Genomic DNA, 55,521 nt, shown 5'->3' with positions numbered 1-55,521 from the left:
CCGCGATAGAAATCGATGCGCGCAAGGTGCATTTCGACGCACTGGTGGCGGCCAGCGGAAAATGCCTTGAAGGTGTGCCCGGCATGGGTTTTGTCTTCATCCGCAAGGCCGTACTGGACGGCTGTGCCGGTCGCAGCCAATCGCTGGCCATGGACCTGCACGACCAGTACGCCTACATGGAAAAAACCACGCAGTGGCGCTTCACGCCGCCCACCCATGTGGTGGTGGCGCTGGCCGAGGCGATTGCGCAATTCGAGGAAGAAGGCGGCCAGCCCGCGCGCCTGGCGCGCTACGAAAGCAACTACCGCACGCTGATTGCGGGCATGGCAAAACTCGGTTTCAAGCCCTTCCTGGACCCGGCCATCCAGGCACCCATCATCGTGACCTTCCACGCGCCAGCCGACACCCGCTACGAGTTCAAGAAGTTCTATGCCGCTGCACGAGATCGCGGTTTTGTCCTATATCCCGGCAAGCTCACGCAGGTGGAAACTTTCCGGGTGGGCTGCATCGGTGCGATCGGCCCGAATGAGATCGAACAGGCCGTGCTGGCTGTGGCGGGCGCCTTGCAGGACATGGGCATCACATCCGCCGCACCGGCAACCCACGCGCACGGAGCGTAGGCCCTGAGAACGTCTCTTTACAAGCATGAGCCGTGGAACCGGCTTTGCCGGGCCACAGGCGGGCGGCCCCCTCGGGGGGCAGGGAGCTACACGAAGTGAGCGACCGTGGGGGCCTAGTGACTTCGGCGAAACGCCTCAGAAGGAAGTTCGCCAAACATTTGCTGGTAGTCGTGCGCGAAATGACCAAAATGCCAAAACCCCAGGTGCGTTGCAGCCGCCGTCACAGACGTAGCGGTCTTCAATGCCTGCCTGGCCGCGTTCAAGCGCACGGCGCGCAGATAAGCCAATGGGCTGATGCCCAGCGCTGTCTGGAAGCCGTTTTGCAAGGTCCGCCGGCTCACGCCGAGCTGCTCGCACAGCGCCAGCACCGTGGGCGGCTGATCGAGCTGCGCGTGCACCAGTTCGCGGGCACGTCGCGTCAGCGTCCAATGCCCATGAGTGCCGACAGCGTCCGCGCTACCCGCGGGCGCAAGAACGCGGCCGAGCTGCTCCACCACGCTGTCGAGCATCGCAGCCTGCACGGCGGGCGACTGCAGCAACGCAGGGGCCGCCTCCACCGTATCCAGCACACCGGTGAGGCACTGCCTGAGCCCCGCCTGCGCCGCGCCATCCAGCCGGCGCAACCCTGCCTGCGCACCGAGCCGGGCCTGCAGCGCCGGGTCATGCTCGCCGCAGCGGCGCCAGGCCGCTTCGTCAAGCTCCAGCCCCAGCATCACATGACGCCGGGAAGAGCGGAACTCAAAACCCGACGCCCCCGAAAACACATGCAATGCACCTGCGTCGCTGGGCGCGCCGCAAAAAACGCTGGGGCCTTCGACCTGGAGCGGCAGCCCCAAGGCCAGGGCACCATCGCGTATCCGTCCGGTCTGGTACACCGACTCCCGCAGGCTTTCCACAAAGAGGCGAAGGCCCGCGAATTCCAGCTGGCGCACCTCGCCGCCAAAGGCGCCGCGAGACAGCTGGAGGTAGCTCTGGTTCCAGCCCGTAAGTGCCGCCGCCTGCTCGTCTGCGTCGGCGAACGACGCGTGGGACAGCAGGGCTGGCTGGAGAGTGTCAGGCGTGTGGACCATGGCCGCATTCTTGCAGGATTCGTGCCGTGTGCAAGCAACGCTTTGAAACACTTCGACTTACTCGCCATCTCTTTAAGCTCAATCTCGCTGCGTTACTTGCCGAAATGGGATTTCAGCGCACCTACGCTCGCCCTACGATGCAAGACAGCCCCACCGGGCCCTCAACCTTGCAACCTATAGGGAGCCACCATGTCAGAACGTTCCAGCGTGCAATACGCGAAAGTCGACGGCAGCTATTTTGAAAAGAGGGGGCTGCGCCGCTATGCCGGCGTCTGGTCGCTCTGGGCACTCGGCGTTGGCGCCGTGATCTCCGGCCACTTCGCCGGCTGGAACCTGGGTCTGGCCAACGGCTGGGGCAGCATGTTGCTGGCCACCATCATCATCTCCGTGATGTATCTTGGCCTGACCTTTTCGCTGGCCGAGATGTCACCCGCATTGCCCCACACTGGTGGCGCGTACTCTTTCGCACGCACCGCCATGGGGCCTTGGGGTGGCTTTCTGACAGGGTTGGCCGAAAACGTGGAATACGTGCTGACGCCGGCCGTCATCGTGTTCTTCATCGGCAGTTACATGGGCAGCATTTTCGGCACACCACCGGCCTGGCAGCCTCTGTGGTGGATCGGTTTTTACATCGTCTTCATCGGGCTGAACATCATCGGCGTCGAGCTGTCGTTCAAGATCACACTGGCCGTCACGCTGCTGGCGCTGGCCTGCCTGGTGGCGTTCTGGATCAGCGCCTTTCCCAAGATCGACTTCGCACGCTGGGCCATGAATGTCGGCGCCGGCGGCGCCGTGCTGCCCGAGGGCCGCGGCCCCTTCCTGCCGCTGGGCTTCGCCGGCGTGCTGGCGTCGCTGCCATTTGCGGTGTGGCTGTTCCTGGCAATCGAGCAGCTACCGCTGGCGGCTGAAGAGTCGGTGGACCCGCGCCGTGACATGCCGCGCGGCATCATTGCCGGCATCTTCACGCTCATCCTCTCGGCCTTCATGATCCTCTGGCTCAACCCCTCGGTCGCAGGCATAGGCTCGCACGCGCTGAGCACCTCGGGTGAGCCGCTGCTCGACGGCTTCAAGGCAATTTACGGCAACGGCATCGCCAAGATACTGGCGCTGGTGGCCGTGCTGGGCCTGGTGGCGAGTTTTCACACCATCATCTTTGCCAAGGGCCGGCAGATCTATTCGCTAAGCCGCGCCGGGTACTTTCCTTCGGCACTGTCCGTCACGCACGGCAGCCGCAAGACTCCGCACATCGCCATGATCGTCGGCTCGGTGGTGGCGCTGGTGGTCATGTTTGTGCTGTGGTTTTCGCTGGGCGTTGACAAAGGCTCGGCCGTCATCGGCGGCACCTTGCTCAACATGGCGGTGTTCGGCGCCATGTTCTCCTATGTGATGCAGGCGCTGTCGTTCATTCGGCTGCGCAGCAAGCTGCCGAATATGGAGCGCCCCTACCGCAGCCCGCTGGGCGTTGCGGGTGCGGTGCTGACTTTGGTCATCGCGCTGGTCACGATTTACTTCCAGCTCAGCGACCCGATCTACCGCGTGGGCGTGCTGTGGGTGGCGCTGTGGTTTGCCATCGGCATCAGCTACTTCGCAGTAATGGGCCGGCACCGGCTCATCCTCTCGCCGGAAGAAGAATTTGCGATTGGCCTGGCCGAAAAAGGCCGGGCAAGCGCCCACCCCTAAAACCACAAGGTGCCCACGACCATGCCCAAAAAAGCCACCAAATCCTCCGCACCCCATCCAGCCCTGGAGATGCTGCGCAAGTCGGGCGCCAACAAGATGAAGGTTGCCGTCAGCGACATCGACGGCGTGCTGCGCGGCAAGTACCTGCACAAAGACAAATTCTTCGGTGCGGCCGAACCCTACCCCGCCGGGGGCTTTGGGTTTTGCGACGTGGTGCTGGGCTGGGACATGATGGACAACTGCTACGACAATACCTCGGTGACAGGGTGGCAGCACGGCTTTCCGGATGCGCTGGCACGGCTGGACCTGGCCACCACACGCCATGTTCCCTGGGACAACAACGTGCCCTTTGTGCTGGGTGAATTCGTGAATGCCGACGGCACGCCACACGCCGTCTGCCCACGCCAGACGCTCAAGCGCGTGCTCAAGCGCGCCGAAAAAATGGGCTTCATGCCCATGACGGGCATGGAGTTCGAATGGTTCAACTTCCTGGAAACGCCGCACAGCTGGGCCGCGAAAAACGGCGTGGGGGCCGAAAAACTCACGCCCGGCATGTTCGGCTATTCGCTGCTGCGCATGAACGAGAACCAGGATTTCTTCAACGCCATCATGGACGAGATGCTGGCTTTCGGCATCCCGATCGAAGGCCTGCACACCGAAACAGGGCCGGGCGTGTATGAAGTAGCCATTGGCTTCAGCGAGGCACTGGAGCAGGCCGACCGCGCCATCCTGTTCAAGACCGGCGGAAAAGAGATCGGCTCGCGTTTTGGCATCATGCCCAGCTTCATGGCCAAGCCCCACCAGCAGCTGCCGGGCTGCAGCGGCCACATCCACCAGAGTTTGTCGGACGGCAAGACCAACCTGTTCTTCGACGCAAAGCACCCGCGCAAGATGAGCAAGCTGTTCGAGAGCTACGTCGCCGGCCAGGTCGCCTGCATGATGGAGTTCGGCCCCATGATCTGGCCCACCATCAACAGCTACAAGCGCCTGGTCGACGGCTTCTGGGCGCCTGTGAAGCCGACCTGGGGCATGGACAACCGCACTGCAAGTTTCCGCGTGATCGCGGGCAGCGCCAAAGCCACCCGGCTGGAAACCCGTTGCCCTGGCGCCGACGTGAACCCTTACCTGGCGATGGCGGCCGTCATCGCTGCGGGACTGGACGGCGTCGAAAAAGGCCTCAAGCTGGGCGCGCCGATCACCGGCACCAACCAGGGAGCCGAACACATTGCCCGCGCACCGCGCACCCTGATCGAAACCACACGTATTTTCCAGAAATCGGACATCGCGCGCGACTGGCTGGGCGATACTTTCGTGGATCACTTCGCGGCAACGCGCGAGTGGGAATGGCGCCAATGGCTGGACGCCGTCACCGACTGGGAAATGAAACGCTATTTTGAAATCATCTGACCTCCTGATCCGCAGGCTGACCGTGCCCGACGCCGCCGCTTACCGCGAATTCCGCCTGCGCGGCCTGCGCGAGCACGCGGACGCGTTCACCTCCAGCTTTGAGGAAGAAAACCTGCGCGTGCTGGCCGACACCGAAAAGCGCCTTTCACCCGCCGGCGACACCGTCATGTGGGCCGCCTTTTTGGACGGCGCGATGGCCGGCGTGGCGGGGCTGAACCGGGAGACGCGGCTGAAGAACCGTCACAAGGCCACGCTGGTTGCGATGTACGTCGCGCCCGAATACCAGGGGCATGGCATAGGCCGGGCGCTGGTCGGCAAGGTGCTGGAGGAGGCACGCGCCGGCCGCGTGGAGCTCGTGGTGCTGACGGTCACCGCCGGCAACCGCGAGGCGGCGGCACTCTACGAGAAATGCGGGTTTAAATCCTTCGGCATAGAGCCCGACGCGATTCGGGTCAACAATGTCTCTTACGGCAAACAACACATGTACTTCCAGGTCGCACCACTATGAGCATCACCGGTTTTTCCTTCCCCACCACCATCAAGTTCGGCGCAGGCGCGCGCAAGCTCGTCGCCGACACCCTGAAAGAAGCGGGCTGCAAGCGCCCGCTCATCGTGACCGACAAGGCGCTGGGCGCCTTGCCCGTTCTGGCCGAATTCAGGACCCACCTGGCCGGCCTGGACGTGGCGGTGTTCTCGGGCGTGTTTGGCAACCCGACCTGCAGCCAGGTCATGGACGGTGCCGCAGCCTACAAGGCGCACAAGGCCGACTGCGTGATTGGATTTGGCGGCGGCGCAGCACTTGACGTCGCCAAGGTGGTCGGTATCGCCGCCACCCATGAAGGCGACATCCTTGAATATGTCTGGGACCATCCGCAGGTACGGCCCATCGTCAATGAGTTGCCTTACTTCGTGGCCCTGCCCACCACCTCGGGCACCGGCTCCGAAGTCGGCCGTTCCAGTGTGGTCAGCGAAAACGACACGCACCTGAAGCGCGTGGTGTTCAGCCCAAAAATTCTGGCGAAAGTGGTGTTTGCCGATCCCGAACTCACGTTGGGCCTGCCGCCCGCCGTCACGGCCGCCACCGGCATGGACGCCCTCACCCATAACATCGAAAGTTACCTCTCGCCGGCCTATCACCCGCTGTGCGACGGCATTGCACTCGAAGGCACGCGCATCGCGGCGCATGCGCTGCTCAAGGCCGTGAAGGAACCTTCCAACCTGCAGGCTCGCAGCGACATGATGATGGCCTCCATGATGGGCGCCATCGCCTTCCAGAAAGACCTGGGCGCCGTGCATTCATGTGCCCACGCGCTGGGCGCTGTCTGCGACTTGCACCACGGCCTGGCCAATGCGCTGATGATCGACACGGTGCTGGCATGGAACTACGAATCGGCGCCCGCCAAATTTGACGAGCTGGCCCACGTATGTGGCGTGGCCGGCGGTGGCAAAGCTTTTGTAGCCTGGCTCAAGCAGCTCAAGGAGAGCGTCGGCATCACCGGCCCGCTGTCGGCCCACGGTGTCAAGCGTGAACACCTGCCGCGCCTGGTCGAGATCGCCACCGCCGACATCTGCCACCAGACGAATCCACGGCCCTGCAAGGCTGAGGACTTCCAGCGATTGTTCGAGGCCGCCTTATGAATGTGGCCCCCACGCTTTTCACTGCGTCTTCGACTTCGTGTAATGCGCGAGGCCTTGCAGGCCGCGGCTCGCGGGACGCTTCGCCTCTGTCGCCCGTCCAAGCCTGCGCAGGCAGGCTCGGAGCCGCGGACTCCAGCCCCTCGGGGGCCGCTGCGCCTGCGGCCCGGCAAAGCCGGTTCCGCGGCCCCGGCTTGGGCAGAACAGAACGATCACTTTTGAGAAGGGTACTCGCATGATCGCCGCTAGTCGTCTCAAGATTGGGTTGTCAGCGTGTTTCTCGCATGCCGACCCAACCCGCTCTTTCTTCACCGGCAAGACGCTGCAGTATGTCGAACAGTCGATTGCCCACTGGGTGATGTCTTCCGGCGCCATGGTCGTCATGGTGCCTTGCCCGACGGGCAGCACGCAGCGCGGCGACGTGACCTATGAACATTACGCGCAGTGGCTGGACGGCCTGGTGCTGCACGGCGGCGCCGATGTCTGGCCGGGCAGTTACGGCGAGGAGCCGCTGGAAGAAAAATGGTCGGGCGACCGTGTGCGTGACGAATACGACAAGGCACTGGTAGCCGCGTTTGAAAGAGCCGGCAAACCGGTGTTTGGCGTTTGCCGCGGCCTGCAATTGCTCAATGTTGCATTCGGCGGCACGCTCTACCAGGACATCAATACGCAGGTGCCTGACTCCTTCGTTCACCGCGACGCCGTCACTTACGACCAGAACTTTCACAGCGTGAACATCGTGCAGGGCTCCAGGCTTTCCGCCATGTACCCCGGCGTGGAGCGCGTGCGCGTCAACAGCATCCACCACCAGGGCATCAAGGACTTGTCGCCCGAGTTTGAAGCCGAGGCTTTCAGCGTGGACGACGGCATCGTGGAGGCGATACGCCGCAAAGACAAAACCAAGAGCTACATCGCCGCCACCCAGTGGCATCCCGAATTCCATAAACCCGGCTCCGACACGATTGACGACGCCGCCGTACTCGATGATTTCCTCACCGCCGTAGCGACGGCCAAAAGCAAAGCCAATAAACATGACCAAACTCGCCATTCATAACCCCGCCACAGGTGAGATGATCACCGAACTGCCTGCGGACGACGCGGCTTCCGTTGCTGCCAAGGCAAAGCAGGCGCGCACCGCGCAGGCTGCGTGGGCCACCGTGCCTGTGGCCGAGCGCAAGGCCTGCATCACGCGCTTTCGTGCCGGCATCGTTGCAGAGCTCGACACCCTGGCGGCCGTCATGACGCGAGAAACCGGCAAGCCGATCAAGATGTCACGCAATGAACTCAACGGCCTGCTTGGCCGTATTGATTTTTTCCTGGCAGAGCTTGATGCCTCCACGGCCACGCAGACCGTGTTTTCCGATGGCGGCATGACCGAGCAGATCGAGCACACACCGCTGGGCGTGGTCGCCAATATTTCGGCCTGGAACTACCCCTGGTTCGTCGGCGGCAATGTGTTCATTCCCGCGCTCCTGACAGGCAATGCCGTGCTTTACAAGCCTTCCGAATATGCGGCCATGACGGGCCAGGCCATCGCGCGCCTGCTGCATGCGGCCGGTGTTCCGCAAGACGTGTTTGTGCTGCTGATCGGCGGCGGCGCAGTCGGTGCGGCGCTGATGGAGCAGCCGGTGGACGGCCTCTTTTTCACCGGCTCCTACGCCACCGGTGCAAAGATCGCAAAAGCCATCGGCCCGCGCATGGTCAAGCTCCAGCTTGAGCTGGGCGGCAAGGATCCGACTTACGTGACCGAAGACGCCAACGTGAAGAACGCCGCCGAATCACTGGCCGATGGCGCGATGTACAACACCGGCCAGAGCTGCTGCTCGGTTGAGCGCATCTACGTGCATGAAAAAATTTACGATGCGTTCGTTACCGCCTTTGTCGACACCGTGAAGACTTTCAAGACCGGCGACCCGATGAGCGAAGACACCTACATCGGCGCCATCACCCGCGCGCCGCAGCTAGAGGTGTTGGATGCCCAGGTCGCCGATGCCAAAGCCAAAGGGGCGACCCTGCTGGCAGGTGGCAAGCGCGGCGCTGGACCTGGCACCTGGTATGAACCCACGGTGTTCAGCAACGTCAACCACAGCATGGAGCTGATGCGCGAGGAAAGCTTTGGGCCGGTTATCGGCATCCAGAAGGTATCGGGCGACGCAGAGGCCGTCAAACTCATGAACGACACACGCTACGGCCTGACCGCCGGCGTCTTCACGCCCGACGAAAAGCGCGCCAGGACGCTGCTGTCCCAGGTCAACGCCGGCAGTGTTTACTGGAACTGCTGCGACCGCGTCAGCCCGCGCCTCCCCTGGAGCGGCTACGGTGATTCGGGTGTGGGCCTGACCTTGTCCACCTACGGCATCCAGACATTCACCCGGCCAAAGGCTTGGCATCTCCGTCAATCCTGAGCATGAAGCTCACCCTCTTCGACCTGGACCACACCGTGCTCAACGGTGACAGCGATGTGCTGTGGTGCGATTTCCTGATCGAGAAGGGTTACCTGGGCAGGACGGAATTCACCGCACGCAACGCCGACATGGCAGCGCGCTACAAGGCGGGCACCGTGGGCCTGAAGGAGTTTGCCGATTTTTATGTGGGCACCCTGGCAGGTCGCACCGCCCAGGAGTGGGAGCCCATGCGGCAGGAGTTTTTGGCCAAATGGGTCGTGCCGCGCATCACGCCGGCTGCGATCGCACTGGTCGACAAGCACCTGGAAGCCGGCGACCTGGTGGTCATGACGACGGCCACCAACCGCTTCATCACCGAGCTCACGGCCATCTACTTCGACATCGAGCACCTGATTGCCACCGAGCCCGAGATGCAGGGCAGCCGTTTCACCGGCAGCACCACCGGCGTGCTGAACATGCGCGAAGGCAAGGTCGAGCGCCTGCATGCCTGGCTCACCGCACGCGGCCTGCGCTTCAAGGATTGCAAAACCACCGCCTACAGCGATTCCATCAACGACCTGCCGCTGCTGGAAGCCGTGAAACACCCGGTGACTGTGAATGCCGATGCGACGCTGGCAGCGATTGGGACTGAGCGCGGCTGGCCCGCGCTGCAGTTGCACTGAGCAACCCGACCTGCGCAGCTGAAACAGCCCCGGAGAGGGCTGCATCCGCCTCATTTGAGTATAAAAATGGCCTGCAAGGCAATCAGGACGAGCGCTGGCAGCTATTAAAACAATAGCGATTACGCCCGCACCTGCCTGCTTATTCCGCGCTCAGGTGCTTGCCTACAATCCCGGCCAGCTCAAACATCGTCACCTGCGGCTTGCCGAACACGAGCAGCAGCTTCGCGTCGGCGTTGATGGCGCGCTTGTTGGCCGCGTCCTGCAGGCCTTCGGCCTTGATGTAGTCCCAGAGCTTTTTGATGACCTGGGTGCGTGCCACCGGTTCGGCGCCAATCACCGCAGCCAGTGCGTCGCTGGGCTTGAGGCCTGCACCCGGCTTGGCGACGCGGGGCGTCTTGGGCTTGGCGGTTTTGGCGGCGGGCGTTTTCTTGGCGGCGACTTTTTTGGCCGCCGGTGCTTTTGCCGTTTTCGCGGCGACGGTTTTTCCGAAAGGCGTCTTCACCGTCCCGGTCTTGGCGGCCGCCGGTTTGCGCGGCGGAAACTTGGACGGGGCAAACTCGAAGTTCACCTTGTCGGCCTCCTTGTCCCAAGCCAGCATGGCCTTGAAGGGGCGGCGCGTGCGCATCGAAACGAACTTGTCGAGCAGATCGGTCTTGCCGGTTTCCAGCAGCTTGTGCATCTGCTCGCGCTCAATCGGCTGCTGCAAAATCACCTGGCCGGTCTTGAAGGTGCAGCTCGGCGTAGGCTGTTCATTTGTAGGCACCGACTTTTCGCAGACATAGTTCTTGCCAAGCTCGAACACCCGCGCGGCGCAGCGCGGGCAGGGGCCCAGCGACTGCTGGTCGCCAAAATCGACGATCTCGCCGGTCTCGGCATTCTTGTCGTCGCCGAAGTCGAATTCGAGCTTGTAGTTCTTGGTCTCTTCGTCGAACTTGATCACCATCTCGGCCGTGAAAGGCCATCCGGCCTTGGAACGGAAGCCGTCCAGCGGGCCGATCTTTTTGTCGCGCAGGAACTGTTCAACCTCTGCCACTTCAAAGGTGCGGCCCGCCGGCGTTTTGCCGAAGCTGAAACCACAGCCGTCGTCGCCGTTCTTGCCGGTGCAGGTGTAGCGCCGGTAGTTTTCCTTCATGACACCGCCGCAGTTGGGGCAGGGCGCTGAGAGCGTGGCGTAGTCGCCGGGAATCGTGTCCTTGTCGTAGCCTTTGGCCTTGGCCACCATGCGCTCGGTCATGGTCGCAATTTCGGCCATGAAGGTTTCGCGGCTCAGCTTGCCGTGTTCCATCTGCGCCAGCTTGAATTCCCACTCGCCGGTGAGCTCGGCCTTTGAAAGCTCCTGCACATCCAGTCCGCGCAACAGCGTCATGAGCTGGAAGGCCTTGGCCGTGGGGATCAGCTCGCGGCCTTCGCGCAGCATGTATTTTTCGGCAATCAGCCCTTCAATCGTGGCGGCGCGCGTCGCCGGCGTGCCCAGGCCTTTTTCCTGCATGGCTTCGCGCAACTCGTCGTCGTCAATCGTCTTGCCGGCGCCTTCCATCGCGCCCAGCAGGGTGGCTTCTGAATAGCGGGCGGGCGGGCGGGTCTTCAGGCCCTTGGCTTCGACCACTTCGGCGCGCACCATTTCACCCGGCTTGACCGGCACCAGGCTCTGGCCCTTGTCGCCGTCCTTGGCGTCGGCCACTTCATCGGCGGCTTCCTTGCCGTAAATCGCCAGCCAGCCCGGCTTGACCAGTACCTTGCCCTCGGTCTTGAAGCTGTGGCCGACCGACTGGGAAATACGCGTGGTGACCAGGTATTCGGCGCTCGGGAAAAACACCGCCATGAAGCGGCGCACCACCAGGTCATACAGCTTTTGCTCGGCTTCGCTCAGGCCACTGGGCGCCTGCAGTGTTGGGATAATGGCGAAGTGGTCGCTCACCTTGGCATTGTCGAAAATGCGCTTGCTGGGCTTGATGTAATTGCCCTTGATGGCCGTGGCCGCATGCGGCGCCAAGTGCTTCATGCCGCTGCTTTCCAGCATTTCAAAGGTCTTTTTAACCACCGGCAGATAGTCTTCCGGCAGCGCGCGTGAATCGGTACGCGGATAAGTCAGGGCCTTGTGGCGTTCATAAAGGCTTTGCGCAATCGACAGCGTCGTCTTGGCTGAAAAGCCGAACTTGCCGTTGGCCTCGCGCTGCAAGGAGGTCAAATCAAACAGCAGGCCGGCGGCCTGCGTGGTGGGCTTGCTTTCTTCCGTCACCGTGGCGGACTTGCCGCGCACGGCTTCTGCAATCGCCATGGCTTCGCGCTCGGACCAGACCCGGTCAGCTTTCAGTTCGGCGTCGGGCTCCGTGTTGTCGGCATTGGCCGCGGCTTTTTTCCACTTCGGGTCAAACCACTTGGCGGGGTATTCGCCGGCCTCGGCCAGAAAAGTCGCGTGGATTTCCCAGTAGTCGCGGCTCACGAACTTGCGGATTTTTTCCTCGCGCTCCACCACCACCGACAGCGTCGGCGTCTGCACGCGGCCCACGGTGGTCAAAAAGAAACCGCCGTCGCGCGAGTTGAAGGCCGTCATGGCGCGCGTGCCGTTGATGCCGACCATCCAGTCGGCTTCCGAACGTGAGCGCGCCGCATCGGCCAGGCCCTGCATCTGCTTTTCAGTGCGCAGGCTCTCAAAGCCGTCGCGGATGGCTGCCGGTGTCATGGACTGCAGCCACAGCCGCTTCACCGGGTGCTTGCTGTTGGCGTATTGCTGGATCAGCCGGAAGATCAGCTCGCCTTCGCGGCCCGCGTCACAGGCATTGACGAGGGCGTTCACATCCTTGCGTTTGGTCAGCTTGACGATCGCGTTGAGCCGCGTCTTCGTCTTGTCCATGGGCTTGAGGTCAAAGTAGGGCGGAATGACGGGCAGGTTGGCAAAGCTCCACTTGCCGCGCTTGACGTCAAACTCTTCCGGCGCCTGGATCTCGACCAGGTGGCCCACGGCCGAGGTGACCAGCCACTCGTCGCTTTCAAAGTACTCGTCGTGCTTTTCGAACTTGCCGGCCGTAGGCGTGATCGCCCGCACAATGTCTTGTGCGACCGAGGGTTTTTCTGCAATCACCAGAGTTTTCATAAGTACTTCTTCAAACCTTCTACATCTTCGGGGAACATTTCCCCGCTTTCGGCAAATACGACTTTGCCTTCACGTCCGTTCGCCGCCACCTTGAGCACCACCACCACGGGCAGGCCCACCGGCTTGGGCAGGAATTTGGCAACCTCGGGGGTCAGCATCCCGGCGGGAAAGCTGTAGCCCTTGGTCTTCATATAGGCAGCTGCGGCCGCCGGCTGCTTGTCAATCGACAGGGCCAGCACCTCCAGCCCGCTGGCCTTCTGGGCCCGCCACAAAGCTTCTATATGGGGCGACTGCACCGCACAAAAAGGGCACCAGCTGGCCCACCAGTACACCACAAGCGTCTTTCCACCCACCTCGGCAGGCTTCCAGGCGCTGCCGTCCAGCAGCGTGACGGCCGGCAAAGGCAGGGTGCTGCCGGCCTTCGGCAAGGGGCTTTCCCCGCCTTTGGCCCACGCCGGCAGGCCCAGCCCCGCCGCGGTCGGCAAGGCAAGGGCAGCGGCGGTCTGCATCAGGTTTCTGCGGTTGAACACGGGGACTCCTTGGGCGCATCACTACAATAGCGGCTCTCGCGCATGTACGCGCGCGGGTGCGCACGCATGCGCACGCACGCGCACATGCATGAATTAACCATACCAAAAAAATACGTCGTGTCAAAAACCCAGGCTTCCGCGGTCCCCGCATCTCCTTCCAAACCCGCGGCTCCGGCTGCCGACGGACGCCGCATCCAGACGCGGCGTTCCGGCGTCCACGGCAAGGGTGTGTTCGCCGTGCAGGACCTGGCCGAAGGTGAAACGCTGATCGAATACGTCGGCGAAATCATCAACTGGAAAGAGGCGCTGCGCCGTCACCCGCACGACCCCAAAGACCCCAACCACACGTTCTACTTCCACATCGACGAAGAGCATGTGATCGACGCCAAGCACGGCGGCAATTCCTCACGCTGGATCAACCACAGCTGCAAGCCCAACTGCGAAGCCGACGAAGAAGGCGGCCGCGTCTTCATCAAGGCGCTACGCAACATCAAGGCCGGCGAAGAGCTGTTCTATGACTACGGCCTGATCATCGACGCGCCTTACACCAAGAAGCTGCTGGCCGAATACCCCTGTTGGTGCGGCGCCAAAAACTGCCGCGGCACCCTGCTGGCGCCCAAGGACGACGAAGGCAAGAAAAAGAACAAGGGCAAAAAGAAGTCCGACAAAAAAGCCGGCAAAAAGGCTGAAGCCAAGGCTGACAAAAAGGCAGGCAAGAAACCCAAAAAGAAGAAGAAGGACTGAGCAGGCGCTCAACCCGCTTCACAGGCCATGCCGCCGGCGCAATCGGCTGCAACCTTCTCATGAGCACTCCCCTTACATCCCCCATCCGCTGGCCCGCCGAAGCTCTCTGGGAGGCCCTGGCGCCGTCCTTGCCGGGGTTCACGGTGGAAGTCCTGCCCGAGATTGATTCGAGCAACACCGAGCTGATGCGGCGTTTTCGCGGCAGCCCCTCCGGTAACGGCGGCAGCCCCGGCATCGCCCCCCGGCCCGAGCCCCTGCTGCTGGTGGCCGAACAGCAAACCGCCGGGCGCGGCCGGCTGGGCCGCCAGTGGCAAAGCCGCCGCGGCGACAGCCTCACGTTTTCGCTGGGCCTGCCGCTTGCGCCCGTCGACTGGTCCGGCCTCTCCCTGGTGGCCGGCATCAGCGTGGCCGAAAGTCTCGAGCCGCTCGCCGGCAGCGCCTCCGGCCAAGCCGCCAAACCCCGCATCGGCCTGAAATGGCCCAACGACCTCTGGCTGTCCACCCCCGAAGGCGACCGCAAGCTGGCCGGCATCCTGGTGGAAACCGCCAGCTGGGAAGGCATCCGTTACGTGGTGGTCGGCATCGGCATCAACATCCGCGCGGTGGAAGTCCCCGTTGCGGCTAACGCACCCGCCATGCCCGGCATTCCGCCGGGCGGCTTGCAGACGCTGCTGCCGGCGCTGGACGCACCCGCCACCTTGCTGCGCATCGTGCCGCCGCTGGTGCAGGCGATGCAGGCATTTGAGCGCTTTGGCTTTGCGCCTTTCCAGGCGCGTTTTGCGGCACGCGACGTTCTGGCAGGCCGGGCCGTGCAGCTGTCCGACGGCCAGAACGGCCTGGAAGGCACAGCCCACGGCGTGGGCGAAAACGGCGCGCTGCTGGTGCATACTGCGGCTGGCATGAAACAAATCACCAGCTCCGAAGTCAGCGTACGGCCTGTGGCGGCGCAACCTCCCAAGGATGCGCGCCCATGCTGAGGCTGCTGGTGCTGGCGCTGGTCCTGGCCAACGCAGGCTACTTCGCCTGGACGCAAGGCCTGTTGGCCGACTACGGTTTTGCACCCGTCGTGCAGGCCGAACCCCAGCGCCTGGCGCAGCAGATCCGGCCCAAGGCGATGCGCCTTCTGAGCGCCACCGATGCCGGCCAGCTGGAAAGCACCACCGCTGCAGCGCCGCCGCCCGCCCCTGAATGCCTGCAGGCCGGCCTTTTCACCCCCGAGCAGACCATCGCCCTGCGCTTCGGACTGGAGGCCGGCCTGCCCATCGGCAGCTGGTCGCTCGAGAACAGCTCGGAGCCGGGCCGCTGGATCGTCTACATGGGCAAATACACCAACGAGGACGCGCTGGCCAAAAAGCGCAGCGAGCTGCGCGGCATGGGCGTGTCGTTTGAGCCCCTCGTCAACTCCTCGCTGGGACCGGGCCTCTCGCTCGGCCACTTCAGCTCCCAGGCCGATGCCGAGCGTGAACTGGCCAAGGTCGCCACGCGCGGCGTACGCACCGCCAAGGTGGTGCAGGAGCAGCCTGAAATACGCGGCCAGCTGCTCAGACTCCCGGCCGTCGATGCGCCGCTCATGGCCAAACTGGAGTTGCTCAAGCCGCAGTTGGCGGGCAAGCCCTTACGGGCTTGCTAGATAAGACCCCCACGGTCGCTCACTTCGTGTAGCTCCCTGCCCCCCGAGGGCCGCCCGCCTGCGGCCCGGCAAAGCCGGTTCCGCGGCTCATGCTGGCTTAAGAGCTCGCCGCGGTTACACGCTTCATATCCGATCATCCCGAGCCTGTCGAAGGTTCCGTATCCGGTGCGCACCCAGTTGCTATTGATTTAGGAGCTGCTTGCGCTCGTTCCGCTTGGCTCTCAACACTATTTTCTTGACAAATTCCGCCTGAGCCGTCGCACCCACTACCAAGCCAGCAGGGGCCGCGGAACCGGCTTTGCCGGGCCGCAGGCGCCGCCCCCTCGAGGGGGGAACAAGCTACACGCTGTGAGCTTGGACAGGGGTGATTCGCTAAACTGCTTTCCAGTGCCGCAGCGGCACACAGGTCTGCAGGCGCGTCACGGCCTGGTCCATCAGCGCGGGGTGCAGTTCGTGGCCCAGCCTGGCGGCCACGTCCAGGGTGGCGTCGGCGCCCAGTTCCATCAGGTGGTCGAAGTCGCCACGCGTGCGTGCCAGCGGCACCACATCGTCGTTTTGCCCGTGCAGCAGGTGCAGGGTGGTCAGCGCGGGTGCTTTCGCCGGCCAGATCTGGTAGCCGCCGCCGAAGGCCAGCAGGCGGCCGGCCAGGCCGTCGTGCGCATCGCTCAGCGCCAGCGCCAGGCTCGCACCGGCGCCAAAGCCGGCCAGCGCGGTGTCGGACTGCAGGATCTCAAAGCGCTGTTGCTGCGCACGCACAAAAGCCGCCAGAACCTCCACGCGCGCGGCCAGCGCAGCGGCGTCGTCCTTGCCGGCGGCGGTAGCGCCCGCCGCATCGGCATGCGGGCCCGAAAGGCCTTCCGGAATCAGCACGGCCGCCTCGGGAAACGCGCCGCCCAGCAGGTTGCCCAGCTCCAGCATGTCGGCGGCCGTGCCGCCCGCGTCGTGCAGCAGCACAAACAGCTGCCGCGGTACAGCGGTGGCTGGAAGCAGTTCAATGGTTTCGGTGTCGATGGGGTTCATGGCTGAGCGTCGTGATCAAAAAAACAGGCAAAAGCTGGCGGAAAGGACGGAGAAAACCGCATCTGGGGCCTCCACGCCCGCTTTCAACATCAGCCGGCCGGCCCCGCGACAACAGCCTCCCTGTTCCGGCCGTCCGGACAATTTTGGCCCGAGTCGGCGAGAATCAGCGTTTTTCACGCACCAGAGATCTGGAAAAACACCATGAAAATCGGAAAAAACACCGCCGTTACCCTTAGCTACAAGGTGGCAGACGCCCAGGGCAAGCTGGTCGAGCAAAGCAGCGCCCCCATGGTTTACCTGCACGGCGGCTACGGCAACACCCTGCCCAAGATCGAAGAAGCGCTGGACGGCCAGGAAAAGGGCTTCCAGACCGTGCTGGCGCTGGAGCCGGCGGACGCCTTCGGCCTGCGCGACGAAAGCCTGGTGCGCACCATCCCCCGCACGCAGTTTCCGCCCGGGGTCAAGGTGGGCGGCCAGCTCGAAGGCCGGGGCGACGACGGCCGCGAGCATGTCTTCAACGTCACCAAGATCAAGGGCGACACCGTCCTGCTGGACGGCAACCACCCGCTGGCCGGCAAGGCCCTGCGTTTCACCCTGAAAGTGACCGACGTGCGCGCCGCTTCGGAGGAAGAAATTGCCCACCGCCATGTGCACGGCGAGCACGGCCACCACCATTAATCTGCGCAACGTGACCGTTCGGCGATTAAGCCGTTAGCGTTACGTACCGTTACCGCTCTGGGGGGCCCGCTGAACTACAGTGGGATTGAGCCTACATCCCCCGGTGATGCACGACCACAGCCCCGGCGCAGGATGATCGCTAACTTCATGGATTAACTTCAGAGGTACCCATGGTCATCAACGCGTTTCTTGTCGAAGACAAGCCGGACATACGCAAAACACTGGTTGAGGCCATGGAAGAAATCGCACCCCTGCGTTTCGTGGGCCACGCCGATTCCGAGTCCAGCGCCCGCCAGTGGCTGGGTTCCCACCACGATGACTGGGACCTTGCAATCGTCGACCTCTTTCTCGCCGAAGGCTCCGGCTTTGGCGTGCTGAAAGACTGCCAGCACCGCAGCTCCCGCCAGAAGGTCGTGGTGCTGACCAGCCACAACCAGGAAAACATCCTGCACTACTGCCGCGAGCTCGGCGCCGACGAGGTGTTCGACAAATCGCAAGACGTGGAAAAGCTGGTGCTCTATTGCCAGGCCCATGCGGCCAGCCTGGGCGGTACGGCCCCGCTGCTGCCCCAGTAATCCCCACGTTCAAGCGGCAGGCGTTCTGCTCAGGCGCCCGCTAAAACAAGCCCACACACAAAAGCGAAAAGCGGCGCCATGCCGCGACTCTCGCTGCCGGCAAGCCCTGATGTGAACGCCTTCATGCGGTGCTTATAAGCGGCCGCCTGGGCGCGCTGCATCGCCGCGCCCGCACTTCACGCCGGCTTCCGCGCCAAAACCAGAAAAGTGCTGCCTGTAGCGGCTCCGTTTGATCTGGATCAACAGCGCCCAGGGACCGATGGCTAACCATAGGTGTATCTCGAATGCATCTTATGAAGACCATTCGCGATTCCTTTGAAAGAGTCCCCATGACACACACCGTTTCCCACACCAGGGTCGATCTCCGCGAGCTCGCGCCCAGCGAACGCCATCCGCTGGTCTTCTCGACATTCGACCAACTCGGCACCGGCCAGGCCATGGAGTTGATCAACGACCACAACCCGAAGCCCTTGCATGCCCGGTTCATGATGGACCTGCCCGGCCGATTCTCCTGGGACTACCTGGAGCAGGGGCCCGACACCTGGCGCGTCGCCATCACCCGGCTTGCGCCTGCGCAGGGCAGCAAGCAGTGCTGCGGCGCCTGCGGTGGCGGCTGACTTCCACGCATCCCCACTCACGACTTCCCAAGGAAACCCGATGAAAAACAACCACATGCTGTGGCGCTGGCTCGCCTTCGTATTCGTCCTGTCCTTCGGGGCGCTCGGCTACCTCGGCTGGCAGATCTACCTGACCGCACCACCCATCCCCACAGCCGTCGTCAGCACCACAGGCGACGTGCTTTTCACGGGCGAGCAAGTGCAAAGAGGGCAGCGCGCCTGGCTGGCCAGCGGTGGCCAGCAGCAAGGCAGTGTCTGGGGCCACGGCGCTTATGTAGCGCCGGATTGGTCTGCCGACTGGCTGCATCGGGAAGCTTTGGCCCTGCAGGCCCTGCGCACGCAGGAACTCCGCAAGGCGCCCGCCGCGCTCACGGCCTCAGACCGCGGCGCAGTCGCAGCGGCGCTCAAGGAAGAAATGCGCCGCAACACCTACGACGCGGCCAGCGGCGCCGTCACCGTCACACCCGCGCGGGCGCAAGCCATCCGCGAGGTGGCGCGCCACTACGAAGGCCTGTTCGGCCACGACGCCAGCCTGGATGCCTTGCGCGAGCAATACGCCATGAGCGAAGGCGCGCTGCCCGACGCGGCCGACCGCCAGGCGCTCGCGGCATTCTTCTTCTGGACCTCCTGGGCCGCCGTCACCGACCGCCCAGGAGAAGAAAACATCTCGTACACCAGCAACTGGCCGCACGAGCCGCTGGTGGGCAACACCATGACCAACTCGGCCGCCATCTGGTCGATGGTCAGCATCGTCCTGCTGCTGGCCTGCATCGCCGCCATGCTGTGGCTGCACGGAAGCCAGCGGCATGGGCCGGAGGCGCAACCGCCCCAGGCCGACCCTTTGCTGGGCGCCGTTGCCACACCTTCGATGAAGGCCACGCGCAAGTACTTCTTTGCCGTGATCGGCCTGATGCTGCTGCAGATCGGCATGGGCGTGGTCACCGCGCATTACGCGGTGGAGGGGTCGTCCTTCTTCGGCCTGCCGCTTGCGCAGGTGCTGCCCTATGTGGTCAGCCGCACGGTGCACACGCAAGTCGGCATCTTCTGGATCGCCACCGCATGGCTGGCCACGGGCCTTTACATCGCGCCGCTGCTGTCGGGCCGCGAGCCCAAGCTGCAAAAGCTCGGTGTCGACGTGCTGTTCTGGGCGTTGATCACCATCGTGGTCGGCTCTACCGCCACCGGCTGGCTGGGCACGCTGCAGCATCGCGGTGTCGACTTCAGTTTCTGGATCGGCAACCAGGGCCTGGAGTTCACCAGCATGGGCCGCGTCTGGCAGCTGCTGCTGTTCGTGGGCCTGCTGTTCTGGGTGTTCCTGCTGGGCCGCGCGCTGTGGCCGGCGCTGGTCAAACCTTCGGAAACGCGCGGCATGATCGCCATGGTGTTCCTGTCGGCCATGTGCATAGGCGGCTTCTATGCCTCGTCACTCACCTGGGGCCAGCACACCCACTATTCGATGATCGAGTACTGGCGCTGGTGGTTGGTCCACCTGTGGGTCGAAGGCTTCTTTGAAGTGTTCGCCACCGCCGTCGTCGCGCTGATCTTCACCAAGCTGGGCCTGGTGCGCGCCGAAAGCGCCAACCGCGCCATCATCGCCGAGACCATCATCTTCCTGTTCGGCGGCATCCTGGGCACCTTGCACCACCTGTATTTCACCGGCACGCCGATCTCGGTCATCGCCGTCGGCGCGGTGTTCTCCGCGCTCGAAGTGGTGCCGCTGACCCTGATCGGCCTGGAAGCCCTGCAGACTTACCGGCGCTCCAGGGCCATGCCATGGCTCGCCACCTACCAATGGCCCGTGATGTGTTTTGTGGCCGTCGGTTTCTGGAACACCGTGGGCGCCGGCCTGCTGGGCTTTGCCATCAATCCGCCGGCTTCGCTGTACTACGTGCAGGGGCTGAACATGACGGCGGCCCACGGCCATGCCGCGCTGTTCGGTGTCTACGGCATGCTGGGCATCGGCCTCATGCTGTTTTGCCTGCGCGGCCTGTATGCGCGCCACCTGCATGCCGACAACCTGCTCAAGCCCGCCTTCTGGAGCCTGAACATCGGCCTGGCGATGATGGTCTTCCTGTCGCTGCTGCCTGCCGGCATCTACCAGGCCTGGGCCAGCGTCACCAAGGGCCTGTGGTACGCCCGCTCGCCCGAGATCATCCACTCGGGCGTGATGGAAACCCTGGTCTGGATGCGCGTACCCGGCGACATCCTGTTCGCCATCGGTGCGTGCTTCCTGGCCTGGTATGCCGCGCGCCTGCTGCGCCGCCCGGCCGTACAGCCGGCCGGCATGACCGCGGCGCCCGCAACGGCGGGGCCCTGACCCGGCAAGCCACCATGAAACTCACGGCTTTCACCGACTACAGCCTGCGTGTGTTGATCTACCTGGCGGCGCAGCCAGAGCGGCGCGCCACCATCGCCGGGATTGCAAACGCGTTTGACGTGTCCGAACACCACCTGACCAAGGTTGTGCACTTCCTCGGCAAGAACGGCTGGCTGGCCAACGTGCGCGGCAAGGGCGGCGGGCTGGCACTGGCGAAATCGCCGGAGCTGATCGTTGTGGGCGAGGTAGTGCGCGCAACCGAAGGAACGGACGTGCCCGCCGAATGCTTTGAAGCGGCGGGCGGCCATTGCGCCATCACCCGCATCTGCCGCCTGCGCGGCGTGCTTGGCGAGGCGGTCGACGCGTTTTACGGCGTGCTCGATCGCTACACGCTGGCAGACCTCGTTCGCAACCGTCAGTCGCTCGCCAGCTTCTTCACCAGCCAGACGGCATCGGCTTCGCCAGCCGGGCGCGCCTCATGAGCGCAGTCCCTGTTGTCGCGGAGCGCGTCAGCAACAGCGCGCCGCCCACCACGCTACCCACGGATATTCCCGCATGACACAGCCCATCCAGTTTAAAAACCCACCCAAAAGCGCTCCTGTTCCATCGGCGCAAACGCAAGGCATCGCGCTCTGGCAAACCGGCTTTCGGCCTTTCTACCTGCTGGCAAGCGTGTTCGCCGCGCTGTCGATTGGCCTGTGGGCGCTGCAGTTCGCCGGCTGGCTGGGCCAGCCCTACCTGCAGGGGCCGATGTGGCATGCGCACGAAATGCTGTTCGGCTTCACGCTGGCTGTGGTGGTGGGCTTCCTGTTCACGGCCGGGCGCAACTGGTCCAACCGCCCCACGCCCACCGGCCTGCCGCTGGCCGCGCTGGCGGCGCTCTGGGTTGCCGCGCGGGTGCTTGTGCTCACGCCCTTCGGCTGGGCTGCGGCGGCGGTCAACGTCGCGTTTCCGCTGGCCGCGGCCGTCGCGCTGGCAGTTCCCTTCATCGCCGCGCGCAATCGCCGCAACTACTTTTTCATCGGCTTGCTGTTGCTGATGGCGGTGGCCGTGCTGGCGGTGCATCTTGCACAGCTCGGGCTCATGCAGCTGCCCGGCTGGGTCGGCATTCAGGCCGCGCTTGACGTCATGCTCTTCATCATGGCCGTGATGGGTGGCCGCGTGATCCCCATGTTCACCAACAACGGTGTGCCGGGCGCCAACGCCACCCGCCTTCCCTGGCTCGAGAAAGCAGCGCTGGGCTCGGTGCTGGCGCTGCTGCTGGCCGATGCGCTGCAGCTGCAGGGCGCGCAACTGGCGGCACTGGCCGGTGTTTGCGCGGCCGCACACCTTGCGCGCTGGGCACTGTGGCAACCGTGGAAGACCACGCACACACCGCTGGTCTGGGTGTTGCATGCCGCCTACTTCTGGATTCCGGTGCACCTGGCGCTGCGTGTCCTGGCTGCGGCCAGTTGGGTCACACCTTCGGCGGCAACCCACGCATTGACGGTGGGAGCCATCGGCGGGCTCATCATCGGCATGATGACGCGCACCGCGCTCGGCCATACCGGCCGGCCGCTCCAGGCGGGCCGCACCGAAGTCACCTGCTATGTGCTCGTCCTCGCCTCAGCAGCGGTGCGCGTGTTCGTGCCGCTTATCGCGCCGGCCGAGACGCTGCACGCCGTGCTGGTCTCTGCCGCGCTGTGGTCCGCCGGCTTCGCGCTGTATGCCCTGGGCTACTGGCCGGCCCTGACCCGCGCGCGTGCAGACGGGCATCCCGGCTAGGTGACTGGCCGGGTCAGCCCGCCCCGCCACACCAAAGCTGAAAAACAAACACCCATAAAAAAGCGGCGCCAATGCGCCGCTGTTCATGCTGCCCGGCAAGCCGGGCATGCTGGCTCAAAAGCCTCAGAAGCGGTTGTTGCCCTTGGTCACGTCCTTGACGACTTCCTTGGCATCACCATAATTTTTCTGCACAGAGCCTTCCACCTGTTTGACCAAGCCCTTGGCTTGCTGGTCCTTGCTGCCCACGAGCTTGCCGGCAGCTTCCTGTGCCTTGCCAACTGCGTCTTTGGCTGCGCCTTTGACTTGATCCTTGTTCATGATGACTCCTGATGAATTCGACGGGAAGGTCCAGGAAACCCTGGCGAGACCCTTGCGAGGCCATCGCGAGGGGTATCCCGGGCCAACGTTCGTCGTGTCACGTCAGCCAGTTACCAAGATACCGGGCTGCCGGGAACGCAGCGTAGGCCAAGCACCCAAACGCATGTCGGCGCCTGTTTGCCTGTACGCCTTCATCACTCAATCAGCCACCGTCACCACATTGCCGGAGAACATGATCCGGTCCGGCGCGTCCGCCTGCAGCTTGATGGGCGGCACATTGGCGGGCGTGATCGGGTTGGGTGTGGTGCCACTCAGGCCGCGCGGCATGGTGCGCACTACCTGGCTGCCCGGCAGCGGTGCGCCGGTTTTGAGGTGGGCATACATCATGTCCATGGCCTGGATGAAATAGCGGTGCAGCGGCACCAGCCGCTGGCCGTAGCCCGGGAACCCCAGGAAGGCATCAAAGTGCTGGGCGTTGGTGACTTCGATGTACGAGAGCTTGCTGCGCGAACCCTCCACCATCTTGTTCAGGCCAAAGTAGGGGCGCGAGGTAAACGCCACCGGTACCAGCGTGTCAGAGCGGCCATGCACGATCAGCGCAGGCTTGCCCTGCAGGTTGGCCGTGCGCAGCACCTGCTGGATGCCTTCGCGCACGCGCAGTGCGTCGGGGGTGTTTCCCGTGGCCAGGTTGCGCAGGCACAGGGCACCGGCGCTGTTGTAGTCCTGCACGTTGCCGGCAGAGATGGAAGCCGCGTCCAGCATCGGGCCACCCAGGCTGGCGTTGTTGACGATGTTCACGCCTACCGTGGGCGGTATGCCATTGCCGGTGCCGAATGACGTGGCCAGCGGGCCCGCCGGTGCAGGCACCGGCAGGTTGGGTGTGGGCGAAGCGGCAGGCGCCGTGGCGGCAAAGCTGTAGCCGCAGAGGTTGTCCTGCACGCCGGCACGGCCGTAGGCATTGGCGTAGGTCAGCGCCACCGGCAGGGTGGCAAACGAATAGTGCGACGCCTGCAGGTCGTTGCCCTCGGGCTGCCAGCCTGCCTGCACCAGCGTGGCCATGGCGCTGCCCGCCTGCTCGGCGGTGGTGTTGCCGGCGACCATGCCGTTGGCCTTGAGCGCACTGCAGCGGCTCGCGGCAATGACCGGGTTGATCGTGTTGAAGACGTTGGTGCCTGGCGAAGCCAGCGCAGCACAAGGCTGCAGCAGGTTGGCCAGCGTGGTGTAGTCATACAGCGGCTTGCCGGTGCCGGCCAGCGTGCTGCTGCCGCGCCGCACGCTCAGCCGCGCATCGGGCACCAGCTGCACCTGCGGCTCGCCCACGGCCACGCCGCTGATGAGTCCCTGCGTGTCCTGCTCGGCCGCGGCAAGTGCCGCACCGGCGCCGTTGGACACGCTGGACGCGATCACGATGGTGTTCGACGGGTTCAGCGTCTTCAGGCGGCCGCCGCCGTTCGGCGAAGGCTTGCCATAGCGCTCGTTCAATACGAAGTAGGCAAACTCCACCGCCTGCAGCGTGTAGCGGCCCCAGTCCTTTTCAGAGTTCTGCTGCGAATGCGCATGCTTGACGGCAAAGCGGTTGGGCGTGGCCGCGTTGAAGGCTGCGCGCTCAGCCTGCGTCAGGTTGGCAGTGAAGTTGGAGGCAGTGCCGGCCGCCACTGCGTCGGCGCGCAGGCCGTTTTGCAGGTGCACCGTGTTGTTCTGCAAGTCGTGCATGCCGCTACCGGTGCCCTTGTCGGTATAGGCCACGGCGCAGCCGTTTTTCAGGCCCCATTCACCCGACGACCCAATGGCGCCGTAGATACCGCGCGAACCGCTCGAGGTGCCGGTGACGATGCATGGGCTTGCCGGGTTGAAGCTGGCCGGCACCTGCACCATCATCGTGACGTTCTGCCGGCCGCTGCCGTCGTCTGAATAGGCGATGTATTCCGTGCCGGCGATCTTGCCTTCACTGGCCGTGATGTTGCCCTTGGCATCCACATTGGGGCCGTACAGCGTGCCATAGCCGCCGCCAGGGGAAATATCGAGGATGGCGCGGTAGTTGTTGTAAATCGCAATCCGGCGCAGTTCGGCCGCGCTTGGGTTCAAAGGGTCGACGGGCAGCGGCGCCGTTGCGGCCAGGCCGCTCTTGCCCAGGCCGGCAGTCAGCAAGTCGTCGTTGCCGCCGTCGTAGACGCCGGTGGTGATGCCGCCCAGCCAGACCGGTTTGATGTTGGGCTGCACGCCCACACCGCTTGCGCAGCCGCCCAGTGCGGCCATTGCCGCCAGGGCCGTGGTTGTTTTGATCAGGGTGAATTTCATGTCGTCCTCCTCGGGTTATTCGTACAACATCATCAGCGCAATGCCGTCTGTATGGGCGTTTTGGATTGTCGGATTTGTAAGGTTTTTCTTGTAAGGGTTTTGCCTCAACCTCGCGTTGGCCCTGGACCGCCTCAAAGGCCTGGTCGCCCCCGCTGCCACAGCGGATAGACGCAGCGAAAAGCGTACGGCCAAAAAAAAGCGGCGCCATGCGCCGCGATTCAGCCACAAGCCATACCGGTTGCAGCATTGGGATTCAACGTGTGCTTCAGCCCTTGGGAATCACCAGCTTCTGGCCGACGTGAATCAGGTTCGGGTTGGGCAGGTTGTTGCGCGACTCAATCTCGCCAAAGCGCATGTTGCTTCCCAACGTGGCGGCGGCGATTTTCGAGAGTGTGTCGCCCGCTTTCACCACATAGACCGTTTCGGTCTTGTCGGCGTTCTTGACCTTGGCCAGATTGGTGCTCGTGAAGTATTTCTTCACCAGTTCGCCGTACTCGGGCAGCACTTTGGCCTTGCGAATGGCGATGTTGATGTTTTCAAGCAGCTGGCTGTCTGCCTTGCGCACACCTATCTTGTACTTGATGTTGGAACCCGGGAGCTTGGACACCGCGAACTGCAGGTCTGTCCCGCGGATTTCGGCCACTCCGAAGGGGTAGTCGTAAATCACCGCATCTACCTGGCCCTTTTTGATGAAGTTGTTGATCCAGTTGCGCTCGCCATTGACAGATTCGTCGCTCAGCTCGATCAGACGCGCCTTCGGGAACTGGCGCGACACATACGCCTTGACGTCCGGGTCACCCTTGAGGATGCCGACGGTCAGGCCGTTGAGGTCTTCAACGCTCCGGATAGAGGACACCTTCGGTGTAATGAGGGCGTAGCCGAAGTCTTCGACATACGGAATGGAATACACCACGCCCGGCAGGTCTTCGTCGGTAAAGGTGAGGCCGTCGATGGCAATGTCCACCGTTGAATTGCCCCGGTTGTCGTTCTTGAGCAGCGCAGCCGGCACATCGGGGTAGGTGTCCACGATATGGTCGGTGTCGATGTTGATTTGCCCGCCCTTGGGCGTGAACTCGCTTTGGGCGAAAAGCACCTTCAGGAATTCGTAGTTAAACCCCTGCGGCTTGCCGTTTTCAACGTAATAAAAGGGCTTGGCCGGCGACTGCACGCTGACGCGCACAGTGCCCTTGTCCACGATGCTCTGGAAGGTTGCCCCGCCGCCCGCGGCCGGAGCGACAGCCGCCGCCTTGGGCGCGGGCGCGTCGGCGGGCGGGGCCGGATTGGCCCCTGCGCCGGGGTTGCCGCTCATGTTGGCAGGGGCGCGCGAATCGAGGTATTTCATGCCGCCATACACGGCGCCGCCGACGACGGCAACAATCAGGATCAATCGGGGAATAGGTTTGAGGGCCATGGCTTTAGTCCGCTTTGCGTTTTCTGGTTTCGGAAGTCTTGTTGAAGCTTATTTTTTGTCTGCTGCGTTTTTCTGGAACCAGTCCACCCCGTCGGCGCGCGCTTCCACGGGTACGCCCTGCGGGCTGCTGACGATGTTCACCGGCAGGCCGGGCGACGGGTTGTTCTCGATCAGGAGGCGCTTGGAATCGCCCAGCACCAGCGACTCGGCATTTTTTTCCCACTCGGCCAGCATCTGCATCGCATCGCCTTCGTACACGCCATTTTGCAGATCAACGGAGCGCATGAAGCTGTCGGACATGCGGGCGAAATCCTCGATCTCGCCGATCTTCATTGCATAGTCGGCCGCCAGGTATTCGTTGGCCATGTCGAACATGGCACGCGTGTCAGGGTCGCCGTTGATGATGGCTTGCGCAGACTTGATGGCCGAATGGGCGTTGTCCATCATTTCCTTCTTGCGCTCCTTGACCTTGATCTCGCTTTGCATGTCCTTGATGAGGAAGTTCGACACCTCCTGGTACTTGGCGAGCACGCGGTACAGCAGTTCCAGTTTGGCCAGCAGGTCCTGGTAGGTCAGGTTGGCGTCGTTCATGCGCCCCACTTCACGCGAAGCCAGCGCCGCGTCCATCGTCTTGTTCTGCTTTTTCGCCTCGCTCATCAGCCGCAGGGATCCGTCGCGCGACTTGTTGTTGTTGGCGATCTCTTCCTTGCACTGGCGAATCATCCCGGAAAGCTTGGCGATGCGGGTGTTCATGTTGGCGAGCTTGTCCTGCAGCTCTTCCACATAATTTTTCATGATGCCGATGGGATCGATTTCCACGAACACTTGCGTGATCTTGCGCATCAGGCTCATGTACATGTACTTGCCGAGGCGCCAGAAACGCTTGTCGGTAATGATGAAGCCGAGCACCACCACCACAACGCCCAGCAATGCGGCATAGATGGTGTTTTGCAGCAGCGTGATGATGTAGGGCAGCGCCTTGTAAAGCAGGAAACCGGCGCCGGCGATCAGGCTGACGCCCACGATCTGGCCGGTCACGCCTTCCGGGCGCTCCCAGAACGATTTGGGTTTGAAATTCTGTGGAATGAGGTTCACAGTTCTGTCCTTTGATTCTGCGTGTACGGATCGGGAATGTTCAGCGCTTCAGGTGCCGAGGTAGCGCACGACTTTTGCCCTGGCTTCCACCAGCTGGGCCTTGACCACGGCCAGAGCGCTTTCAAACCGGATGTTGACTTCAACGATCTCCGCGCGCTTGGCCGCGATTTCTCTTTCGAACCCGGCAATTTTTTTGTGGGCGGTCTCCACTTCCTGCTGGATCTGCCCCAGCCTTTCCTGCAGGCGAGCGCGCTCTTCGTCTACCTTGGCGACCGAAGCACGCAGGGAATCTATCTCCCGGATTCGCGCATTGATCTGCAGGTCCTGCTGGTTTTTGGCCTGGCCATGAAAGCGCTGGGATTCCGCTTCAAGCGCGGGAAGATGCTGCATGTCGATGGACTGGACGATCTGGTCCACCGTCCGCGTCTTGCCCACAATGCCGAATGCGGCCTTGTAGCGCGACGCCTCGTCAGGAATGAAGGCCTCCAGCGGCGTGACGGCCTCTACCAGCGCCGTATAGGCCGTGGTTTTTTCCATCACGACTTCCATCATGCGGTCCACCATCGGATTTTTGGCTTTGGCAGCCGCCACATTGGCAGCGGCCGATGGCAAGGGAGCTGGTGCCGTGATGGCCGATTTGTCCGCAGCGGCAGGCGCGCCGGGCGTGGGTTCAGGCTCAAACAAGACGTCCCGGAGTTTTCCAAAAAAGCCGGATCCGCCCTCGGGTGGCGTTGTGTTGTCTGTCATGGTTCCCTCACTCCTCGGTAACAATTTTTCCGGCTCACTGCGGCTGTTTTCCAGGCGCAGGCGCATCTCGCGGCCATATAGTCGTTGATGACTATATAGCAGCACCCGGTTTCTTCCCCAAAAACCAAGGGTACGAGCCCCTTTCAGCCGGACACAATGTCTGATTTCCCAGACACCCCGCCCACCTTCCCTGCTTTACTTTTTACTTACTTCGCGTCGCTGTACACCGTGGCGCGCGAAACGCCCATGTGCGCTGCGGCAATCTCGGCGCCGCGGCGAATCTCCAGGTAGCCGGCTTTCTTGAGGTCTTGCACCAGCTGCTTGCGGTCGGCAGGCTTGAGCGAGCGTGATGTCGTGGCGCGGGCCGCGGCAAATTCGTCAATGCACTGCTGTATGCGGTCGGCATTGGCGGCGTCCAGCGTTTCGGTGACGGCGCTGCTTTCAATCGCAGTGAACTGCGACATCGCCGCCTGGAAACCGTTGAACAGCGTCAGGTCTACGTTCAGGCAGATCGCCGCCACGTATTCACCTTCTTCATTGCGAATGCCCACCGACGTGCTCTTGACCTTGCGGCCGTCGGCAAACTGGTTGGCGTAGTTGGCAATCACCGCCGGGTAATCCGGGTCCTGGATGCGCGCCAGGCCCAGCTCGGTGGCGGGCTGGCCCAGGCGTCGGCCGCTCAGGTTGTTTTCAATCGCCAGGATCGCGTTCTTCGGGTGCGTCAGGTCATGCACCACCACTTCACAGAACGGCGCAAACGTTTTGCCCAGGCCTTCGGCAATGTTCTTCAGCTCGGCGAGCAAATGCTTGTTGCTGGGCGTGTTGCTGGTTTCTTTCATGGAGCGCGGCCTCCGGCGAGTCAGGCGATTCGAATTTCAGACAAATTGTCCAGGCGGCCATCGTATCGCACCACGCGGCATTTGTTGAACAAAAGGCCGGCGCCCGTGCGCGGCAGCCGGACAGCACTCGCAAGCAAATTCCTACACAGAGCCTGCCCGGCCTCCTGCACTGCCCGGCCGCCACAGCAGCGAAAGTACAACGCTATCTGCCGCGACTGCGCAACTGCTTCATCGCGGCGTCTGTTCCCCCATACCGAATCAACCCATCAACAACCACCCCTTCAAAGGAGGCCCTCATGTTGAACCGATTGAACCGATCGAAATTCAAACTCAGCAGCGTGGCACTGGCCGCGGTGGCCGCTTCTGCCCTGGCACTGGTGGCCCTGCCCACCACGGCCCAGACCAGCACCACCGCAGGCACATCAACAGCGGCCGACGCCGGCAAGCTGGCCCCTGCCGACAAGGGCATGCTGGACGACCTGGCCCAGGCCAACATTGCCGAGATCGAAAGCGGCAAGATGGCGCTGGAAAAATCACAGAACGCAGAGATCAAAAAGTTTGCGCAGCAAATGATTGACGACCACAACAGCGCGTTGGCCGAAGTGCAGGCACTGGCCCGCGCCAAAGGCGCGACCTTGCCCGACGGCCCCGGCGTGATGGCCAAAACCAAAGCCACCGCAATGAAGGCCTTGTCGGGCAACCTCTTTGACACGGAATACGCCAAGCGCGCCGGTGTGGGCGACCATGAAGCCACCATCAAGCTGCTGAACAAGATCCAGAAGGACGCCAAAGACGCCGACCTGAAGGCGCTGGCCGGCAAGATGCTGCCCAAGGTGGAAGCCCACCTGGAAATGGCCAAGGCCGTAGTACCGACCAAGTAAGCCGCCAAGTAAGCCAGTCATCGCGGGTTCAGGCCCGCGCCCCACGTTTCCTCATTTTTTAGAAAGACGCTATGTCAATTATCTGGACCATCATCATCGGCTTCATCATCGGCTTTGTCGCCAAGTTCCTGATGCCCGGCCGCGACCCTGGCGGCTTCATCATCACCGTGCTCATCGGTATTGCGGGCTCCTTCCTTGCCACCTACCTGGGCGCGGCCATGGGCTGGTACCAGCAAGGCGAAACGGCCGGCTTCATCGCCGCCGTGCTCGGCTCCATCGTGCTGCTGCTGGGCTACCGCCTGATCGCCAAGCGCTGAGCGGGCCGTAAAAACGCCAGCCAGACGCCCCGGTGCATTCACGTGCACCGGGGCGTTGTGCTGTGCGGCCCACGCGCGGGCGATTTGCGAAAAAAGTTTTAAACCTGACCGCAACGCTGCCGCCTGGGCCGCCCTTTTGCAGGCCCGCTGCGCCTGCAGTTGACGCGCGCAAATTCCCTCTTGAAATTTTTTTGGCAATTCCTACATCCTCTTCCCGGGCGCCGGAAGCCGTTTTTTTGGGGATTTTCCGGCGCACTGATGTTCAACCCGTATGGAGGTTTTCGCCATGTACCGATCGTTATTTCCGCGCGACATGTTCGCCGAACTCGATCGCCTGCAGCGCGACGTGCAGCAGGCCTTCGATCTGTCTCCCAGCATTCGCGGCTTTGGCCGCAGCAGCTTTCCCGCCCTGAACATTGGCGGCACGCCGCAAACCGTAGAGGTGTATGCCTTTGCCCCCGGCATTGACCCGAAGTCGCTCGACGTCAGCCTGGAGCGCGGCCTGCTCACCATTGCCGGTGAGCGCAAAACCGAACTGCCCGAAGCGGGCGCGCAATCGACGCTGCACATCAATGAGCGCTTTGCCGGCAGCTTCCGCCGCGTGCTCACGCTGCCCGACGACGCCGACCCCGAGGCCGTGAACGCCAGCTTCAAGGACGGCCTGGTGCACATCACCATCCAGCGGCGCGCATCGGCACAGCCGCGCCGCATCACCATCCAGTGAAAGGAGGCAAGCCATGAACTACGCAAACACCCAACAAACCGGCGGCAACAGCGGTGCCGCACGCAGCAGCGGTAATGGAAGTGCCAACAACACAAACACCTCCGGCCGCAGCATGCAAACCAGCCAGACAGGCGAGGTGGCGCAAAAAGACACATCGCGCTACGCCAATGGCGCGCTGACGCCGCCCGTCGATGTAATTGAAGACAGCACCGGCATCACCCTGTATGCCGACCTGCCCGGCGTGCCGCGCGACAAGCTGCACCTGCAGGTAGAGGCTGACACGCTGACGATTGACGCCGAGTCGGCCCTGTCTGCGCCCGAAGGTTTGCAGTCAACCCACACCGAAGTGGGGCTGGGTCGCTTTCACCGCGTATTCACGCTCAGCAAGGAGCTAGACACCGAGAAGGTCAGCGCCGAACTGGCTAACGGTGTGCTGAAGCTGCGCATACCCAAGGCGCAACACGCACAACCCCGGCGCATCGAGATCAAGGCCGCTTGATCGCACCCGCACGCCGCGCCAGCCTGCTTACTTGGCCGGCACCGGCGTGCGCTGCGCCGGGTCGTAGAAGAATGTTTCTTCGGCAATGCGCTCGCCTTCCCAGCGCTGGTACGCCAGCTCTTCCATGCGCATGGCGCTGCCGTCGGCCCACACAAAATTGAACACCCAGCGAATGACGACCTTGTCACCGCTGATGAACACCGGCCGCACGCAGGTTGACGTGACCGACTTCACCCGCGCCATCACCTTCGCTTCACCCTCCACCAGCTTGTCGCGCCCGCGGCGCGGAGGCTGCTGGTTCTCTTGCATGGTGGCGTCAGGCGTGTAGAACTCTTCAATCGCTTCGGTGTGCGCGTTTTGTTCAACGCGGGCAACAAAGCGCTCAACGGTTTCGGGCGTGGGCATGCGGCAGTTTCCTTTGCTGGGGTGCTTGTGGCGTGTTGATGCGTTTCGGCCTTGTGGCCTGAATCAGAAGATCAGGCGACAGGCTGGGCGAACGAAACCGAAGTGTTGCACGCCTGAAGGTTTTCCGCTCGCAGCCTGGCCATTCGCGCTCGCGGTCTTCTTCCGCGGGCACGACGCATCGGGCGAGAGCCGGCGCAGGTCAGCGAATCAACGCACGCGAATCACCACCGTGTTGGCCAAAAAGTCGTGCACTGCGCGACGCTGCTCGTTGAGCAGCATGGTGACCATCTCCAGCAGAACCCAGGTCACGGAAGTCAGGTACGCCGATTGATACAAGGTTGCATCCGGCATTTCACCGGTGGTCACAAAGCTGATGGAATACCACAGGCCCACGGGCGCCATCAGCAGCGGAACAAAGTTCCGCACCGCCGCCTGTTTGTAGGAAATCCGGCCGCCCCTCACGTCAATCACCCGCACCCCGGCAAAGAACTTGCCCAGTGTTTGCCCAAAGCGGCCATGCATGTAAATGTCATAGCCCACAGGAAAAGCCGAAAAGAGTACGCACAGCAAGGCGTTGGCAAAGGCGCCCAGATGGGGCGTCATACACCACCCGATGAGCCCGGTGGCTATCGACATGAGAAACCCGTCGATGATCAAAGCCAGGAAACGAGGGCCACCGGTCTGGTAGTTATAGATAGGCATCGATAGGCAACTTTGAGTTGAAGGGCACCTACGGCCCCTGCAAATCAAGGTTGACCGCACCTGCAGCAAGGTGAGTGACCGCGAACGCGGCCTCATGCTGTTGGATGCAAGGATTCTAGGACGAGGCTGGCAAGGAAAGCCCAATGACCAGCGCACCGGTCACGACCGGACCGGCCCTTAGTGCTTCTTTGCGCTCGCCTCAACCAGTGGGTCCGCATGCCTGTGCACCAGTTTCCAGGCATCACCTTCGCGCCTGTACACCTCGGTTACCCGCAGCTTGTTCGCCACGGGCTCTGGTTCACCCTTCATGCGGGCCTGCGCTTTTTGAATGCCCGTCCAGAAGGCAACAGTGTCGCCCGCCGCCATGTCCAGAATCTCCAGCTGGGTCGTGCTGCCCGCCTCAAACCGGCCAGCATCCTGCTGGTAGCGCGACCACACTTCCTGCGTGCCCCGCACCACCCCGCCACCTGGGCTCATAAAAGTGGCCGGTGATTCCTGCGCCACCACACGCCCCAGCGGCGCCGCGTCACCACTGACATACGCGGCTGCGATGTGCTGCCGCTCTTTCATCAAGGTTTTGAAGTCTTGCTGCTGTTTGCTCATCTTGTGTCTCCTTAAAAGAACAACGTAAGCCCGGCGTATGAGCTACGGCGTAGGACGAGGGATTAGGGGGAATACGGAGAAGTTGCCCTGCGGCGGGTGATTTGGTGAATATTTACCTACGAACTGGCTAGATTTCAATCGCTTTAACGGCAGAAGCACCCTAGCTCCGCCACGCATTCGGGGTCATGATGGTTGTGACAAGCTGTTAACAACAAAGGTTTCAGCCATGAAGCACAAATTGCCGGAGAACCACGGGTTATCTGAGTCAGCGGTTAAAAATCTAGTTTTCGAGGAGAACGGAAGTCCCGCCTTAAGCGATGTTCAATACGCTGCACTAGAGGCTGGCATTGGTCACGGCAAAAGCATGCTCGTTGTCTCTCCCACATCTACCGGCAAAACTCTAATTGGGTTATGGGCAATCTCTAGAAGCCTTGAGGCTCATTGCAAGACCGTCTATTTAGTAACTCATCGAGCGTTGGCTAAGCAAAAGTTCGAAGACTTCAAATCACAACTGCTAACGCCATATCTCAGCGATAACAAAAGTTCGCTTGTGATCGCCACGGGGGATTATGTAGAAGACGCCGAAGAAAATTCCCCCGCAGATCCTCTAAATGCCCCTTTGTTGGTGGCTACTTACGAGAAATTTTTGGCATTACTCTCGGCTTCAGGAGTACCTAGTGATATGAAAGGTACGGTAATAGTTTGCGATGAAATTCAGTTACTCGGGGACTTGAATAGAGGTCAAAACGTAGAAGTTCTCCTAACCTTGTTGCGGAATGCCGGTTGGCAACAATTTGTCGGACTCTCGGCCGTTCTTAAGCCTAAGGATGCTGGTGAGTTGGCCAACTGGCTAGGAGTAGAACTCATTGTCGAGCATCGTCGAGAGAAACACTTGCGATATGAGTGCTGGACGAATGATCGAATGCTATCTGTCACTACGGAGCACCCTGATGACGTGACCGATGGTTTGCCGCTACCCGTCGGAGTAAAGCAGGACACTATCGAGTGCGTGATTAGTCTTTTGAAAGAGAAAAATCCACCAACTCCAATCATCGTTTTCTGCATGAGAAAGCAAGATACTTTTGATCTTGCGACCAAGCTTGTCGAAACAATGCATAGCGGAAAAAAAGGCCAGCTGTCCTTCGCCTTTGATGGGCTTCCCGAAACTTCAGCAAACACTTTTTTGGCCGGCACCTTAGAACATAGAGTGGCAATTCACACGGCCGACCTCATGGATGAAGAGCGGAGCGTTATCGAAGAACACCTGCTAAACGGCAAGTTGGATGTTGTTTTCGCTACATCGACATTAGCTGCAGGGGTAAATTTCCCGTTGGGAGCCGCCGTCTTCGCAGATTGGTCGCGATGGGATGGAAATAAGAAAGCACATGTTCCCATAGAGACTTCCGAGTTTCACAATATGGCTGGCCGCGTTGGTCGTATGGGCTTTACGCATGACCAAGGCAAAGTAATCTTCTTCTCTTCTGCTCTACAGCTAAATCTTGCAAAGAACTTTCTAGCTCTTGGCGAGCTTGCAACGATTGAACCAAGAGTCACGCCCGCGAGATTCAATCAACTGTCACTTCAACTTGTTTCATCGAATCTATGCAGCAGCCGCGCTGACTTGGAGAAATTGGTCTGCACCACTTTCAGTGCGCTCAGAGAAGAAGATCGAAATCTCACGGCATTTAAAACTTGGCCCGCCAGAATTAGCTCCGCCGTTACTGATTTATTGGCCAAAGGGCTCTTACTTGAAACCAGTGCTGGCACTTTGGTTGCGACTCCCATCGGCAGGGCTGTCGGACACAGTGGCCTTCTTCCAGAGACGGGAGTATTTCTACTGAACTACATGATCAAACATGCTACCCATCTGAATCAGCTTCTGCCTTCACCAAATGCACAGTCCGACACTTTGCAGTTTGCGATGCTCCTTTTTTCATGCTGCCTGTCGAGTCCCGAGTTTCGACCCCAGGGCGGGGTAAAGCAAACCAGGTTTCTTCCTTACCCACTTCAGAATCGAGTTCTATTTGATCCTGAAAAATACATCAACCACCTTGCCGAGCCTGTTTGGCAAGCAGATGTTCTTCCAATCAACTCGGCTTGGCTTTGCTGCAAATGGATCGACGGAGCAGACGTCAAAGATTTGGAACACGAAGCTCCTCAGCTAAGTGCGGGCATGCTAACGGAGATGTACCGCAACTTGGCTTGGGCACTGCAAGGGCTTTCAGGAATCGCAACTGCGGCGGCGGACAAACGCGTTCCAAATGGAAGTCGCCCTGCATCGTTAAGAACTTCGGATGCTCTGCTCGACGCAATTGGCAAGCTGCCAAGAGCAATAAGACGGCTGAGTTTTCGTGTTCAAGAAGGACTGCCAGATGACGTACTTTGGCTGACGGGTCTTTGCCCACCAGGTTCTGCATATCGTCTAGCTAGACACGAGATCCTGGTTCTACGCCGAAAAGGCCTAGCGACCCCGCCTACGCTGATGTTAGGAAGCCCCGATGCAGACGCAATTCGAGAAGAGGCGTTCGTGAAAGCAAAGCCTAGCGCCAAGGCCAAAGCAAATTGGATTAGAGATGCTTGCCGAGATTGGAAGGCGAATCAAAGACAGCGAGCTGCGGAGCGACATTTAAAACGCGCGAAGAGTTGCCCCCGAGCCGATCTAGTAGAAATGTTTTATTCCGCAAAAGGAGCCGCATTCGAACAAGCACTCGAGAACGTTTTGAGCTTCTTAAAAATAGACTTCACAAAGCTCGACGATAAAACCAAAACAGGTGCCCCAGATTACTTGCTACGTCTCAAAAATTCTCCTCCGCTTATCTTAGAGCTCAAGTCCAAGGAAGGAAACAACCTCGTGGACTACAACAAGGCGGTGGAGGTGCTCGCCGCGTCAGAGGTACATGGCTACAAAGACGCATTCTGCATAACTCTATGCCATCCGGGGGTTGATCCAAGCGTGCCCCCAGTCGTAGTTGCTTGCGGCAGATTGAGCGTGGTCGAAAGTAACGACCTAGGTGAAGCCTTGATACGTAAGTGTGAGTCGGCGATAACTGAAGAGCAGCTTTGGCATTGGCTTGCAACCCCTGGACAGGCTCTTTCAATAGATCTGCCATATAGAGAGTACGGTTGAGCGCATTACATGCTTCCGCAATAAGGAACCCCAAATGAACTCAACGATCTTCGGTGATACCTTGGAGGAAAAAATTCACGCTCTATTTCTTTCTGAGATCGAGAATGATCGGTTCTGGGTCAAGAAGGAATGCTGCAAGCTTCATCGTAAAAAAGGCTATTACTCAAAAGATCGTGGAAAGAACATTATTTTCGATGTATCGATCGAGGTATTCACACCAGGTCGAGATGCATTTTCTATGGTGATTCTTATTGAATGCAAAAACTACAATCACCCGGTTCCAGTCGATGACGCAGAGGAATTTTTCGCCAAAGCGCAACAAATATCAGGCGCTAATGTCAAATGCGTAGTGGCGAGTACCAACTCTTTTCAAGCCGGCACTCGCGCTTTCTCTAAATCCAAGGGAATTGGCCTGCTTCGATACTTTGATAAACAGCCCTTCAAATGGGAGCTCGATCGTTCTGCCTCTGGTACTGCAAGAACGACCAACGCAGAAGCATCAGTTGCCGCAGAGTACGGCCTTGCAAGAGAAGACTTCACCAGCAATTTTTTCGATCTTTATTGTCAGTCGACAGCAAGAACTACTAATTCTCTATGGGATTTTGTTGAGGACTTCGTTTTAGAAACCTCTCTTTCAAAAACACAAATCAGGGAAGTCGGGAACGGTCGAGACCGCCTCATAAGTCAAGTTAAGTATCTGGAAAAAGATGAACTAGAAAATCGGGCGTCTTCAATACTGTTTGATGTAGGCTATTCCACGGGACAGGTTTCTTTAAATGCTCTGTGCGAACTCGAAGAAACCAAGTACGGACTTAAGGTCTTAAAGAATGTCGTTCCACCCGACTCCTTTATTTCGTCACCTCCACTTGGTCGAATCACATTTGATCCGCTTGAAATTCATATTTTTCGGCAGCCCGAAGACGCGCCCTATGGACGTGAGCGATTTACGCTAGCCCATGAATTAGCACATCACTTGCTTGGTCATTCAAAGTACATGTCACGGGAATACTGCGACGAAGGCGACTTTTCGCCGAGTGGGAGTTTTATTGCCGCGGGTACTCACATAGGGAGAATGGAGTTTCAGGCAAATTTTCTTGCGAGCTGCATCCTAATTCCCAGAACCAACGTCATAGCCGATTTTCGAGGGTTGATCAAAGAGCTGAACATTCCGAATAAGGGATATGGAACTCTTTTTGTTGATACGCAACCCTGCAACTTAGAAAGCTACGAAAAGATAACTACCCACCTAATGCAACGTTACGGTGTATCTAGAAAAGCCATAACTATTCGGCTAGAGGACTTGGGATTGTTGGTAGATGCTCGATTACGTTCTTTTCAGACAGTTCAACGGGCTTATGAATCTTGGAGTGAGGCCGTTCGATAGACGCGAAGGTATCAGGTAAGTTCTGATCGCTGGCCTCCGATTAAACAATGTGCCAAGTACCGTCAGCAGCTCAACAGTCACTCAACCCAGCGGCTCCTCTATCCCAGCCTCCTATGCCTCACGCTGTCTCCCGCCTGGCGCGCCTCCAAACTTTTTCGCGCTCGCGGCGGTCCAAGCAATGAACGTTGTGCCGCTTGCCGTCTCATCCCCAGTCGCTGCATGTGGGCCCTGCGCCCCGTTGTTCCCACGCGTGCGCACCATATACCCAGTCATGGCCGCCATTGAACCGCTAAAGCCTAGCAACAAGAACTAATTGCGACACGCCAAATGGTAGATTCGGAAAAAGCCCAGCCCCGCGCCGAATAAAAACAACCCATGAACAACAAAACCAAGATCGCCCTCGCCGCAGCCGGAGGGACCCTGTTACTGGTAGTGGCCACCGCCATCGTCATTACCCTTGACTCTGACCGCAGCAAGAAAGACGCACCACCGCCTGCCACCGCTCTGGCCGCCGCACCACTCGACACCAGCAAAATCCTGGCGGGCATGCAGGACCTGCTGGCCAGCTACCGAAAAATCATCGTGCTGTTTGCCGATGAGAAAAAGCTGGGGGCGGGTGAGCGGGCCATGGCCAACCAGGTGGGGCAGGGGTTGTTTCATGACAACCGTGCGCGGGTGGCCGAGATTGAGGCGCAACTGGCGGCGCTGGTGGCTTCTGGCAGTGCGCAGCGCTTTGATGCGATTAGCGGAATCCTGGACTATGTGGAAAGCGACAAAGGCCTTTTTGACGCAGACCGGCTGGCTTTTCGGGAGCTGCTACGCAGCCTGCAGGCCAGTGTGGCGGCTGATTCGTCACTCCCGGCCATCAAACTGCACAAGCGCATTGGTGAAGACCTGGACGCGCTGATAGAAATTGAGCGCAACTACGAAAAAGAAATTCGCCTGGTATTCGGCCGTTTTGAGCCGCGCGCGATTGAGCTGAAGCGTGAGCGCTGGGAAGACTACGTTGCCAGCCTGAAGAAGCGCTACACGCGTGAGCAGATTCTGAAAGACTTTGGTGTGGTGATGCCTTACGCGCTGCCCAAGCCCACCACGCGCAAAAACAAAGACGAGGAAGAGGGCGAAGTGTTTGGCTACAGCCTGCCGCCCAAGACGATTGTGCTGACGTTTGACGACGGCCCGCACGGCGTTTACACGAATGAGATTGCGGCCATCTTGAAGCAGTACAGCGCGCCGGGCATCTTCTTTCAGGTGGGCAGCAACCTGGGCACGGTGACGGCCGACGGCAAAACCAAACTGGGGCCGCGTGCAGACATCAGCCGCAAACTGCTGGAAGCCGGCCACACGCTGGCCAACCACAGCATGACGCACGCGCAGCTTTCCAGGCTCAATGGCGCGGGCCTTAAATCAGAAATGCTGGGCACTGATGAATTGCTCAAAGCGGTGGATGTGCGGCGCTCACCGCTCTTTCGCTTTCCGTATGGCGCGCGCAACGACGAAGGGCTGGATGTGCTGTCGGCCGCGCACCTGCGCTCTGTCATGTGGAACATTGATTCGCTCGACTGGGCCGACCCGGTGCCCAGCTCGATTGTGGAACGCGTACTGAAGTCAGTAGAAAAAGAAGGCCGCGGCATTGTGCTGTTTCATGACATTCATGAACGCACCGTGAAGGCGCTGCCGGCGATTCTGGAACGCCTGGTGGCCGACGGCTACCAGTTTGCGAGCTGGGACGGCAGCGGCTTTACCGTGGCCAAGGGCTCTGGCGTGGCACCCGCCCCGCAGGCAGCCAACCCGGGCTACAGCGACTCGTGGGCCATTGTGATTGGCATTGACGACTACGCCAGCTGGCCCAAGCTGCAGTACGCGGTGCGCGACGCGCGTGCCATTCGCGAAACATTGATTCAACGCTTTGGCTTTGCGGCCGACCATGTGATCTCTCTGGAAAACCGCGAGGCCACACGCACCGGCATATTGGCCGCCTTTCATGACAAGCTGGCGCACAGCGGCATGAAGAAGAACGACCGGCTGTTCGTGTTTTTTGCCGGGCACGGCGCCACACGGCAGCTGAGCTCTGGCCGCGACCTGGGCTACATCATTCCGGCAGATTCAGACCCGAACAAGATCGCGACGGACGCGGTGCCGATGACAGAGCTGCAGAACATTGCCGAAAGCCTGACGGCCAAGCATGTGCTGTTTGTGATGGACGCCTGCTACAGCGGGCTGGGCCTGACGCGCGGCGCGGGCTCTGGCAACTTTCTGCGCGACAACGCGAAGCGCCTGGGCCGGCAGATGCTGACGGCCGGCGGCGCCGACCAGCTGGTAGCCGACGGCGGGCCGAACGGGCATTCGGTGTTTACCTGGACGCTGCTGCAGGCGATGGGCGGCAAGGCCGACCTGAACGGCGACGGCCTGATCACCGCGACCGAGCTGGCCGCGTATGTAGCGCCGGCCGTGGCGTCGGTGTCGCGGCAGACGCCGGCCTTTGGCAGCCTGCCGGGCTCGGAAGGCGGCGACTTTGTGTTTGCGCTGCCGGCAGAGGCCGAGTTTTTAAGCGCGCAGACAAGCCAGCTGTCTGGCGATGCGATTGCGCTGAACAGCAAGCTGGACGCCACACGCCCGCCCGCTGCGGCGCCCACAGCCGGCAGCGATGCGCCGGTGACGGCGCCGCCCACGGCAACCGTGGTGGTGAAAGACCTGCAGGGTGGTGAACAAAAGATCACCACGCCGCTGGCGGTGCCCAGCTCGGCTCGGCAACTGGCCCAGCGCGCCAATGACCGCGGCCTGCAGCTCTATAAAGAAAAGCTGTATGCCGAAGCCGAAGCCCAGTTCACCGAGGCGCTGAAGCTGCGCCCCGACTTTGCACTGGCCGCCAACAACCTCGGCTTTGTTTATTTCAAGCAAGACAAGTTCAAGGAAGCGGCGCGCTGGTTTGAGAACACCGTGAAGATGGACCCATCACGTGCGATTGCCTACCTGAACCTGGGCGACGCCCATGCCCGCGCAGGCGATGGCGAGAAGGCGAAGAAGGCTTTTCGCAACTACCTGGAGCTGGCACCGAACGGGCCGGGCGCAACCCATGCGAAACAGGAGCTTGAGAAGGCCTGATGCTGCTGAAGCAGGCTGGAGTTGAAGTGGCCTGGGGCGATTTGGCGATACTCTGCCTATGACTTCCACCTCCCCAGCCGCTCACGCAGTTTCCCGGCTGCGCACTGCGCGTCTGGCGCGCGCCTCCAAACCCTTCCTGGCCCGCGGCGGCCCGCGCAATGTGCGCTGCGCCGGTTGCCGGCTGATGCCCAGCCACTGCATGTGCGCCCTGCGCCCCAGCGTGCCCACGCGTGCGGGTGTGTGCCTGGTCATGGCCGACATCGAGGCACTGAAACCCAGCAACACGGGCTGGCTGATTGCCGATGTGGTGGCGGACACGTTTGCATTTGAGTGGGCGCGCACCGAGGTAGACCCTGCACTGCTGGCACTACTCGCCGACCCGCAGTGGCAGCCTTATTTGGTATTCCCCGGTGAGTTTGTGGCGGCAGAGCGGGTGGTGGCAGATGTGTTGCCTGCCGACTCAGCAGATAGCCAGAATGCCAAACGCCCGCTGTTTGTGCTGCTGGACGCGACCTGGCCCGAAGCACGCAAGATGTTTCGCAAGAGCCCCTACCTCAACCACTTGCCGGTGCTGAGTTTGCAGAGCGAGCAGCTCTCTCGCTACAAGCTGCGCCGCTCGCAGCGCGACACGCACTTTTGCACATCTGAAGTGGCCGCCCTGTGCCTGGAGCTGGCCGGTGAAACGCATGCAGCACAAACGCTGGAGGCTTACCTGGATGTGTTTACCAACCGCTATTTGAAGGCTAAACAGCAGCAGCCCTTGGATTTAGAAGATGCGGCGCACCAGCGTTTGTATCAGCTGCGATTGGAGGAAGTGCTGTTGCCTTCTGCTGGGGCGTCCTGATGTGCAGCCCCCTGGTTTTGTTGCATGCCTTGTCATTCGCCGGTGTGGTGTTGGGCTTCATCGCGGGAGCGCTCTACGACGGAAAACTGGCGGCCCATTTCCAGCAAACGCATCCCGGCATATGGGCAGACCTGGCGCAGCACAAGATCAAGTTTGCGGACGGCGACAGCCAGGGTGCGGCCATGCATGAATATCTCCTACGTGGCAAGCATAAAAAACTTCTGGACACGAAGCTCAATTCCATGGTTTTCAAATTCCGGATTTTGGTTGCGATTTTTTTCTGCAGCGCCATGGCCTTGATGCTTGTTCAAGACCGGGTATCCATCACCACCTATCGCGCTTGCCTTCCCTTTCTTTAAGCAAGCACGGGACCATCCCCGCTGCCGGCCAAACACGAAGCGGCGCAAGTAACATCCGCTAAATCGGCTACGTCGGCCCTATAGTCCACACTGTCAAACCATCACCCAGCATTACCGGCACTCCCCATGAACCAACCTGGCTACCTGCGCAAGCGGCCTTCCCCGTCGGACGAAAGCGAAGGCCTGCTGTGGCGGCTGGTGGCTGCGTTGGTGGCCGTGCCGCTTTTTGAGGTGTCACTGTTTCTGGGCATGTACCTGATTTATCCGTCGCGCGGTGTGGCGTATTTTTTCCTGTCGATTCCGCTGTGGATGCACGGTGTCTACGTCGGCACGGCCGTTCTCATCGGGCTGCTGTTCGGCTTTAACGGCATCACCTGGCTGCTGGGCCATCTCTTCATGACGCACCATGAAAACGAACGCAACCGGCTGGTGACAGCGCTGCTGTGGGGCGGGCTGGCGGGGTTGGCGTTTGTGGCTTCGCGCTTTGTGCCTTAGTGCCTTAGTCCGCGCGCTGACATCTGCTTGCATTGAGCCCGGCGCCGCTGGGTAACCGCTGTAATACATTCACTGCCTTCCTCACCCTTTCACATCACCTGGATACCCATGCGCCCCAGCTCCCTGCCTCTTTTTGGCACCGCACTTGCCACCTTCGCCCTCACCTTGCTGCCGCCGGCCGGCGCGCTGGCCGTTACCCCGGCTGAACAGCCGTATGTCGGTGGCTACACCCAGGGCTCGGTCGATTCGCGTGCGCAGCTGATGCTGCTGGACGACAACACGTTTTGTTTTAGTTTCATGGGCGGCTCGCTCGACATGCTGGCCGGCGGGCGCTGGAAGGCCGAAGGCAACGGTGTGCGCCTGCAGGAGGTACGGCAAAACGGCTCCGTCTTCCCCGTCTTTGGCAAGCAGGTGCTTGAGCAGAAACAGACCGTGGAGTTTGACTTTCATGGCCATTCGCTGTCTCGCGCGGTATCGGTCGCGTTTGCCACGGGCAGCGACGAGGTCTTGCCGACCAGTCTGCGCCGGCTCTTCAAGGACGGCCACAACGGCTGGTCTTCCAGCTACAAGCTGCCGCCCATGCCGGTGGCGCAAGTGCGCTACTTTTATATGGCCGATGCGGAAGTGGATGCCAACGGCCAGCCCAAGCAGCTGCGCGTGGTGCAGTACCGGCGTGGCGATGCGAACACGCTGCGCGTGGGCTACAACCCGGCGTTTGGCAACCCGCCGCTGAACCAGCTTGCCACGCTGAAGGATGGTGAGGTGCTGCATGTAGACGGCAGCCGCTTTGGCCCGCGCAAGGAGCTGCCGGAAAAAGCACTGGAAAGAATACGCTCGGCCTGCATACGGCCAGCGCTGGCGGAGCCCAAACGCCCCAGCGAAGAAGAAGCCGCAGAGATAGCGGCCGGACGCGCGACGTCCGTGAAACAGCCACCGCTGGTGCCTGTGAAAACCTTCTATCTGCCGCTGACGGCCCTGCAGGGCGCGGCGTATTTTTCTGAAGACAAGTAGGCTGGATGTGTCGCTGCGGCGGGCGCAATTTGCTACCAAATTAATAGCTGTTCGCGCAGACTCCTATTGGGCTACAGGCACTTTTTATGCTTGAAGAAGCCCAACAGGGCTGCCTCCTTCGCCCCGGGCCACTGCCGCGCACCGCAGCGCTGTTATTGATACCGGCGCAGCCAGGGCACCCGCTGTAATACATTCATTGGCTTCAACCCCCACCGGACTCACTGCCCATGCGCTCCATCTCCCAGCCTCTTGGCACCACGCTTGCCGCCATCGCCCTCACCTTGCTGCCGATGGCCGGCGCGCAGGCGCTGACTGCGGCTGAAAAGCCTTATGTGGGCGGCTACACGCAGGGCTCGGTTGACTCGCGTGCGCAGCTGATGCTGCTGGACGACAACACCTTCTGCTTTACCTTCATGGGCGGCTCGCTCGACATGCTGGCCGGCGGGCGCTGGAAGGCCGAAGGCAACGGCGTGCGCCTGCAGGAGGTTCGGCAGAACGGCGCGATCTTCCCCGCCTTTGGCAAGCAGGTGCCTGAGCAGAAGGAGACTGTGGCGTTTGACTTTCACGGCTATTCGCTTTCGAACGCAACGTCTGCCGTGTTTGCCACTTCCGGCAACGACGCGCTGCCCACCACGCTGCGCCCGCTGTTCAAGTCAGACCAGAACAACTGGTCTGACAGCTACAAGCTGCCGCCCCTGCCGGCGGCACAGGTGCGCTACTTTTATATAGGCGACGTGGAGGTGGACGCCAACCGCCAGCCCAAACGGCTGCGCGTGGTGCAGTACCGGCGCGGCGATGCGAACACGCTGGCGGTGGGCTACGACCAGTCGTTTGGCAACCCGCCGCTGAACCTGTCTGCCACGCTGAAGGGCGACGTGCTGCATGTAGACGGCAGCCGCTTTGGCAAACGCGACGAGCTGCCGGGCGAGATCCTCGAAGGCATACGCGCTGCCTGCATACGGCCGGCGCTGGTGCCGGGCGCCAAACGCCCGGCGGAAGAGGGCAGCGAAGAAGAGGCCCAGGACAAAGCCGCCGCAGCCTTGGGCAAGGTGGTGGTGCGGAATGCGCCGCTGGCGCCGGTGAAAACTTTCTATCTGCCGCTGACGGCGATGCAGGGCGCGCCGTACTTTCCCGGCACGGAGAAGTAACTCAAAGCAGGCCACGGCTGGTTACCGTGGGCGGCCGCGATTTGCTCCTGAATTAATAGCTGCTCGCGCACAGCCTTATTGGGCTGCAGCCACTTAAAATTGCGATTGCGCATTGAGGTTGGCGGACCCGCAGCCCGCGCACCACCTTTCCCGGCATCACCTCCTCATCGCTTGCGCCCGCGCAACGCGCCGGGCTTGCCAGTCCATGCGCCCAAAAAAAACATCGAAAAAAGCGGCAGCGCGGCCGTGGCGGAAGGGTCGCGCTTGAGCGGGTGCGGGTTTGTTTCGGCGCGGGCTGCGGGCTTGGCGGCCGGGGAAGGTGCGGCGTAAGGGCGGGCTTGGCGTTTTGTCATCCTGATGGGTCCGGTTTCAAAAAGGGAAAAGGAAAGCAAAGGCGGTGATGGTCGGCGCTGGCTGTCGCCGGGATGTCGCGATGCGTGCTTCCACACCGCATCCCGGCCGCGACATCTCCGCGACAGGAGCGCGGCACAGTGCGTCCCAGCCTGGCGATCCGCCGGCGGCCTTTTTCCAAAAACCGTCCCAGAGGAAATCTCCCTATGAAGCGCAAATCTGTTGTTGTTCCCGCCGGTGTGGTGTTGCTGTCGGCGCTCGCGGGCGTTACGGGCATTACGGGCGCCTATGCGCAGCCGAAGCCCGAGCCCGGGGCTTCACCCTGGGGCCTGGGTGTGGGCGTGGCGGCCCGAACCGACATTTACGCGGGCGAAAGCACGAAGCTGCGCGCAGTGCCGCTGATCAGCTACCAGGGCGAGAAGTTCTTCTGGCGCGGCATCAGCGGGGGTTACCACTTGCTCAGCCGCGACGGTTTCACATTTGATGCCACGCTGGGCGCCCGGCTGGCCGGCATCAAGAAAGATGATTTCGGTTTGGCCGAACTCGCGGCCCGGGGCATCAACCGCAACCTCCTGGAAGACCGCGACGGCGGCCTGGACCTGGGGATTGCCGGGTCCTTCAAGGGCCAGATGGGCGTGGTGGAGCTGGCGCTGAAGGCCGATGTGTCGGGCGCGAGCAAGGGTTACGAGGCCTCGGCCAAATACGGCTACCCGCTGCAGTGGGGATCGACCACGATCACGCCCAACATCGCGGTCAGCCATTACTCGGCCAAGCTGGCCAACTATTACTACGGAACACTGGACACGGAAGTCGCCCGCGGTGTGGTGAACTACAAGCCGGGCAGCGCGGTGATTCCGCGTGTCGGTATTGAGGTGATGCGGCCCTTTGCCGACAAGTGGATTCTGGCGGGCGGCCTGTCTTACAGCGCGCTGCCAAACAAGATCCGCAACAGCCCCTTGGTGGACAGGGACGCTAATGGAGTAACTTCTGTTTTTGTCGGGGTTTCGAGGAAATTCTGACGCCGCCGCGCCACCACGCGACCGAGATAGAGGACCGAGATGGACATGATTGAAGGCCCGCTAAGCATCCTGATCGTCGAGGACAACGCGCCCATGGCGGCGAATATCTACGACTACCTGGAAGCTTGCGGCCACAAGCCCGACGCCGCGCCCGATGGCAAATCGGGGCTGGGCATGGTGCAGGCGAATCACTACGACGCGATCGTGCTGGACTGGATGATGCCGCGCATGGACGGCCTGACGATGCTCACGCAGCTTCGGGGCGAACTCAAGTCCAGGACGCCGGTGATCATGCTGACGGCCAAAGACCAGCTGGACAGCAAGCTGCAGGGCTTTGAAGCCGGGGCCGACGACTACCTCGTCAAACCCATCGCGCTGCCGGAACTTGAAATGCGGCTGCGGGTGCTGGTGACGCGCAGCCATGCGGCGCAGGCCCCGGGGCAGGTGCTGGAAGTCGGCGACCTGCGCTTCAACCTGCAGTCGCTGGTCGTGACCCGGGGGGACCGCGAGCTGTCGCTGTCGCCGATCAAGCGGCAGATACTGGAGGTCTTGATGCGACGCTCGCCGCACGTCGTGAGCCGCGAACACCTGGAGTCGCAGATCTGGGGCGAGCGCACACTGGACAAGGACATCCTGAGGTCGCACATGCACCTGCTGCGCAAAGAGGTCGATGGCGAGGGCGCCCCGAAAATCCTGCACACCGTGCTCGGGCAGGGCTACAGCTTGCGGGTGCAGGATGGCGAATAAACCACGCATGTTCGACCTGCATTGGCGCATCAGCGCCCTGTTCGTCGCTTTCGGGGTGTTGCTGGCCCTGGGTGTCATTGTCTCGGTCGGCTTCGGCCAGGTGATGATCACGCACCCGGTGTGGGAGCAGATACTGCGCTCGACCACCCAGCATTACATTGCCGGCAGCACGGGCAAGCAACCCGTGCCTTTGCCGACACAGGGCGCCTACAAGGGATGGCACCTCAAGAGCGGCACGGCCTTGCCCGCCGACATGCCGCCCTACCTGGCCACGCTGCCCGCCGGGTTCTACAGCGAACAGGATCTGGACCGGTTTGACGAGCACGACTACGCGGCCCTGGTCACGCCGGTCGCGGACGGCCGCGTGGTCACGGTCATTGACATGACCGACATCGAGCAGCTGCAGAACAAGGTGGGCATCGGGGGCTTGATCTTTGTGCTGGTCAACCTGGCGCTGGTGGGCGCCACGCTGCTCTGGCTTCACGGCAGCCTGCGCAAGCCGGTCAGGGCCCTGGCGCAACGCATGGAGGCCCTGGATCCGGAGCAGCCCTTGCAGCGGCTGTCGGTTGATTACCCGCAGGCGGAGCTGCACGACATCGCGGTGCAGGTCAACCGCCACCTTGAAAGGGTGGAGCGCTTCATCGAGCGGGAACGCAGCCTGCTGGACCAGGCCAGCCATGAATTCCGCACCCCGGTCGCCGTGATCAGCGGCGCGGTGGACGTGCTGGCCAAACAGGCGCTGCCCACGCAGGCCAAAGGCCCGCTGGACCGGATTCGCGGCACAGTCGACAACCTGACCGAAACCATGGGCGCCCTGCTTTACCTGTCGCGCGAGCCGGATGGCAACGCGAGGGTGGAGACCACCCGGGTCGACCTGATTTTGCAGGAGCTGATGCAGGACCATGAGCACCTGCTGGCCTTCAAGCCCGCGCGCTATGTGCTGGTGGAGTGCGTCAGCCTTTCCGTCGATGCGCCGGAAGCGATGGTCAGGATCGTCATTGCCAACCTCCTGAGGAATGCGGCCGAGAACACGCAGAAGGGGGACGTCACGGTCAGCCTCACGCCGCAAATGCTGCGGGTGAGCGACTCCGGCGAAGGCTTCGACGCGGTGGAGGCCGCGCGCAGCTACAGCGCGGCCTTGCAGACGTCCATGAAGCCCGGCGGCGGCCGGGGGCTGGGGCTGTTTTTGACGAAGCGGATCTGCGAGCGCTTCAAATGGTCGCTGGCCATTTCGTCGGCGGTGAGCAAAGGTTCGGTGGTGGATATCCGCTTCTAGTTTCCAGCTTCTGGTTTCAGGCATTCACCGTGCCCGGAAAAGACGCGGGGTAACGCAGGGCGGCAGCAACGCCGGGCGGGCAGGACGGCCGCATGTTGCTACCAAATTAATAGCTGCTTGCGCACATTCTTATTGGGTTGCAGCCACTTTTTATGCCTGGAAATGCCTTGAAAAGGCCTCAATCAGACCCTGCGACCTTTATCCACCCGGAAAATCAAACTGCGGCGCGGTGCTGCTGAGCACCGCGGTGACGGGCGCGGCCGGCCAGGCGGCGGCCAGCTCGGTGGCAAGTGTGCTGATGAGGCGGCGCACGTCATCTGCCGCCGCGGCGTGCAGGGCCTCGGCCACGATGAGCACGCTGTGCGTGGCGGCGCTGACGGCCGAGAGGCCGCTTTGCCGATTAGTCCAGCGGCGGGCGTGGGCTGCGGGCGGCTGGGCGGCGTCGGCAAAGATGACTTCGTGCGGCTCGGGGCTTTCTGTTTCGCCGCTGAAGGCCTGGTAGCTTTCAACGCCGGTGGCGTAGCGCACCTCCAGCTGCTGCGCCACCCGGGCCACGTCAAACACGGCGACGGGAATGGCGAACGCAATCGACACGGCGTTGCACAGGTCGACCAACGGGTGCAGCTGCGGCAGCGAACCTTCCTTGCGAAAGCGGCGCAGCAGTGATTCAGACGCGCAGCGGTACTGCGTGGGCTTGTGGCCCATTTTGGAAAAAGTGCGGCGCCAGGCCTGCACTTCGGGCAGCTCGCCTTCAGCACAGCCGGCAAGGCGGCTGGCAGCAATGGCGTTGAAACGGGCGACCTGGGCGGAGACGTCTGCATCGGCGGTGATGCCGCTGGCGGCCAGCACACCGGGCACCAGCTCGGGGTAGTCGGCCCAGATAGCCGGGGAATGGCGGAAGAACATGCGCGGCTGCCTTTTTTTAAAAAGTGAAACAGCGGCCAGCATGCCGCCGCGCGCACCAGCCGTCTTGAACGTTATTGCAGCGAGCTTTTGGCCATGGCCTGCTGCCAGGCGCCGGGCGTGAAGCCGAACTGGCGGGCGAACAGCCGCGTCATATGGCTCTGGTCGGCAAAGCCGCAGGCCGCAGCTGCCTGCGCCAGCCCGGCGCCGCTGCGGATGAGGCCGCGCGCTCGCTCGGCACGCTGCTGCAGCAACCAGGCGTGGGGCGTGAGGCCGAAGGCCCTTTCAAAACGGCGCAGCAGCTGAAACTTGCTGAGGCCGGCCGTGCGCGCCAGCTCCGTCAATGTGGGCGTGGCGAGCAGATCAGCAGCCAGGTGGTCGCGGGCGCGGTGCAGCTCAGGCGAAGAAGGTGAGGTGGACGATGAGACTTGCGATTGCGTGACAGGTGAAACGGCATGACGGTGCAGCAGCAAGGCACAGGCGCGGACCAGCGCCTCTTCACACGCGAGGGGATCTGCACCGCGGCGCCCCGCACCGGCGTCCCACTGCTGCAGGTGGCCGAGCAGGTGTTGCAATGCTGTGCGCAGGCGCACGTCCTGCGCGACGGGGCGCGTGAGTTCGATGTCGGTGGCCCGCGAGGTGTCTTCCGCATCAGCCACAAGGGACGCGATGACCGCAGGCTCAAAGTACAGCATGCGCCAGCGCCGCGAAGGGCCGCCCAACGGCCGGCCGTCATGCACTTCACCGGGGTTGCACATGATGACGTCACCTGCATAAGCATCAACCGGGCCGCGGCCACTGGCCGAGCTTTGCGCGCCCTGCTCCATCAGCCCTACGCCATACACCGCATGCCAGTGGCGGCCAAAGTGGCGCGCGCTTTCCATCTGCGTGGCGTAGATGCCTGCCCACGGCGAGCCGAAGACACGGCCCTGGTGGGCGGATGATGCGGATGCGGATGCGGATGCGGAGGGCATGGGCGTCATGATGCCTCGGGAATGCGCGGCGCGCCAGCCCTCCTGGCGCACTCTCAAGGCGGCACCCTGGTGTCAGGGCTCCGCAGCTTTTGAAGTGGTGGTATTCAGATGGCAGGCCGAGATTTGCGATGCCGCGACCTCAATCAGGGCCGGCCGGACTTCCCGGCAAATGGGCATGACATGCGGACACCGGGGGTGAAACGCGCAGCCGCTCGGTACATTCATGGGGCTCGGCATCTCGCCCGCAATCGGCCGGTACGTGAGCGGCTTCGCGTCCATGCGCGGCGCGTCGGCAATGAGTGCCTTCGTGTAGGGGTGGTTGGGTTGGCTGAAGAGCGTTTCCGTTTTGGCCAGCTCCACGATGCGGCCAAGGTACATGATCGCCACCCGGTCGGCCAGGTATTCCACCACGGCCAGGTTGTGGCTGATGAACAGGTAGGCAAGGTTCTGCTCTCGCCTGAGCTTCTGGAAAAGATTGAGCACCTGCGCCTGGATGGACACGTCAAGCGCCGAAACGGCCTCGTCACAGACGACAAGCGACGGCTTCAGGGCCAGCGCCCTTGCGATGGCAATTCGCTGCCGCTGCCCACCCGAGAACTGGTGCGGATAGCGTTCGCCGTAACTGGCGTCAAGACCCACCTGTTCCAGGAGGCCCCGCACGAAGGGGGCCTTGTCCTTTGCGGAAATCAACCCGTGATAGATCGCCGCCTCGCTGAGGAGCTGATCAACACGCAGCCGCGGATTGAGCGAGCCGTAGGGATTCTGGAAGACCATCTGGACGTTTCGATGGACATCCGAAAGATAGGGCTTGCCTGGCACCTGGTGAACCACAACGTCGCCGCTGGACGGTTCCAGAATGCCCGCAACAATCCGCCCGAAGGTTGATTTTCCGCAGCCCGACTCGCCCACCAGGCCGACCACCTCTCCCGCCTCGATCTGCAGGCTGACGTCGCTGACCGCGGACACCTGTTTGGGCGTCTTGCGAGCCAGCTTCAATTTGTGCGCCAGTTGCCCGCTCCAGGTTTGCGCGGCGCCAAACCGTTTCGAGACATTGGCCGCTTCAAGTATCGTGGTCATGAGTTGTGGGTGGTATAGGGATGAAAGCAAAGAAACTCCCGGTCATCTGTCCGGGTCAGGCCGGGCATCTTTGTGCACGCTTGCGTTGCCCGGCTACAACGGGGTGCGAACGCGCAACCGGACGGCAGGTTGAGCAAGGGCGGCGTACTTCCGGGAATCGGCTTGAGCAGGGAACCGCGATCCTGTGACTTGGGCAATGAGTCGATCAAGCCGCGTGTGTAAGGATGTCTCGGCGACCTGATCACGTCTGCGACCGCGCCTTTCTCAACAATGCGGCCGGCATACATCACGCACACGTAGTCGGCGAGGTCTTTCACCACACTCAGATCGTGCGTTATCCATACCAGTCCCGTTCCGCGCTCTTTTGTAAGCTTGCGGATCTGGTAAAGAATCTGCGCCTGGATCGTGACGTCCAGGGCGGTCGTCGGCTCGTCGGCGATGATCACGGCCGGCTCATTGACGATGGCGTTTGCGATGGCGATTCGTTGGCGCATGCCACCCGACAGTTCATGCGGATACGCCCGCATCCTTTCGGCCGGCGCCGGAATTCCCACCGCGGCCAACGCGGCGCATGCACGCTCCGTGGCATCTGACCGGGATACTTTGGCGTGAATCCGGATGGTTTCCGTCAACTGGTCTCCCACCCGAATGACAGGGTTGAGCGACATCATGGGATCCTGGAAAACCATCGCCATCTCTTTGCCCCGAATCCTGTTCCATTCGCGGGCGGAGACAGAGCGCAGGTTATTTCCCCGAAGGAGAATTTCACCGGAAACGATTCGACCGGGAGGATCCACCAGATTCATCAGGGACATTGCCGTCACGGACTTCCCCGATCCCGACTCGCCCACCAGGGCAACGATTTGCCCTTGCCCGACCGAGAAGGAAACGTCGTTCACCGCCCTGGCGACACCGGCCTTGGTCTCGAAATGGGTGGTGAGCCCATTGACCTTTAACGCACTGGTGCTCATACCTGATCCAGCTTGGGGTTGAAAACAACACGCAGACGATCACCGATCAGGTTGATCGACCCCACCAGGAGCACCAATGCCAACCCCGGATAGACCGAGATCCAGTATTTGTTCGTGAGCATGTACTCGAAGCCATTGGCAATCAGCAACCCCAGCGAGGGTTCTGTCTGGGGAAGCCCTATGCCCAGGAAGCTCATCGTTGCCTCCAGGCTGATGGCGTGTGCCGTCTGCAGGGTGCCCGTGACGATCAGCGTTCCCATGCAGTTCGGCAGCACGTGCCTGAACATGATTCGCCTGGGGGGCAGGCCTTGCCCCATCGCTGCCTCCACATACTCTTTTTGTTGCTCCACCAGCGCGGCCCCGCGCACGTTGCGGGCGTAGTACGCCCATTGAACAATGATCAGGGCCAGCAGGGTCTTGTCTACGCCCTGGCCCAGCGATGCCAAAAGTACCAGCGCGATCAGGATGGCCGGCAGGCTCAGTTGCAAGTCAACGATCCGCATGAAAAACGAATCAACACGTCCGCCAAAGTAGGCGGCCGTCAGGCCCACTGTTGTTCCGATACAAAGTGCGGCCAATGCACTGAGAAGGCCGACAGCCATGCTGATGCGAAGCCCATAGAAGATTGCGCTGATCAGGTCCCGTCCGGCGCCATCGGTGCCGAGGACATGCAGCATTCCGGTCGCTTCGCTGCGCGCACCTGGGATGAGTTCCGCGTCCACTATCGATACGGAGGCCAGGTCGTACGGATTTTGCGGTGAGAAAAGCGGGGCGCCCAGTGCCACGATGAGCAGCAGCCCAAAGACGACAAGCGCTACCGACGCGATTTTGCTGAGCAGGAATTGCCGCCGGATCCGGCTCCACGGGGTTTGCGCCGGCTGCGCCACTGGCAGGTCCGCCAGTTTTTCTTCCGGATTCAATGATTCGGTCTGGATCATGGGTCACCTCATTTTTATTTGCTGCGGGCTCTGAGCCGGGGATCAAGAATCACATACAGGAGATCCACCAGAAGGTTGATGGAGACCACCAGAAGAACGGTGACCATCAGGTAGGCCACGACAACCGGCCTGTCGAGATGAAGGATCGAGTCAATGATGAGTTTGCCCATGCCTGGCCACGCAAAGACCGATTCGGTCACCACGGAGAAGGCAATGAGGTGACCGAACTCGAGCCCGACGGCGGTGACAACGGGGATCATCACATTCGGGGCGATGTGTCTCGCCAGGAGCCTTAACCCGGACACGCCTTTGGCGCGCGCAAACCGCACGTACTCCTGTTGCACCACATCGCGGGTTCCGGTCTCCGTCAGGCGGATCACCATGGCAATCTGGAATATCGCAAGCGTCGTCGCCGGAAGGATCATGTGCTTGAGGCCGTCCCATGTCAGGAAGCTGAAGGCGACACCAAAGAGCTGTTCGGTGTCGCCTCGCCCGCCTGACGGAAGCCATCCGAGGTTCACCGAAAAGATGAGGATGAGGATGAGCCCCTTCCAGAACGTGGGAATGGTGACCCCTGCGATTGAAAATCCGGCAATGAGCTTGTGAACCCAGGAGTCCGGCATCAAGCCCGCGACGAGCCCGAGAGGGATACCGATGGCCAGTGCCAGTATCAGCGCAACAAACGCCATCTCCAGGGTTGCGGGCATGCGCTCCAGAACAATTCCCAGCGCCGGCCGGTTGAAGACAAACGATTTGCCAAGGTCTCCCTCGACCGCATGCTTCACAAACAGTGCGTATTGTTCGTATATCGGCCGGTCCAGCCCCAGGCTGCGCGCCGCGACCTCTACCTCTTCGGTGGAGGCATTCGGGCTGACGAGCAGGTGTATGGGGTCGCCAATGAGGTGAATGCCCGTAAATGCGATGGCAGACATCAGCGCAACGACGACCAGGCTGTCGCGCATTCGCTGGAATATGGGCCCAAACATCAGATTGCGTCCTTATCTCTGCCTGCGACACGGGCCAGTAAGCACCTATATCGCACGCTACTTCGCTCGAGCCCGCGGTTCCCACCCAAGGAAACCGCAACAGACCCTCTATTGCACGTCACTTCCATCAAAAACTCCAGTCAACGGGAGGCCTCCCGCTGATACGTCACGTTCGCACAACTGCTCGCAATTTAGAGGCCAACCAACACCCTTGCCAGCTTTCACCTTGTGCATTCGCGGCAACAGCGCCGCGAAATTTCTTGACAGTCATCACCGCTTCATGATCTAGTTGTAACGCTGTTTGATACAGTGTATCGCTAGTCAATACAAAAAAGCAAGCGAGTTTTTCGGGATTTATGACGGTCGGCGAGGAGGGAAGCAGGAAAGACCTGGGCGAACTGCGCCCGTGAGCACCCATGCGGCGGCGAATGATTCGCCGCCATTTACAAAACTTTTCAGGAGTGAGAAATGAAATTGAAGATAGCCTGCCTGGCTGCGATTGGCGCCGGCGCAATAACCGCAATAGCCCCCGTCGCCGCGCTGGCGCAAAGCACGGTAACGATCTACGGGAGGATGGACACGAGCTTTGAGAACTCAAAGACCGGCTCCGTCACTCAGACTTTGATCACGGGCAACGCGTCCCGGTTCGGAGCCAAGGGAACCGAGGACCTGGGGGGAGGGCTGAAAGCGCTCTTTGGCCTGGAGATGGGAATCTCTTCGGATACCGGCGCGTCAAGCTCGCCCGTCTACCGCAACTCTTACGTCGGCATCAGCGGCGATTTTGGCGTGGTCAATATCGGCCGCATCGACTCGGCCGCGCCCAGCCGCACGCCGATCTATGCGATCCTGGGCCGCAACGTGGAGTACGTCATCCACGATGCCGGCGCCACCGCGATTGGCACCTCCATCTTCAACGCGCGCACACGTGTCTCGAACGCCATCGGCTATGCCAGCCCGGTGATCAGCAACTTCGTCTTCCGCGCCGGCCATTACTTCAATGGTGAAGGCCTGCCGGAAACCGCGGCCGGCCCGGTCCGCTTTGAAAGCGACTACAAGCAGACCGATGTCTCGCTGAGCTACGGCGAAGGCGGCGGCCCGCTGGGTCTGGGCGTCGGCTACGGAAGGGACAGCAAACGTGGCGGCGCCTTGCTCAATGATTTCAGGAACAAGTGGATGCTGGTGGGCTCCTACGACTTCGGGGATATCCGGGCCTGGGCGGTCTACAACCGTGACAACTTCCAGGGCAATGCGCTGTCGCGCAGCAAGGTGGATGCGCAGATGATTGGTGCCTCCTGGGACATCACGCCCAGCAGCAAGGTCATGGCCAACTACATCCGCAAGGATGTCCAGAGCGATCCGGCGGGCAAGCTCAAGCGCTTCCAGGCGGGCTACTCCTACAAGATGAGCAATCGCACTTCGCTGTACGGCTTCTATGACCGCTCGGACCCGAACAACCGCGTTGCCAATGACGTGATCCGCGTGTACGGGGTTGGCATTCAGCACAACTTCTGAGCGCCAG

Annotated in this window: 53 protein-coding genes (1 of these 53 cut by a window edge); 33 read left to right on the top strand and 20 right to left on the bottom strand. The window is 61.6% G+C overall.

What is annotated here, in order from left to right; genetic code table 11:
• Nucleotides 1–620, top strand: the 3' portion of a protein-coding gene (locus ACXJKE_RS18490; protein WP_457282053.1) for a 2-aminoethylphosphonate--pyruvate transaminase. 514 nt of this gene lie to the left of the window's left edge; only the last 620 of its 1,134 coding nucleotides appear in the window; its start codon lies off the left edge, out of view; the stop codon is at nucleotides 618–620.
• A 113-nt stretch (nucleotides 621–733) separates the two neighbouring features.
• Here ACXJKE_RS18490 and ACXJKE_RS18485 read toward each other — a convergent pair whose 3' ends face one another.
• Nucleotides 734–1,690 (bottom strand): helix-turn-helix domain-containing protein, encoded by a 957-nt coding sequence (locus tag ACXJKE_RS18485; protein WP_457282052.1) that lies wholly within the window; start codon nucleotides 1,688–1,690, stop codon nucleotides 734–736.
• 189 nt (nucleotides 1,691–1,879) lie between these two features.
• Between ACXJKE_RS18485 and ACXJKE_RS18480 the strand changes: the two genes are divergently transcribed.
• The 7 genes from ACXJKE_RS18480 (at nucleotide 1,880) to ACXJKE_RS18450 (ending at nucleotide 9,479) form a co-directional block, all read left to right on the top strand.
• Nucleotides 1,880–3,370: an amino acid permease gene (locus ACXJKE_RS18480; RefSeq protein WP_457282051.1), complete on the top strand. Its 1,491-nt coding sequence runs from the start codon at nucleotides 1,880–1,882 to the stop codon at nucleotides 3,368–3,370.
• 21 nt (nucleotides 3,371–3,391) lie between these two features.
• Nucleotides 3,392–4,777 (top strand): glutamine synthetase family protein, encoded by a 1,386-nt coding sequence (locus ACXJKE_RS18475; protein ID WP_457282050.1) that lies wholly within the window; start codon nucleotides 3,392–3,394, stop codon nucleotides 4,775–4,777.
• Entirely contained in the window at nucleotides 4,764–5,285 is a 522-nt protein-coding gene (locus ACXJKE_RS18470) for an N-acetyltransferase family protein (RefSeq protein WP_457282049.1), read from the top strand. Before ACXJKE_RS18475 ends, ACXJKE_RS18470 begins: the two co-directional genes overlap by 14 nt.
• Nucleotides 5,282–6,415, top strand: a complete 1,134-nt coding sequence (locus ACXJKE_RS18465) for an iron-containing alcohol dehydrogenase (RefSeq protein WP_457282048.1) — start codon at nucleotides 5,282–5,284, stop codon at nucleotides 6,413–6,415. The genes ACXJKE_RS18470 and ACXJKE_RS18465 overlap by 4 nt, the downstream gene beginning before the upstream one ends.
• Before the next feature lie 232 nt (nucleotides 6,416–6,647).
• Nucleotides 6,648–7,466 carry a gamma-glutamyl-gamma-aminobutyrate hydrolase family protein gene (locus tag ACXJKE_RS18460; protein WP_457282047.1) on the top strand — a complete coding sequence of 273 codons (819 nt, stop codon included), beginning with the start codon at nucleotides 6,648–6,650 and terminating at the stop codon, nucleotides 7,464–7,466.
• The gene (locus tag ACXJKE_RS18455; protein WP_457282046.1) at nucleotides 7,444–8,817 is read left to right on the top strand and encodes an aldehyde dehydrogenase family protein; all 1,374 of its coding nucleotides are present in this window, start codon (nucleotides 7,444–7,446) and stop codon (nucleotides 8,815–8,817) included. Before ACXJKE_RS18460 ends, ACXJKE_RS18455 begins: the two co-directional genes overlap by 23 nt.
• Nucleotides 8,818–8,819: 2 nt before the next feature.
• Entirely contained in the window at nucleotides 8,820–9,479 is a 660-nt protein-coding gene (locus ACXJKE_RS18450) for an HAD family hydrolase (RefSeq protein ID WP_457282045.1), read from the top strand.
• Between the two features lie 139 nt (nucleotides 9,480–9,618).
• Here ACXJKE_RS18450 and ACXJKE_RS18445 read toward each other — a convergent pair whose 3' ends face one another.
• Both ACXJKE_RS18445 and ACXJKE_RS18440 read right to left on the bottom strand, forming a co-directional pair.
• Entirely contained in the window at nucleotides 9,619–12,573 is a 2,955-nt protein-coding gene (locus ACXJKE_RS18445) for a DNA topoisomerase III (RefSeq protein ID WP_457282044.1), read from the bottom strand.
• Nucleotides 12,570–13,103 carry a TlpA family protein disulfide reductase gene (locus ACXJKE_RS18440; protein ID WP_457282043.1) on the bottom strand — a complete coding sequence of 178 codons (534 nt, stop codon included), beginning with the start codon at nucleotides 13,101–13,103 and terminating at the stop codon, nucleotides 12,570–12,572. The genes ACXJKE_RS18445 and ACXJKE_RS18440 overlap by 4 nt, the downstream gene beginning before the upstream one ends.
• 84 nt (nucleotides 13,104–13,187) lie before the next feature.
• On the opposite strand from ACXJKE_RS18440, the gene ACXJKE_RS18435 reads away from it, so the two are divergent.
• The 3 genes from ACXJKE_RS18435 to ACXJKE_RS18425 are packed head-to-tail and all read left to right on the top strand — an operon-like array spanning nucleotide 13,188 to nucleotide 15,477.
• A complete protein-coding gene (locus ACXJKE_RS18435; protein ID WP_457282042.1) occupies nucleotides 13,188–13,847 on the top strand; it encodes an SET domain-containing protein in 660 nt (219 codons plus the stop codon).
• A gap of 59 nt (nucleotides 13,848–13,906) precedes the next feature.
• On the top strand, nucleotides 13,907–14,824 hold the full coding sequence (locus ACXJKE_RS18430; protein WP_457282041.1) for a biotin--[acetyl-CoA-carboxylase] ligase: 918 nt from the start codon (nucleotides 13,907–13,909) through the stop codon (nucleotides 14,822–14,824).
• A complete protein-coding gene (locus ACXJKE_RS18425; protein WP_457282040.1) occupies nucleotides 14,818–15,477 on the top strand; it encodes an SPOR domain-containing protein in 660 nt (219 codons plus the stop codon). Before ACXJKE_RS18430 ends, ACXJKE_RS18425 begins: the two co-directional genes overlap by 7 nt.
• 372 nt (nucleotides 15,478–15,849) lie before the next feature.
• Here the strand turns inward: ACXJKE_RS18425 and ypfH are convergent, their stop codons facing one another.
• Complete coding sequence (gene ypfH / locus ACXJKE_RS18420; protein WP_457282039.1) at nucleotides 15,850–16,497, bottom strand: esterase; 648 nt, start codon at nucleotides 16,495–16,497, stop codon at nucleotides 15,850–15,852.
• 201 nt (nucleotides 16,498–16,698) lie between these two features.
• Between ypfH and ACXJKE_RS18415 the strand changes: the two genes are divergently transcribed.
• From ACXJKE_RS18415 to ACXJKE_RS18390, 6 genes are all read left to right on the top strand, one after another.
• Nucleotides 16,699–17,175: an FKBP-type peptidyl-prolyl cis-trans isomerase gene (locus tag ACXJKE_RS18415; protein WP_457282038.1), complete on the top strand. Its 477-nt coding sequence runs from the start codon at nucleotides 16,699–16,701 to the stop codon at nucleotides 17,173–17,175.
• Nucleotides 17,176–17,345: 170 nt separating this feature from the next.
• Complete coding sequence (locus ACXJKE_RS18410) at nucleotides 17,346–17,750, top strand: response regulator (protein WP_457282037.1); 405 nt, start codon at nucleotides 17,346–17,348, stop codon at nucleotides 17,748–17,750.
• Nucleotides 17,751–18,079: 329 nt separating this feature from the next.
• On the top strand, nucleotides 18,080–18,367 hold the full coding sequence (locus ACXJKE_RS18405) for a DUF2249 domain-containing protein (RefSeq protein WP_457282036.1): 288 nt from the start codon (nucleotides 18,080–18,082) through the stop codon (nucleotides 18,365–18,367).
• Between the two features lie 40 nt (nucleotides 18,368–18,407).
• Nucleotides 18,408–20,684, top strand: coding sequence for a nitric-oxide reductase large subunit (locus ACXJKE_RS18400; RefSeq protein WP_457282035.1), 2,277 nt, complete (start codon nucleotides 18,408–18,410; stop codon nucleotides 20,682–20,684).
• A 14-nt stretch (nucleotides 20,685–20,698) separates the two neighbouring features.
• Nucleotides 20,699–21,166: an RrF2 family transcriptional regulator gene (locus ACXJKE_RS18395; protein WP_457282034.1), complete on the top strand. Its 468-nt coding sequence runs from the start codon at nucleotides 20,699–20,701 to the stop codon at nucleotides 21,164–21,166.
• A 73-nt stretch (nucleotides 21,167–21,239) separates the two neighbouring features.
• Nucleotides 21,240–22,448, top strand: coding sequence for an NnrS family protein (locus ACXJKE_RS18390; RefSeq protein WP_457282033.1), 1,209 nt, complete (start codon nucleotides 21,240–21,242; stop codon nucleotides 22,446–22,448).
• A gap of 123 nt (nucleotides 22,449–22,571) precedes the next feature.
• Here ACXJKE_RS18390 and ACXJKE_RS18385 read toward each other — a convergent pair whose 3' ends face one another.
• The 6 genes from ACXJKE_RS18385 to ACXJKE_RS18360 form a co-directional block, all read right to left on the bottom strand.
• The gene (locus ACXJKE_RS18385) at nucleotides 22,572–22,766 is read right to left on the bottom strand and encodes a CsbD family protein (protein WP_457282032.1); all 195 of its coding nucleotides are present in this window, start codon (nucleotides 22,764–22,766) and stop codon (nucleotides 22,572–22,574) included.
• A 198-nt stretch (nucleotides 22,767–22,964) separates the two neighbouring features.
• Nucleotides 22,965–25,064 carry a D-(-)-3-hydroxybutyrate oligomer hydrolase gene (locus ACXJKE_RS18380; RefSeq protein ID WP_457282031.1) on the bottom strand — a complete coding sequence of 700 codons (2,100 nt, stop codon included), beginning with the start codon at nucleotides 25,062–25,064 and terminating at the stop codon, nucleotides 22,965–22,967.
• A gap of 265 nt (nucleotides 25,065–25,329) precedes the next feature.
• The gene (locus tag ACXJKE_RS18375; protein WP_457282030.1) at nucleotides 25,330–26,475 is read right to left on the bottom strand and encodes a transporter substrate-binding and LysM peptidoglycan-binding domain-containing protein; all 1,146 of its coding nucleotides are present in this window, start codon (nucleotides 26,473–26,475) and stop codon (nucleotides 25,330–25,332) included.
• Nucleotides 26,476–26,523: 48 nt separating this feature from the next.
• A complete protein-coding gene (locus tag ACXJKE_RS18370) occupies nucleotides 26,524–27,570 on the bottom strand; it encodes a hypothetical protein (protein WP_457282029.1) in 1,047 nt (348 codons plus the stop codon).
• Between the two features lie 48 nt (nucleotides 27,571–27,618).
• On the bottom strand, nucleotides 27,619–28,317 hold the full coding sequence (locus ACXJKE_RS18365; protein WP_457282028.1) for a hypothetical protein: 699 nt from the start codon (nucleotides 28,315–28,317) through the stop codon (nucleotides 27,619–27,621).
• Nucleotides 28,318–28,523: 206 nt separating this feature from the next.
• Nucleotides 28,524–29,156 (bottom strand): helix-turn-helix transcriptional regulator, encoded by a 633-nt coding sequence (locus tag ACXJKE_RS18360; RefSeq protein WP_457282027.1) that lies wholly within the window; start codon nucleotides 29,154–29,156, stop codon nucleotides 28,524–28,526.
• Nucleotides 29,157–29,452: 296 nt separating this feature from the next.
• Here ACXJKE_RS18360 and ACXJKE_RS18355 point away from each other — a divergent pair, with 296 nt between their 5' ends.
• The 4 genes from ACXJKE_RS18355 to ACXJKE_RS18340 all read left to right on the top strand — a co-directional run bounded on the left by ACXJKE_RS18355 (nucleotide 29,453) and on the right by ACXJKE_RS18340 (nucleotide 31,577).
• Complete coding sequence (locus tag ACXJKE_RS18355; RefSeq protein WP_457282026.1) at nucleotides 29,453–30,037, top strand: DUF4142 domain-containing protein; 585 nt, start codon at nucleotides 29,453–29,455, stop codon at nucleotides 30,035–30,037.
• 71 nt (nucleotides 30,038–30,108) lie between these two features.
• On the top strand, nucleotides 30,109–30,354 hold the full coding sequence (locus ACXJKE_RS18350; protein WP_457282025.1) for a GlsB/YeaQ/YmgE family stress response membrane protein: 246 nt from the start codon (nucleotides 30,109–30,111) through the stop codon (nucleotides 30,352–30,354).
• A 286-nt stretch (nucleotides 30,355–30,640) separates the two neighbouring features.
• A complete protein-coding gene (locus tag ACXJKE_RS18345; protein WP_457282024.1) occupies nucleotides 30,641–31,078 on the top strand; it encodes an Hsp20/alpha crystallin family protein in 438 nt (145 codons plus the stop codon).
• 112 nt (nucleotides 31,079–31,190) lie between these two features.
• Nucleotides 31,191–31,577, top strand: coding sequence for an Hsp20/alpha crystallin family protein (locus tag ACXJKE_RS18340; protein WP_457282091.1), 387 nt, complete (start codon nucleotides 31,191–31,193; stop codon nucleotides 31,575–31,577).
• Between the two features lie 27 nt (nucleotides 31,578–31,604).
• Here the strand turns inward: ACXJKE_RS18340 and ACXJKE_RS18335 are convergent, their stop codons facing one another.
• The 3 genes from ACXJKE_RS18335 to ACXJKE_RS18325 form a co-directional block, all read right to left on the bottom strand.
• The gene (locus ACXJKE_RS18335; RefSeq protein ID WP_457282023.1) at nucleotides 31,605–31,982 is read right to left on the bottom strand and encodes a nuclear transport factor 2 family protein; all 378 of its coding nucleotides are present in this window, start codon (nucleotides 31,980–31,982) and stop codon (nucleotides 31,605–31,607) included.
• 207 nt (nucleotides 31,983–32,189) lie between these two features.
• On the bottom strand, nucleotides 32,190–32,684 hold the full coding sequence (locus tag ACXJKE_RS18330) for an RDD family protein (protein WP_457282022.1): 495 nt from the start codon (nucleotides 32,682–32,684) through the stop codon (nucleotides 32,190–32,192).
• Nucleotides 32,685–32,861: 177 nt separating this feature from the next.
• Nucleotides 32,862–33,287, bottom strand: coding sequence for a YybH family protein (locus tag ACXJKE_RS18325; RefSeq protein ID WP_457282021.1), 426 nt, complete (start codon nucleotides 33,285–33,287; stop codon nucleotides 32,862–32,864).
• 226 nt (nucleotides 33,288–33,513) lie between these two features.
• On the opposite strand from ACXJKE_RS18325, the gene ACXJKE_RS18320 reads away from it, so the two are divergent.
• From ACXJKE_RS18320 to ACXJKE_RS18285, 8 genes are all read left to right on the top strand, one after another.
• Nucleotides 33,514–36,414, top strand: coding sequence for a DEAD/DEAH box helicase (locus ACXJKE_RS18320; protein WP_457282020.1), 2,901 nt, complete (start codon nucleotides 33,514–33,516; stop codon nucleotides 36,412–36,414).
• 34 nt (nucleotides 36,415–36,448) lie between these two features.
• Nucleotides 36,449–37,798 (top strand): ImmA/IrrE family metallo-endopeptidase, encoded by a 1,350-nt coding sequence (locus ACXJKE_RS18315; protein ID WP_457282019.1) that lies wholly within the window; start codon nucleotides 36,449–36,451, stop codon nucleotides 37,796–37,798.
• 375 nt (nucleotides 37,799–38,173) lie between these two features.
• Nucleotides 38,174–40,903 carry a polysaccharide deacetylase family protein gene (locus ACXJKE_RS18310; RefSeq protein WP_457282018.1) on the top strand — a complete coding sequence of 910 codons (2,730 nt, stop codon included), beginning with the start codon at nucleotides 38,174–38,176 and terminating at the stop codon, nucleotides 40,901–40,903.
• 58 nt (nucleotides 40,904–40,961) lie between these two features.
• Entirely contained in the window at nucleotides 40,962–41,747 is a 786-nt protein-coding gene (locus ACXJKE_RS18305; protein WP_457282017.1) for a tRNA-uridine aminocarboxypropyltransferase, read from the top strand.
• Between the two features lie 29 nt (nucleotides 41,748–41,776).
• Nucleotides 41,777–42,106, top strand: coding sequence for a hypothetical protein (locus ACXJKE_RS18300; protein ID WP_457282016.1), 330 nt, complete (start codon nucleotides 41,777–41,779; stop codon nucleotides 42,104–42,106).
• Nucleotides 42,107–42,232: 126 nt separating this feature from the next.
• Nucleotides 42,233–42,601: a hypothetical protein gene (locus ACXJKE_RS18295; protein WP_457282015.1), complete on the top strand. Its 369-nt coding sequence runs from the start codon at nucleotides 42,233–42,235 to the stop codon at nucleotides 42,599–42,601.
• A 108-nt stretch (nucleotides 42,602–42,709) separates the two neighbouring features.
• Nucleotides 42,710–43,612: a hypothetical protein gene (locus ACXJKE_RS18290; RefSeq protein WP_457282014.1), complete on the top strand. Its 903-nt coding sequence runs from the start codon at nucleotides 42,710–42,712 to the stop codon at nucleotides 43,610–43,612.
• Nucleotides 43,613–43,839: 227 nt separating this feature from the next.
• Entirely contained in the window at nucleotides 43,840–44,760 is a 921-nt protein-coding gene (locus tag ACXJKE_RS18285; RefSeq protein ID WP_457282013.1) for a hypothetical protein, read from the top strand.
• A 164-nt stretch (nucleotides 44,761–44,924) separates the two neighbouring features.
• Here ACXJKE_RS18285 and ACXJKE_RS18280 read toward each other — a convergent pair whose 3' ends face one another.
• Nucleotides 44,925–45,113 (bottom strand): hypothetical protein, encoded by a 189-nt coding sequence (locus ACXJKE_RS18280; RefSeq protein WP_457282012.1) that lies wholly within the window; start codon nucleotides 45,111–45,113, stop codon nucleotides 44,925–44,927.
• 204 nt (nucleotides 45,114–45,317) lie between these two features.
• Here ACXJKE_RS18280 and ACXJKE_RS18275 point away from each other — a divergent pair, with 204 nt between their 5' ends.
• From ACXJKE_RS18275 to ACXJKE_RS18265, 3 genes are read left to right on the top strand one after another with little or no spacing between them, the layout of a single operon-like run.
• Nucleotides 45,318–46,130: a MipA/OmpV family protein gene (locus ACXJKE_RS18275; protein WP_457282011.1), complete on the top strand. Its 813-nt coding sequence runs from the start codon at nucleotides 45,318–45,320 to the stop codon at nucleotides 46,128–46,130.
• A gap of 39 nt (nucleotides 46,131–46,169) precedes the next feature.
• On the top strand, nucleotides 46,170–46,877 hold the full coding sequence (locus tag ACXJKE_RS18270; protein ID WP_457282010.1) for a response regulator transcription factor: 708 nt from the start codon (nucleotides 46,170–46,172) through the stop codon (nucleotides 46,875–46,877).
• A gap of 7 nt (nucleotides 46,878–46,884) precedes the next feature.
• On the top strand, nucleotides 46,885–48,153 hold the full coding sequence (locus tag ACXJKE_RS18265; RefSeq protein ID WP_457282009.1) for a sensor histidine kinase: 1,269 nt from the start codon (nucleotides 46,885–46,887) through the stop codon (nucleotides 48,151–48,153).
• 198 nt (nucleotides 48,154–48,351) lie between these two features.
• On the opposite strand, the gene ACXJKE_RS18260 is transcribed toward ACXJKE_RS18265, so the two are convergent.
• The 6 genes from ACXJKE_RS18260 to ACXJKE_RS18235 all read right to left on the bottom strand — a co-directional run bounded on the left by ACXJKE_RS18260 (nucleotide 48,352) and on the right by ACXJKE_RS18235 (nucleotide 54,002).
• Complete coding sequence (locus ACXJKE_RS18260) at nucleotides 48,352–49,059, bottom strand: B3/B4 domain-containing protein (protein WP_457282008.1); 708 nt, start codon at nucleotides 49,057–49,059, stop codon at nucleotides 48,352–48,354.
• A 71-nt stretch (nucleotides 49,060–49,130) separates the two neighbouring features.
• Entirely contained in the window at nucleotides 49,131–50,030 is a 900-nt protein-coding gene (locus ACXJKE_RS18255) for a helix-turn-helix domain-containing protein (RefSeq protein ID WP_457282007.1), read from the bottom strand.
• Between the two features lie 72 nt (nucleotides 50,031–50,102).
• Nucleotides 50,103–51,107, bottom strand: coding sequence for an ABC transporter ATP-binding protein (locus ACXJKE_RS18250; protein WP_457282006.1), 1,005 nt, complete (start codon nucleotides 51,105–51,107; stop codon nucleotides 50,103–50,105).
• Nucleotides 51,104–52,078, bottom strand: coding sequence for an ABC transporter ATP-binding protein (locus tag ACXJKE_RS18245; RefSeq protein WP_457282005.1), 975 nt, complete (start codon nucleotides 52,076–52,078; stop codon nucleotides 51,104–51,106). The genes ACXJKE_RS18250 and ACXJKE_RS18245 overlap by 4 nt, the downstream gene beginning before the upstream one ends.
• Nucleotides 52,075–53,016 (bottom strand): ABC transporter permease, encoded by a 942-nt coding sequence (locus tag ACXJKE_RS18240; protein ID WP_457282004.1) that lies wholly within the window; start codon nucleotides 53,014–53,016, stop codon nucleotides 52,075–52,077. Before ACXJKE_RS18240 ends, ACXJKE_RS18245 begins: the two co-directional genes overlap by 4 nt.
• Before the next feature lie 14 nt (nucleotides 53,017–53,030).
• Nucleotides 53,031–54,002, bottom strand: a complete 972-nt coding sequence (locus ACXJKE_RS18235; RefSeq protein WP_457282003.1) for an ABC transporter permease — start codon at nucleotides 54,000–54,002, stop codon at nucleotides 53,031–53,033.
• 468 nt (nucleotides 54,003–54,470) lie between these two features.
• Between ACXJKE_RS18235 and ACXJKE_RS18230 the strand changes: the two genes are divergently transcribed.
• Nucleotides 54,471–55,514: a porin gene (locus ACXJKE_RS18230; protein ID WP_457282002.1), complete on the top strand. Its 1,044-nt coding sequence runs from the start codon at nucleotides 54,471–54,473 to the stop codon at nucleotides 55,512–55,514.
• Nucleotides 55,515–55,521: the final 7 nt, after the last annotated feature.

The sequence above is a fragment of the Polaromonas sp. P5_D5 genome (genome assembly GCF_054049435.1).
The sequence above is the reverse complement of the archived record's forward strand: the minus strand, read 5'-3'. Positions and strand labels throughout refer to the sequence as shown.

Excerpts from the sequence above, each read along its gene's own strand:
- ACXJKE_RS18485 (WP_457282052.1), bottom strand. The coding sequence starts at position 1,690 with ATGGTCCACACGCCTGACACTCTCCAGCCAGCCCTGCTGTCCCACGCG.
- ACXJKE_RS18480 (WP_457282051.1), top strand. The coding sequence starts at position 1,880 with ATGTCAGAACGTTCCAGCGTGCAATACGCGAAAGTCGACGGCAGCTAT.
- ACXJKE_RS18475 (WP_457282050.1), top strand. The coding sequence starts at position 3,392 with ATGCCCAAAAAAGCCACCAAATCCTCCGCACCCCATCCAGCCCTGGAG.
- ACXJKE_RS18465 (WP_457282048.1), top strand. The coding sequence starts at position 5,282 with ATGAGCATCACCGGTTTTTCCTTCCCCACCACCATCAAGTTCGGCGCA.
- ACXJKE_RS18460 (WP_457282047.1), top strand. The coding sequence starts at position 6,648 with ATGATCGCCGCTAGTCGTCTCAAGATTGGGTTGTCAGCGTGTTTCTCG.
- ACXJKE_RS18455 (WP_457282046.1), top strand. The coding sequence starts at position 7,444 with ATGACCAAACTCGCCATTCATAACCCCGCCACAGGTGAGATGATCACC.
- ACXJKE_RS18450 (WP_457282045.1), top strand. The coding sequence starts at position 8,820 with ATGAAGCTCACCCTCTTCGACCTGGACCACACCGTGCTCAACGGTGAC.
- ACXJKE_RS18445 (WP_457282044.1), bottom strand. The coding sequence starts at position 12,573 with ATGAAAACTCTGGTGATTGCAGAAAAACCCTCGGTCGCACAAGACATT.
- ACXJKE_RS18435 (WP_457282042.1), top strand. The coding sequence starts at position 13,188 with ATGCATGAATTAACCATACCAAAAAAATACGTCGTGTCAAAAACCCAG.
- ACXJKE_RS18430 (WP_457282041.1), top strand. The coding sequence starts at position 13,907 with ATGAGCACTCCCCTTACATCCCCCATCCGCTGGCCCGCCGAAGCTCTC.
- ACXJKE_RS18425 (WP_457282040.1), top strand. The coding sequence starts at position 14,818 with ATGCTGAGGCTGCTGGTGCTGGCGCTGGTCCTGGCCAACGCAGGCTAC.
- ypfH (WP_457282039.1), bottom strand. The coding sequence starts at position 16,497 with ATGAACCCCATCGACACCGAAACCATTGAACTGCTTCCAGCCACCGCT.
- ACXJKE_RS18415 (WP_457282038.1), top strand. The coding sequence starts at position 16,699 with ATGAAAATCGGAAAAAACACCGCCGTTACCCTTAGCTACAAGGTGGCA.
- ACXJKE_RS18410 (WP_457282037.1), top strand. The coding sequence starts at position 17,346 with ATGGTCATCAACGCGTTTCTTGTCGAAGACAAGCCGGACATACGCAAA.
- ACXJKE_RS18405 (WP_457282036.1), top strand. The coding sequence starts at position 18,080 with ATGACACACACCGTTTCCCACACCAGGGTCGATCTCCGCGAGCTCGCG.
- ACXJKE_RS18400 (WP_457282035.1), top strand. The coding sequence starts at position 18,408 with ATGAAAAACAACCACATGCTGTGGCGCTGGCTCGCCTTCGTATTCGTC.
- ACXJKE_RS18395 (WP_457282034.1), top strand. The coding sequence starts at position 20,699 with ATGAAACTCACGGCTTTCACCGACTACAGCCTGCGTGTGTTGATCTAC.
- ACXJKE_RS18390 (WP_457282033.1), top strand. The coding sequence starts at position 21,240 with ATGACACAGCCCATCCAGTTTAAAAACCCACCCAAAAGCGCTCCTGTT.
- ACXJKE_RS18385 (WP_457282032.1), bottom strand. The coding sequence starts at position 22,766 with ATGAACAAGGATCAAGTCAAAGGCGCAGCCAAAGACGCAGTTGGCAAG.
- ACXJKE_RS18380 (WP_457282031.1), bottom strand. The coding sequence starts at position 25,064 with ATGAAATTCACCCTGATCAAAACAACCACGGCCCTGGCGGCAATGGCC.
- ACXJKE_RS18375 (WP_457282030.1), bottom strand. The coding sequence starts at position 26,475 with ATGGCCCTCAAACCTATTCCCCGATTGATCCTGATTGTTGCCGTCGTC.
- ACXJKE_RS18365 (WP_457282028.1), bottom strand. The coding sequence starts at position 28,317 with ATGACAGACAACACAACGCCACCCGAGGGCGGATCCGGCTTTTTTGGA.
- ACXJKE_RS18360 (WP_457282027.1), bottom strand. The coding sequence starts at position 29,156 with ATGAAAGAAACCAGCAACACGCCCAGCAACAAGCATTTGCTCGCCGAG.
- ACXJKE_RS18355 (WP_457282026.1), top strand. The coding sequence starts at position 29,453 with ATGTTGAACCGATTGAACCGATCGAAATTCAAACTCAGCAGCGTGGCA.
- ACXJKE_RS18350 (WP_457282025.1), top strand. The coding sequence starts at position 30,109 with ATGTCAATTATCTGGACCATCATCATCGGCTTCATCATCGGCTTTGTC.
- ACXJKE_RS18345 (WP_457282024.1), top strand. The coding sequence starts at position 30,641 with ATGTACCGATCGTTATTTCCGCGCGACATGTTCGCCGAACTCGATCGC.
- ACXJKE_RS18340 (WP_457282091.1), top strand. The coding sequence starts at position 31,191 with ATGCAAACCAGCCAGACAGGCGAGGTGGCGCAAAAAGACACATCGCGC.
- ACXJKE_RS18335 (WP_457282023.1), bottom strand. The coding sequence starts at position 31,982 with ATGCCCACGCCCGAAACCGTTGAGCGCTTTGTTGCCCGCGTTGAACAA.
- ACXJKE_RS18330 (WP_457282022.1), bottom strand. The coding sequence starts at position 32,684 with ATGCCTATCTATAACTACCAGACCGGTGGCCCTCGTTTCCTGGCTTTG.
- ACXJKE_RS18325 (WP_457282021.1), bottom strand. The coding sequence starts at position 33,287 with ATGAGCAAACAGCAGCAAGACTTCAAAACCTTGATGAAAGAGCGGCAG.
- ACXJKE_RS18320 (WP_457282020.1), top strand. The coding sequence starts at position 33,514 with ATGAAGCACAAATTGCCGGAGAACCACGGGTTATCTGAGTCAGCGGTT.
- ACXJKE_RS18315 (WP_457282019.1), top strand. The coding sequence starts at position 36,449 with ATGAACTCAACGATCTTCGGTGATACCTTGGAGGAAAAAATTCACGCT.
- ACXJKE_RS18310 (WP_457282018.1), top strand. The coding sequence starts at position 38,174 with ATGAACAACAAAACCAAGATCGCCCTCGCCGCAGCCGGAGGGACCCTG.
- ACXJKE_RS18305 (WP_457282017.1), top strand. The coding sequence starts at position 40,962 with ATGACTTCCACCTCCCCAGCCGCTCACGCAGTTTCCCGGCTGCGCACT.
- ACXJKE_RS18295 (WP_457282015.1), top strand. The coding sequence starts at position 42,233 with ATGAACCAACCTGGCTACCTGCGCAAGCGGCCTTCCCCGTCGGACGAA.
- ACXJKE_RS18290 (WP_457282014.1), top strand. The coding sequence starts at position 42,710 with ATGCGCCCCAGCTCCCTGCCTCTTTTTGGCACCGCACTTGCCACCTTC.
- ACXJKE_RS18285 (WP_457282013.1), top strand. The coding sequence starts at position 43,840 with ATGCGCTCCATCTCCCAGCCTCTTGGCACCACGCTTGCCGCCATCGCC.
- ACXJKE_RS18280 (WP_457282012.1), bottom strand. The coding sequence starts at position 45,113 with ATGACAAAACGCCAAGCCCGCCCTTACGCCGCACCTTCCCCGGCCGCC.
- ACXJKE_RS18275 (WP_457282011.1), top strand. The coding sequence starts at position 45,318 with ATGAAGCGCAAATCTGTTGTTGTTCCCGCCGGTGTGGTGTTGCTGTCG.
- ACXJKE_RS18270 (WP_457282010.1), top strand. The coding sequence starts at position 46,170 with ATGGACATGATTGAAGGCCCGCTAAGCATCCTGATCGTCGAGGACAAC.
- ACXJKE_RS18265 (WP_457282009.1), top strand. The coding sequence starts at position 46,885 with ATGTTCGACCTGCATTGGCGCATCAGCGCCCTGTTCGTCGCTTTCGGG.
- ACXJKE_RS18260 (WP_457282008.1), bottom strand. The coding sequence starts at position 49,059 with ATGTTCTTCCGCCATTCCCCGGCTATCTGGGCCGACTACCCCGAGCTG.
- ACXJKE_RS18255 (WP_457282007.1), bottom strand. The coding sequence starts at position 50,030 with ATGCCCTCCGCATCCGCATCCGCATCCGCATCATCCGCCCACCAGGGC.
- ACXJKE_RS18250 (WP_457282006.1), bottom strand. The coding sequence starts at position 51,107 with ATGACCACGATACTTGAAGCGGCCAATGTCTCGAAACGGTTTGGCGCC.
- ACXJKE_RS18245 (WP_457282005.1), bottom strand. The coding sequence starts at position 52,078 with ATGAGCACCAGTGCGTTAAAGGTCAATGGGCTCACCACCCATTTCGAG.
- ACXJKE_RS18240 (WP_457282004.1), bottom strand. The coding sequence starts at position 53,016 with ATGATCCAGACCGAATCATTGAATCCGGAAGAAAAACTGGCGGACCTG.
- ACXJKE_RS18235 (WP_457282003.1), bottom strand. The coding sequence starts at position 54,002 with ATGTTTGGGCCCATATTCCAGCGAATGCGCGACAGCCTGGTCGTCGTT.
- ACXJKE_RS18230 (WP_457282002.1), top strand. The coding sequence starts at position 54,471 with ATGAAATTGAAGATAGCCTGCCTGGCTGCGATTGGCGCCGGCGCAATA.